Below are 53,947 nucleotides of genomic sequence, written 5' to 3' on the forward strand. Positions count from 1 at the left end.
CGACCGTGACCGCGACCGCGAGCGCCACGAGGAACGGAAGCGGACTCTCGCCGTAGTAGACGGCGACGGCCGTCGGGAACAGAAGCGCGGCCGAGAGATAGGTGAGCACCGTCCCGAGGGTGGAGAGGCTCGCACGGTAATCGACGTGGATGCGGCGGGCCATTCGTGACTGGCGAGAGGGAGACGGCAGTCGGAAATAAAGCCGATGATTCACGGACTTCGGAACGAACGGAGGGCTCGTCTCCTGCGACGGGGCGATCACGACCGGGCGCCCGCGGCCGGGCGCCGTCACGTGCTTTATTACTACCCCGCCCGGTGTTCGGGTATGACCATCTACGAGAGCGACCTCCCGGGCGTCGGGAAGAAGTACGAGGTCGAACTCGAGGACGGCGAGCGCCTCGTCGTCGTCACCCACAACACGGGCAAACGCGAGGTCTACCTGAAGGCAGAGGAGGGTGCCGACGGCGAGAAGCTGTTCGAGTTACCCGACCGCCTCGCCCGGACCGTCGGCACGATCCTCGAGGGCGCGTACTTCCAGCCGGTGACGAGCGACCGCGTCGAGACGATGCTCTCCGAGGAGACGTTCCTCGAGTGGTACAACGTCGCTCCCAACGCGGAGCTCGCCGGCCGGAGCCTGGGGGAGGTAAACGTCCGCGAGGAGACGGGGGTCTCGGTCGTCGCGATCCAGCGCGACGACGAGGTCGTCGCCCCGCCGGGTCCCGAGAGCGTCATCGAGGCCGGCGACACGCTCGTCGTCGTCGGCGACCGCGAGAGCTGTACGGCCTTCGAGGCGCTGCTCGGGGACGATCCCCAACGGTGAGGGGCGCCCTACCGGCGAGAGATCTCCAATCGGCGCTTCGTGTGGGACGGAGGGTGATCGCCCGTGGCGGCTGAGACCGCCCTGATCGACGTCGGCGTCCTCTTCGGGGCCGCGGCGGCCGTCGGCGTCCTCGCGACTCGCCTCGGCCAGTCGGTGATCCCCTTCTACATCCTCGTGGGGATGCTTCTGGGCACCCACGTGCTCGGCGGGATCGACTTTCCCGCCTTAGTGGGGCTCGACGTCCTCCCCCACGGCGCCGCCCTCGCCCTCGACGGCGAGAGCGAGTTCGTCTATCTCGGGGCCGAACTCGGGATCGTGATGCTCCTCTTCTTCCTGGGTCTGGAGTTCAACGTCGAGCGGTTGCTCGCCTCTCGGGACCTGATCGGGAAGGCGGGAGCGGTGGACCTGCTGATCAACTTCGGCGCCGGCCTCGCCCTCGGCTACCTCCTCTTCGGCGCCTTTCTCCCCGCCTTCCTCCTCGCGGGGATCGTCTACATCTCCTCGTCGGCGATCATCACCAAGTCCCTGATTGACCTGGGCTGGATCGCAAACGACGAGGCCGACCCGATGCTCGGCACGCTCGTCTTCGAGGACCTCTTCATCGCCGTCTACCTCGTCGTCGCCACCGCGCTTGCTCTCGGCGGAGGCGACGTCGGCGCGGCCGTCGGCGAGGTCGCGGTCGCGGTCGCGTTCATCGCCGTGCTCCTCGCCGGCGTCCACTACGCCACCCCCGTCCTCGAGCGCGCCCTCGACACCGACTCCCACGAGTTCCTCGTGCTCCGGGCGCTCGGAATCACGGTTCCGATCGCGGGGGCCGCCCTCGCGATCGGCGTCAGCGAGGCCGTCGCCGCTTTCTTCGTCGGGATGGCCTTCGCCTCGACCGACCACGTCACCGAGATCGAGCGGCTCCTCGAACCCGTCCGGGACGTCTTCGCCGCCGTCTTCTTCCTCTGGATCGGGCTCGCCACGGACCCGGCGCTGTTTCCGGGGGTCGCCGGCCTCGTCGCCGTCGCCGTCCTCGCGACGACGCCGACGAAACTCGTCAGCGGCTACCTCGGCGGGCGGATCTACGGCCTCGACGAGCGCCGTTCCGTGCGCGTGGGCCTCGGAATGGTCACCCGCGGGGAGTTCTCGTTGATCATCGCGAGCGTCGCCATCGCGGGCGCGGGAAGCGGGCTCGCGAGTGACACTGCCAACGCGATCAACGCCTTCGCGGTGGGCTACGTGCTCGTGATGAGCGTCCTCGGCACCACGCTGATGGGGTACGCCGGCCGGATCGAGGAGCGGGTCGTCCCGCGGCTCTCCGAGGGGCTACGGGGAACTCCGACTGACGACTGAGGGTTCGCCGGTCCCGGCTCTCGGAGGCCGTCCGAGAGGGGACAGCTTCAAGCCGGCACCGTCCCAACCCCCGTCCATGCCCACCGCGGTCGTGTTCGATCTCGACGACACCCTCGCAGTCCCCGACCGCGACCGGGAGACGGTCCTCGCCGAGGCCGTCGAACGCGCCGACGCCCCCGCGATCGCCCGCGAGGAGTACCTCGCGGCCCACGGCCGGAACCTCACCCGCGAGAGCCGCGAGCCGATCTTCGCCGACCTGCTCGCCGACAGCGACGCCGACCCCGAAGCCGTCGCGGCGGCCTACCGCAAGCGCACCGCCGAGACGATCGGTCCCGTCCCCGGTGCCGAGACGATGGTCGAGACCCTCCGCGACCGGTACCGCGTCGGCCTGCTCACCAACGGCCCCGTCCGCGCCCAGCGCGAGAAACTCGCGACGCTCGGCTGGGAAGGACGCTTCGACGCCGCCTTCGTTACCGGCGAACTCGAGGCCGGCAAGCCCGACCCGCGGGCGTTCGAGGCGATCCTCGCCGCCCTCGGCGTCGCGCCCGGCGAAGCGGTCTACGTCGGCGACGACCCCGAGACGGACGTCACCGGCGCGGTCGGCGCCGGAATGGACGCCGTCCACGTCCACGAACGCGGCGAAACGCCCGACTCACGCGCGGTCGCCGGCGTCATCCGGGACCGGATCGCCGAGGACCTCCCCCGGATCCTCGCCGACCTCGAGTGATCACGCCGCCGCGGCGGCGAGCGCCCGCGTCGCGGGTTTGACCGCCGCGCCGCTTCCGACCTCGAGAACCGTCCGCTCGCCGTCGGTGTGGACCACGATGTCGTCGCGGTCGCCGAACGTCGCCGACCGCACGGCCTCGTCGCCGCGGGCGAACTCGAGTCGGGCCTCCTCCTCGCCGACGAACACCCGCGCGAGCACCCCCTCCCCGTCGGCGACGTCGTACGCGCGGGCGCCCCCCGCTGCGTCGGGCGCTGCGTCGACCACCGACAGCGCCCCCAGTTCGCCGCCCTCGTGCCCTTCGATCTCGCTCGCGAGCAGCTGGGCGATCCGGCGGCCGTCGGTGATCCGTCCTTCGACCATACCCCGTCTTCGGGTGAGGGGGACTAACCCTCGTCGCTCCCGGCGCCATCGCTTCCGTCGGCGAGAACCGCCGCCCGGGCCGGGTCCTCGAGTTCCTCGACGGGAAGCCCCTCCCGCCGGGCGTAGACGACCGCCGCGGCCTCGATGGCGATCCCGAGTTCGGTCTGGAGCCGGTTGATCGCGCCGACGGCCTCGTGTTTCTCGACGCCCTCGGCGACCAGCGCGTCTAAGACCCGCTCGAACGGCGAGCGCTCCCGCAGGAGGTCCTCCTCGGGGGCGAACCCCTCCGGAACCGTGACCTCGGCGGGGTCGAAGGTGGTCTCGAGGTCGTTTCCCTCCCGATCCAGGAGGCCCCGTTCGGTGGCGACGTCCACCAGCCGCTTGGCCTGGTCGGGCGAAAACCAGTCGCGATCCAGCGAGAGGGCGACGACGAACTCGTTCTCCCGGAGCCTACGGCTCCCGCTCTGGACGAACGGCGCCGCGACGGCGACCCGGAGACTCATCGACGGAGGACTCTCCGGGGGAGACAAAACCGTGGTGGTTCACGGCTCGGTCCCGGCGGCGGCGCGGGTCGAAAGGCTGCATTCAAGTACGTCCCCGGCCTCGTCGGGGGTATGCAGGATCAGGGACGCTCGACGCGCAAGCGGACCGGCGGCCGACTGAAGGACACCCGAAGCCGGAAGAAACACCAGCTCGGCCGGCTCCCCACCGAGACCCAGGTCGGGGAGGGCCGCTTCAAGACCGTCGACGTCCGGGGCAACGGGACCAAGACCCGCGCGCTCGCGACCGACGTCGCGAACGTCCACGTCGGCGGCGAGACGCGGACGGCGACGATCATCGACGTCGTCGAGAACGACGCCAACCCCAACTACGTCCGGCGGAACATCATCACGAAGGGCGCCGTCATCGAGACCGACGAGGCCGATCGCGCCCGCGTCACCTCGCGTCCGGGCCAGACCGGCGAGGTCAACGCCGTCGCGCTGGACTGAGTTTTTTTTCTCGTCGACCACCGTCTCCTCGAGTTCCACGAGATCCTCACCTCTACCAGCAGACCGCCGCTCGATGTTCCGTAGCGATTTCCTTCCACACAGCTGAACTGCGTTACGTACAGGCGGTGGCAAGCCCGACAGCCGCGAGCGAACGGAGTGAGCGAGCGGGCCGAGTAATCCCTCGAAGCCGCGCCAAAGGCGCGGCTGAGGGGGTGACGCCGTGCTTTTCATCGACGTTTTGCCGAGCGACCGAGCACTGCGAGGGAGCGCAGCGCAAAAGGTTGGCACACTCGAAGTAACGGGGATTCGGAACGAATCCCGGAACCCACCTCTCGGATTCACCCGGTGAGTCGAGCGGACTCGCGGCTATCGGAGATGGTCGTCGAAAGACGGGGACCTGCCAGTGCTCCGCCTACAGCCGCCGGACCTGGATCTCCCGGTCGGTGATCGCTTCGACGTTGCTCTCCTTCAGGGCGTACGTGTCCTCGCCCGAGTCGCCCCAGCCCATCGCGGACTTGAACGTGTCCGCGACGTTTGGGTCCGGATCGACGTAGGCGGTGCCGCCCTCGACGCTCTTGACGATGCCGACCTTCTCGCCGTCGGCGTTGACGACCGGTTTTCCCTCGTCCTCGTCGGTGAACCTCGCTGACATACCCCGTGATTTCGGCTCCTGACCCCTGTAACCGGGGCTTGCACCTGCCTGATTGCCCCGCCATCGACCGCCACACCTTCGCATCGTTTAAGCCTGCGCTGACGGACTGGGTAGTATGAGCGAGGAGAGCCAAGAGAGCCAGGAACTCGGGATCACCGAGTCCAAATCGCACAGACCCGGCGAGTGGTACGCCGAAGTCGTCCGGAAGGCGGGGCTTGCCGACTACGCCCCGATGGGCGGCTTCATCGTGACGAAACCGCGGGGCTACGCGCTTTGGGAGGCAATCCAGGATGCCCTCGACGGCTGGTTCGCGGAGACCGGCGTCGACAACGTCTACTTCCCGATGTTCATCCCCGAGAGCTTCCTCGAGCGCGAAAAGGAGATCGTCGAGGGGTTCGACCCCGAGGTCGCGTGGGTCACGCAGGGCGGCCACGACGAACTCGAGGAACGCCTTGCGGTGCGACCCACCAGCGAATCGATCATCGCGCCCTTCATGGCCGACTGGGTCCGGAGCCACCGCGACCTCCCCATGCGGCTCAACCAGTGGTGTTCCGTGGTCCGGTGGGAGGCCACCGAGACCAAGCCCTTTTTTAGAACCAAGGAGTTCCTCTGGCAGGAGGGCCACACCGCCCACGCCGACGATGCGGGCGCCTGGGCGGAGGTCTGGACCCGCCTCGGCCAGTACGAGCGGGTGTACGAGGACGTGCTCGCCATTCCCGTTCTCCGGGGCAAGAAGCCCGAACACGACAAGTTCCCCGGCGCCGATACGACGACGACGGTCGAGGCGCTAATGCCCGACGGGCGCTCGGTCCAGGGCGGGACGAGCCACCACCTCGGCCAGAGCTTCGCAGAGGCGTTCGACATCTCGTTCGCGGGCGAGGACGAAGAAGAGCAAACGGCGTACACCACCTCCTGGGGCCTGTCGTGGCGGGCACTCGGCGCACTGATCATGACTCACTCCGACGACCAGGGGCTCGTACTGCCCCCGACGGTCGCGCCCACCCAGATCGCCATCGTTCCCATCTGGCAGGAAGACACCCAGGAGGAGGTCCTCGAGTACTCGGCGGCGATCGCCGACGAACTCGAGGAGGCCGGGTTCCGGGTCGAGCTCGACGACCGCGACGAGCGAAATCCCGGCTTCAAGTTCAACGAACACGAGTTGAACGGCGTCCCCCTGCGACTCGAGATCGGCCCCTACGAGGTCGAAGACGAGGAGGTCACCCTCGTCCACCGGCCGGACAAGGAGGAGGGCGTCGAAGGGCGCGAGGGGATCGTCGACGCCGTCGACGACCATCTCGATCGGATCTACGACAAGCTGTACGACGCCGCAGCGGAACGTCTCGACGACAACGTTCGGGAAGCCCATGCCCCGGAGGATATCATGGGCACCCTCGGACGCCACGGCGGCTACGTGAAGACGCCGTGGTGTGGCGACGAGGCCTGCGAGGAGGCGATCAAGGAGAAGATGGCCGCCGAGATCGTCCTCCAGCCCCTGGAAGCGGAGGGCGGCGAGACCGCGGGCGAGGTCGAGAAACCCGAGAGCGAGGAGTGTGGGGTCTGTGGCGACCACGCAGAGGAGGTCGCCTACTTCGCGCGGACGTACTGAGCGCGAGCGGCGCGAATCAGGGCCGGGGCGCGGCCTTCTGGAGGGCGGTCTCTGCGACGTTCCCCCCGTAGTCGGCACTTCGCGACAACGAGTCGACGATCAGCCCCAGCGACTGAGCCTGGATGGGGTCGAGTTCGCGCAGCATCTCGTCGATCGCGCGTGCGTGCTCGTCAATCTCGAGGATCGCCTCGCGGGCGGCGTGGCCGAGTTCGGTCGCCTCCGCGCTCTCCTCGGCGAACAGTGCGTCCATCGACTTCTCGAGGACGTCGAAGGCGTCCTCGCGGAGCGCGACGAGGGCCTCGGCGACCTCCTCGGGGATCTCCTCTAGCTTGAGCGCGAGGGTGGCGATCTTGACCGCGTGGTCGGCGATCCGTTCGAGCTGGCGGGCGCTCGAGTGGTAGTCGAAGCAGTCCTCCCGGGGAACACCCAACTCCTCGGCAGCACGGGGCGAACGGAGCGTCGCTCGGAAGATCCGGGAGACGACCAGCCAGAGGCGGTCGACGTCGTCGTCGCGCTCGATGACGTCCCTCGCGATGTCGTCGTCGTCCTCGACGAGGGCGGTGACGGCGTCCTCGAGCATCGAGCCCGCGATCAGGCGCATCCGGGTGACGGCGTTGACGATCGAGAGCTCCGAGGAGTCGAGTAGGTCCTGAATGACGACGCTGTCGGTCGTCTCCTCTAACACCTCGACGCCGACGAGTCCCTGGGTCGCCTCCCGGATCGCGCGTCGCTGGTCGGTGGTGATCCGGCCGGCCTCCAGGCTGATGACGTCGAAGCCACTGACGTACATCGTCATCACGGCACGCGTGAGCCGCTCGCCCTCGAGGTTCGTGACGTCCAAGGTGCCCCGCTGGCGGTCGGCGTCGCTCTCGGGGGTGAGCACCAGCGAGTCGTCCTCGGGGTAGAACTCGACGGTCGTCCCGCCGCTGACCGCGTTGTCGGTCGCCCACGACTTCGGGAGCGAGACGGTGTACGTCGAGCCGCCGGTCACCTGGACCTTGCGCGTCTCCATGTGGCGCCGTTTCGACTCCAGGAATATAAATCTACGACAAGCTATAGAGAGGGAAGGTCGGATCTGAAACGCCGCTCTCTCTTGTGATTAGTCGATCAGTGTCTCGGTATCGGTCCGGAGATATCGTGCGCCAACGGTTGGCCAACGTAGATCTATATAGACATCATAGTAGGACATTTAGATAGGGTGTCCTCAATAGATGGACGATGGTACGCGAGCCGACGAGTGGCGGCGGCCGCGGGGTGTCGCGCCGGGGGTTTCTGGCGGTCGCGGGCGCGGGGGCGACCGCCGGGCTCTCGGGGTGTCTCGGGTCGAACCCGATCGCGGCGGTCGGCGGCGACCCGCGGGAGGTGGCGATCGCGGGAAGCAGCACCGTCTTCCCGGTCGCGGAGGCGATCGCCGCGGCGTTCGACGAGGAGCGGTCGGACGTCACCGTCTCGATCAGCCAGACCGGGAGCGGCGGCGGGTTCTCGAACTTCTTCTGTCCGGGGATGACCGACCTCAACAACGCCAGCCGCGAGATCTCGGAGGGCGAGATCGAACAGTGTGGCGACAACGGGATCACGCCGATCGAGTTCACCGTCGCGACCGACGCGCTGACGGTGGTCGTCAACCCCGAGGCCGACTGGATCGACTGTCTGACCGTCGATGAACTCCGGGAGATCTGGCGGGCCGACGGCGCCCAGCGGTGGAGCGACGTCCGCGAGGAGTGGCCCGACGAGGAGTTCGAGTTCTACGGCGCCGACACGACCTCGGGCACCTTCGACTACTTCGTCGAGGCGGTCATCGGCGAGGACGCGAACCACCGCAGCAACTATTACGCGACCGAGCGCGACCGGACGATCGTCCAGGGCGTCCAGGGCAACCGGCACGCGATCGGCTACTTCGGATTCTCGTTTTACAGCGAGAACCCCGACTCGATCAAGGCCGTCGCGATCGACGCCGGCGACGGCTGTGTCTCTCCCTCCCTCGAGACGGCGATGAACGGCGAGTACACGCCCCTCGCCCGGCCGCTCTTTACGTACGCCGCACAGCAGTCCTTGGCCGAACCGGAGGTACGGGACTTCGTGCGCTTTTTCATCGAACGGGCGGCGACCGACATCGTCTCCGAGGTCGGCTACGTCCCGATCACCGAGGAGGTCCGCGACGAGAACCTCCAACGCTTAGAGGAGGCGGTCGCGGAGGTGACCGGATGAGCGGTCTCGAACTCGGTCACGACAGCGCCCGGTCGATGCGGGGCCGGGTCGTCCGCGTCGTGTTCGCGGTGTGTGCGGCCGTCTCGATCCTGACGACCGCGGCGATCCTCCTCACGCTGCTCGCGGACGCCGTCGAGTTCTTCTCGGCGGTGTCGCCGATCGAGTTCTTCACGGGAACGCGGTGGACGCCGACGAACGAGCCGGTGAGCTTCGGGGTCCTCCCGCTGGTCACGGGCACGCTCGTCATCACGTTCGGCTCGGCGCTGATCGCCCTGCCGATCGGGCTCCTGACGGCGATCTACCTCTCGGAGTACGCCAGCGGCCGGGCGCGGTCGATCCTGAAGCCGGCCCTCGAGGTGCTCGCGGGCGTCCCCACGGTGATCTACGGCTACCTCGCGCTGGTCTATATCACGCCCGCGATCGACGCCCTCGTGCCGGTCTCGACGTTCAACGCGCTGTCGGCCTCGATCGTCGTCGGCATCATGATCATCCCGATGGTCTCCTCGATCAGCGAGGACGCCATGTCGGCGGTCCCCGACGACCTCCGGCAGGCCTCCTACGGGCTGGGCGCGACGAAGTTCACCGTCTCGACGTCGGTCGTCGTCCCCGCGGCGCTGTCGGGGATCGTCTCCTCGTTTATCCTCGCGCTTTCCCGCGCGATCGGCGAGACCATGGCCGTCACGATCGCCGCGGGCCAGACCCCGCGGCTGGTCGATCTCACGGATCCCGCCGGGGTCTTCCTCGAGTCGGTCCAGACGATGACGGCGGCGATGGTCCAACTGGGCGCGAGCGACGTCACGGGCCAGTCGATCGCCTACAAGAGCCTTTTCGCCGTCGGGCTCACCCTCTTTGCCATCACCTTCGTCATGAATCTGCTGAGCGAACTCGTCGCCTCGCGCTATCGGGAGGTGTACCGCTGATGGCCGCCGATACGGGGGACGACCACTCGTTCGGGCGGATCAGCCGGAGCAAGGACGTCGCCTTCGAGTACCTCACGCTGGCAGCGACGCTCGTCGGCATCGTCGCGCTCGGGATCCTGTTCGTCTACGTCACGCGAGACGCCGTCGGCTGGCTCGACTGGCAGTTCCTGACGAGCCCGCCCCACCCCGACCCCTACGAGGCCGGCTTCTACCCCGCGCTCGTGGGTTCGATCTTCCTCATGATCGTGATCGCCCTCGTTACCTTCCCGCTGGGCGTCGGCGCCGCGGTCTACCTCGAGGAGTACGCCGGCGACGGACCCGTAGAGCGGTTCGTCCGGATCAACATCGCGAACCTCGCGGGCGTTCCCTCGGTCGTCTACGGCTTACTGGGGCTGGGACTGTTCGTCACGCTGCTCGATATCGGCTACGGCACGCTGCTCGTGGCCGGCTTCACCGTCTCCCTGCTCGTCCTGCCGATCGTCATCATCTCCGCCCGGGAGGCGATCCGAGCGGTCCCCGACTCGCGGCGCCAGGCCTCCTACGGGATGGGCGCGACCAAGTGGCAGACGATCCGCAACGTCGTCCTCCCCGAGGCCCTGCCGGGGATCATGACGGGAACCATCCTCGCGCTCGGGCGGGCGATCGGCGAGACCGCGCCGCTGATCATGATCGGGGCGCCGACGACCGTCTTCGGGGTGCCAAACAGCCTCTTCAGCAAGATCAGCGCGATGCCGATGCAGATCTACACCTGGGCCTCCTACCCCGACACCGCCTTCCAGTACGGCGTCGTCGCCGCCGCCTCGGTGACGCTGCTGGTCGTTCTGCTGTCGATCAACTCCGCGGCGATCCTCGTCAGGAACCGGTACCAGTAGTTCCCCCTTCACGGCCTCTATAGTCCGCCGACCATCGATCGCCTACCGATCGGCACTACAGTTCTCGTTCCCCGTAATCGTCGGATATAGGCGATCTACTGCGCTGTACGTATCGGGACATATCCCTACAGTCGAATATATAGGGGTCATAGCATCGTATTTCTACGACCCTCCGAACCATCCGGGTGATGACGGCAGACAACGGCCGTTCGATCGGGGGCGTCTCGAGGCGGAAATTCATCGCGACGACGGGGGTCGCCGGCGTGCTGTCGGTCGCCGGTTGTTCGGAAAACGATGCGAGCGGGGACGGAAACGGCGGCAACGGCAACGGGAACGGAAACGGCGGGAACGGCAATGGTAACGGAAACGGGAACGGGAACGGTAATGGCGGAAACGGCGGGAACGGCGGAAACGGCGGAAACGGCGGGAACGGTAATGGTAACGGAAACGGAAATGGGAACGGCAATGGCAACGGCAGTGGCAACGACTCCGGCAACGGGAACGGAAACGGCGGCTCAGAGGACCTCTCCGGCGAGGTAATCATCACGGGGAGTTCGACGGTGTTCCCCGTCTCCGATTCGTTCGCCGAGCTGTTCATGGAGGAGTACCCCGACGTCAACGTCACGGTCGACTCGACCGGGAGCGGCGGCGGCTTCGAGAACCACTTCTGTCCGGGCGACTCCGACATCAACGGCGCGTCGCGCCCGATCCAGGAGGCGGAGACCGAGAACTGCGGGTCCAACGACGTCGAACCCGTCGAGTTCCAGATCGCCAGCGACGCGCTGACGGTGGCGGTCAACAACGACGCGGACTGGGTCGACTGCATGACGTTCGACGAACTCTCACAGATCTGGCGCGACGACCGCGCACAGACTTGGTCGGACGTCCGCGATGATTGGCCCGACGAGGAGATCGCGCTGTTCGGCCCGGCCTCGACCTCGGGGACCTACGACTGGTTCAACGAGAACGTCATCGGGGAGGACTACGAACACACCGCCGAACACGAGCCCACCGAGGAGGACAACCTCATCGTCCAGGGGATCCAGGACAACCAGTACGCGATGGGCTACTTCGGGTACGCCTACTACAGCGAGAACTCCGACTCGGTGAAGGCCGTCGAGGTTCGCGAGTCAGAGGACGGCGAGTGTACGGAACCGAGTCTTGAGAACGCCCAGTCTGGCGACTACCCGATGGCTCGCCCGCTGTTCATCTACGCGAGCGAGGAGTCCGCTCAGCGCCCGGAGGTCGCCGAGTTCCTGAACTTCTATATCGAGAACTCCGAGACCGACCGCGTCTCCGAGATCGGCTACGTCCCCGCCAGCACCGATCTGCGCGACGAGAACCTCAGTACCTTAGAGGAGATCACCGGGAGCTGATCGGAGCGCCCGCTATCAGTTAGACCACTCATATATTATACGTCATGGACGACCAGATACGAACGGAGTCGACGCGTTTGCAACTGACCGGCGGCGAGCGGAGTCGGGTCGCACGCGAGCGGGTGTACCGTCTCGTACTGTTCCTCTGTGCGGCGCTGTCGGTCGTCGTGACGGTGACTATCGTCGTCGCGCTCGCCGTCGACGCAGTCGAGTTCTTCGGGATGGTCGACCCCGTCGACTTCTTCACCGGAACGACGTGGGTGACCGCCAGAGACCAGTTCGGCGTCCTGCCACTGGTCACTGGCACATTGCTGGTGACGGCCGTCTCGGCGCTCGTGGCGATCCCGATCGGGGTCGCGTCGGCGATCTACCTCTCCGAGTACGCGAGTCCGCGTGCCCGGTCGGTGTTGAAGCCGGGACTCGAGATCCTCGCGGGGATCCCCACCGTCGTCTACGGCTACCTGGCGCTGATCTACCTGACCGACTTCCTTCGGGGCCTCGGGCTCGATCTGGGGACGTTCAACGTCCTCAGCGCCTCGATTATGGTCGGTATCATGATCATCCCGATGGTCTCCTCGCTGTCGGAGGACGCGATGAGCGCCGTGCCTGACTCGCTCCGGGAGGCCGGCTACGGACTGGGCGCGACGAAGTACGAGGTCTCGACCGGTATCGTCGTCCCCGCCGCCCTCTCGGGCATCTTCTCGTCGTTCATCCTCGCGCTCAGCCGCGCGATCGGCGAGACGATGATCGTCGTGATGGCGATGGGGCTTCGCCCCCGGATGTTCGACCTGACCGATCCCGTCGGGAGCCTCGCCGAGTCCGGCCAGACGATGACCTCGGCGATGGTCCAGGCCGTCACGAGCGACGTCGGGGCGGCCTCCCCGACGTACAAGAGCATGTTCGCCCTCGGGCTCACCCTCTTTGCCATCACGTTCGCCATGAACCTACTCAGCAACGCGATCGCCGCACGGCATCGGGAGGAGTACCAATGACCGCGAGCGTAGACGGGACGGATCGGAGGTGTGCCTGATGGCGGGCGGCACCGCCGAACCGGCCGAACCGCCCGAATCGGCCGGGATGACGGGAACGGAGGAGGTCAGCCGCCTTCGGGGAACCCTGTTCGAGGCCGTCACCCTCGGCGCGACGGTGTTCGGACTGCTGATGGTCGGCGTCCTGTTGCTGTACGTCGTCAACGACGCGGTCCGCCCGCTCAGCGCCGACCCCGGCTGGCACCTCGTCTTCTTCCTGACGCTCGTCGTCCCCTCGCTTTCGGTCGCGGCCTACTGCTACACCCGCGAGGGACCGGCCGGCGAGGTGGCCTACGCGACGTTCGGGCTCCCGGTCGTCGGCCTGCTCGTCGGCGCGGGGATCGTCGTCGTCTTCCTCGAGGTCGTCTCCGTCGCCGACTGGTTCGGCCTCGCGCTGGCGCTCGTCGCCGCCGCGGGGGCGATCGAACTCCACCGCCGACTCCGGCCGTACGCCGCGCTCGAGCGCCTGGCCGTCCTGATCGTCGCCCCGCTGGTGGCGATCTTCGGGGTTCCCGCCCTCTCGGTCGATCGGACGCTCGCGACGCCGCTGACGGGGACGGAGCTGTTCACCCTCTCGTTTTCCACCCCGAAACTCCTCCCGGGCGTCCCGGAGCTGTTCACCTCCCTGCCCGTCCTCCCGCTCGACTGGCTATTGCTCGTCGTCTCGCTCACCCTCCCGGTCGCGTTCGCGTTCGGGCGCATCGTCTCCCGGCGCCGCGAGGACGACCGGGGCCGTCTGGAGACGGTCGCGGCGGCCGGCGCCGTCGCCCTCGTGGGTGCGCTGGTCGCCCCGACGGTCGGCATCGACGCCGCTCACTGGGTGGTGCTCGCGACGACGACGCTCCTCCCGCTCGGCGTCTACCTCGAGGGCGTCGTCCGCGAGCGTGCGGGCCTCGCCGGCCTCTGGTTCCCGGTCGTCGTCGTCGCGGGAACGCTCGTCGGTGCCCTCGTCGTCGAGACGGTCGGGTTCGCCGGGCCGGATCCCTGGCTCGACTGGGGGTTCCTGACGAGTGCGACCTCCCGGTCGCCCGCCGACGCCGGCATCTACCCCGCGCTCGTCGGCAGCATCCTGATGCTCGTCGTAATCGTCGTCTCGGCGTTCCCCGTGGGCGTCGGGGCGGCCATCTATCTGGAGGAGTACGCCCCGAACTCCGGGCCGCTCGGGACGTTCGTCACGCTCGTCGAGATCAACATCGGCAACCTCGCGGGGGTGCCCTCGGTCGTCTACGGGCTCCTGGGGCTGGCGATCTTCGTCCGGACGTTCGATCTGGGCAACGGAACGGTGATCGTCGGCGGGTTCACGGTCGGGCTGTTGATCCTGCCGATCGTCATCATCTCCGCCCAGGAGGCGATCCGGGCGGTGCCCGACTCGCTGCGACAGGCCTCCTACGGGATGGGTGCGACCCAGTGGCAGACGATCCGCAACGTCGTGCTCCCGCGGGCGCTTCCGGGGACGCTCACCGGGACGATCCTCGCGTTGGGGCGGGCCATCGGCGAGACCGCGCCCCTGTTGATGATCGGGGCGGCCGCGAGCGTCCGGACGCCGCCGAACGGCTTCTTCTCCCGGTTCAGCGCGATGCCCCGCCAGATCTACTCGTGGTCTTCGGAGATCCAGCCGGAGTTTCGCTACGGCGTCCTCGCCGCCGGCGTCGTGACGCTGCTGGTCGTCCTGTTGATGATGAACGGGACGGCGATCCTCATCCGGAACAAGTACCAGCGAGAGAGTTGATACCATGGCCAGAAACGTACCAGACGACGGGAAGCCGAGTCGGAACGAACGGATCGATGCCGCGGAAGCGAGCGGCGAGACCGGCGGGCTCATCGAGACGTCGGTGACGACCGAGGACTCGGACGAGCACTCGACCCCCGGGCGGACGATCATCGAGTCCCGGGGCGTGGACGTCTTCTACGACGACGTCCAGGCGCTCCGGGGCGTCGACATGGAGATCCCGGAAAACCGGGTCACCGCGATGATCGGTCCGTCGGGCTGTGGAAAGTCGACGTTCCTCCGGACGATCAACCGGATGAACGACCTCGTCGACAGCGCCCGCGTCGAGGGCGAGCTCCGCTTCGGGGGAACGAACGTCTATGACGAGGGCGTCGATCCGGTCGCCCTCCGGCGGAGGATCGGGATGGTGTTCCAGTCGCCCAACCCGTTCCCCAAGAGCATCTACGACAACGCCGCCTACGGCCTCAAAGTGCAGGACAAGACCGACGACATCGACGATCGCGTCGAGCGCGCGCTGCGAGACGCCGCGCTGTGGGACGAGGTCCAGGACCGCCTCGACGAGTCGGGACTCGAGCTCTCGGGCGGGCAACAACAGCGGCTGTGTATCGCCCGCGCCATCGCGGTCGATCCCGACGTCCTCCTGATGGACGAGCCCGCGTCGGCGCTGGACCCGGTCGCGACCTCCAAGGTCGAGGACCTCATCGCCGACCTCGCCGAGGAGTACACGGTGGTGATCGTCACCCACAACATGCAGCAGGCCGCCAGGATCTCGGATAAAACGGCAGTGTTCCTCACGGGCGGCGAACTCGTCGAGTTCGGCGATACGAACGAGATCTTCGAGAACCCCGAACACGACCGGGTCGAGGACTACATCACCGGCAAGTTCGGATAGGGATGGCCCGCGAGCGATACCGGCCCCGTCTCGAGCGCATGGAGGAAGCCGTCGTCGCGATGGGCGACCTCGTCCGCGATCGACTCGCGACCGGCATCGAGACGCTGTTTACCGGAGACGCCCACCTCGCCGAGGCGGTGATCGAGCGCGACCGGGAGGTAAATCGTCGGTACCTCGCAATCGAGCGCGAGTGTCTCGACCTGATTCGCCTCCACCAGCCCGTCGCCTCCGACCTGCGGCGGATCGTCGCGGCGTTCGCGATCGTCACCGATCTCGAACGGGTCGGCGACCTCGCGACCAACCTCGCGGGATACGCGTTGGGGGCGAGGCCCGCGGTCGCGACCGTCGACGCCGACGTAGAGCGGATCGGGGCGCTCGCGCTCGAACTCCTTGAGCGTGCGATCGAGGCGTTCGTCGCCCGCGACGCCGGGGCGTGCCCCGCGATCGCCGACCGCGACGACGAACTCGACGAGCGGTGTGGGGCCGTCACCGACCGGGTCCTCCGGCACCTCCTGGAGACGACTCGCGGCTCCGGGGACGAGGCGGGCGACGGGAAGCCGTTTGACGCCGTCTTGGGGACGTTGCTGGTGGTCCGCGACATCGAACGGGTCGGCGACCACGCGGTCAACGTCGCCGGCCGGACCCTGTACGCCCTCGAGGGCGACGACCGACTTCTGGAGTGATCCGGAACAGGTAACTTGGGGCGGCCCAACGTCGAACCAATGAGCTCGGATGGCGCCGGTCAGGGGGCAGTCACGGGGATGGCCGATCGCTCCGAACCGGAATCGAGAACCGACGACGACCCCGAGCGGTCGGGAGCCACGGACGGGGCCGAGACCGTCATCGAGTCCCGGGACTTAGACGTCTTCTACGGCGACGAGCAGGCCCTCCGGGGGATCGACCTGACGATTCCCGAACACCGGGTGACGGCCCTCATCGGTCCGTCGGGCTGTGGGAAGTCCACCTTCCTCCGGTCGATCAACCGGATGAACGACCTCATCGACGTCGCCCGCGTCGAGGGCGACCTCCTCTTTCGGGGCAAGAACGTCTACGACGAGGACGTTGATCCGGTCGCCCTCCGGCGAAAGATCGGGATGGTGTTCCAGAAACCGAACCCGTTTCCCAAATCGATCCGCGACAACGTCGCCTACGGCCTCGAGGTCCAGGGCAAGACCGACGACATCGACGAGCGGATCCACACCGCCCTCGAGCGCGCGGCCCTCATCGACGAGGTCGAGGACCGCCTCGACGAATCCGGGCTGGACCTCTCGGGGGGCCAACAACAGCGGCTGTGTATCGCCCGCGCCATCGCGACCGACCCCGAAGTCCTCCTGATGGACGAGCCCGCGTCGGCACTCGATCCGGTCGCCACCTCCAAGGTCGAGGATCTGGTCGAGGAACTGGCCCAGGAGTACACCGTCGTCATCGTCACCCACAACATGCAGCAGGCAGCCAGGATCTCGGATAAAACGGCAGTGTTCCTCACGGGCGGCGAACTCGTCGAAGCCGGGGACACGAACGAGATCTTCGAGAACCCCGAACACGACCGGGTCGAGGACTACATCACCGGCAAGTTCGGTTAGTCGAAGGCCGGCACCACGAGGTCGCGTTCCTGTTCGTAGGCGACGAGCCCGGCGTCCTCGATTCGCGGCAGGTGATCGTGGTAGATCGAGGCGTAGATCTCGGTCACGATTTCTGGCTCGATCTCGGTCAGGGGGCGATCCAACTCGCGTACGGCGACCTCCTCGGCGAGGTCGGGTAGCGTCAGCGCCTCGCCGTGGGCTCGAAGGGCGTCGATCGTGACCCGCCGGCGCCGGTTCGAGACGGTATCGAGGACGAGCGAGAGCTCCGCGGGCGTCCGGTCTCGCGTCTCGAGCCAGTCGAGCAGCGAGGCGACGAGGGCCGCACGGTTTCCGTCGGGCCCGGGATCGGGTGGGGTCGGTGTGGTCGTCGTCATGTGAGTCGCTCGCGTTCCTACCGGCTTCCTCTCCGCCGCGGTAAATAGCGCTGTCGCCATCGGTCTATTCGCTCCCGATCGTCACCCGTGGCTCGGCGACGGCCTCGCTCTTGCAGTCGGGACACCGGGAGGGACGATTCAGGAGGTCGTCGAAGCCGTCGAACCCGCAGTCCGTACACGCAGGCGGCGCGACCATCACCGTCTCGCCATTGCCCTCGGCCGACCGGGCGACGTGTTCGACGTGGGCGAGCGCGACCGAGGGGGTGAGGTCGAACCGGGCGGCGAGTTCGCTCGGGGTGGCCGGCTCCTCGGCGAGCGCCGCCCGGATCCGCTCGCGGGTGGTCTCGTCTGCCTCGCGCATGGAGAGCACGGACGCCCGACCGGAATAGGTCTTCCGAGACGACATGGCGAAACGACTTACGGCCCGAGGGCGAGGTGCGTGTATGAAGGCCGTCGTCCTCGCGGGCGGGTACGCGACCAGGCTGTGGCCGATCACGAAGGATCGGCCCAAGATGTTCCTCCCGATCGGCGACTCGACGGTCATCGACCGGATCTTCGAGGAGTTGGAGGGCGACGACCGGATCTCCGAGGTGTTCGTCTCCACGAACGAGCGGTTCGCGGAGAGCTTCGAGGACCACCTCGCCGAAAGCGAGTTCGAGAAACCCACTCTGTCGGTCGAGGACACGAGCGCCGAAGACGAGAAGTTCGGCGTCGTCGGCGCCCTCGCACAACTCGTCTCCCGCGAGGGCGTCGACGACGACCTGCTCGTGATCGCGGGCGACAACCTGATGAGCTTCGCGGTCGGCGACTTCCTCGACTTCTTCGAGGAGAGCGGTGGGCCGACGATCGCCGCCTACGACGTCGGTTCCGTAGAGAAGGCCAAATCCTACGGGCTCGTCGAGCTGGAGGGCGACCGGGTCGTCGATTTCCAGGAGAAGCCCGACAACCCGGCGAGCACGCTCGTCTCGATCGCCTGCTACGCCTTTCCCCGGGAGTCGGTGTCGCTGCTCTCGGAGTACCTCGCCGGCGACAACAACCCCGACGAGCCCGGCTGGTTCGTCCAGTGGCTCGTCGACCGGGAGCCGACCTACGCCTTTACCTTCGAGGGCGCCTGGTTCGACATCGGCACCCCAGAGAGCTACCTCGAGGCCGTCCGCTGGCAGTTGGAGGGGGAGTCGATCGTCGCCGACACCGCACGCGTCGAGGACTCGACGATCGGGGCGGACGTCCACGTGATGGACGGTGCGACCGTCGAGGGGAGCCACCTCGAGGGCTCGCTCGTCTTCCCCGAGGCGACGATCCGGGACGCCGACGTCCGCCGGTCGATCATCGACGAGGGCACCGTACTCGAGGGGCTGGACCTCGCGGGCGCGCTGATCGGCGCCCACACGAGGATCACGAACGGCGACGGCTAACTACTCTAGGGACGCGTCGGTCACCCGAAGCCGTCCCCGGGTGCCCTCCCAAACCGGTTCGGACGAGAGCTCGATCCGGCGGTCCATGTGGGGGCCATCGACGACGAGCGTCTCGAACTCGCCGCCCTCGCCGAGCAGATGGACGCCGTACTCCTCGCTGAGGGCCTCCAGTTCGGCGAGGGCGTCGCGGTCGAGCCGGCGCCCGAGCCAGGATTCATCGAGGCCTTCGGCGGCGACCTGGACGATCACGATCTCGAACCCCACCTCGAGCATCGCCTCGGCGAGCTCCCGGGGCTCTTCGCGCCACAGCGGCGCGTACAGCTCGCAATCGAGGCGCTCGCACATCGCCTCGATCCGGCTCGTCTGGTACTCGCTTTCGACGGCGCCGGCGGTGACGCCCGCGAGCCCGCCCTCGAGTTCGTCGTCTACGTCGGCGAGAGCCACCTCGAGGGGCTCGAGCTCGGCGTCGCCCTGGCGGCCCGAATCCGTCGCCTCCTCCGCGTGGAAGTCGTCGGGCGAGACCTCGACGAGGGGGATCCCGATGCTCTCGGCGGCGAGGGAAGCGAGTTCGGTCGCCGGGACGTGGTACATGTAGGAGTCGCCCGCGGGGTGGACCGTCACCAGCCGGGAGAGGGGGAGACCGCGCTTCATGGCCCGATACACCGCCCACGAGGAGTCCTTCCCGCCCGAGAAGAGCCCGACCCACGCGCCTCCGTCGGTCCGGTCGTCGCCTGCATCGCTACCCGCGTCGTCCTCGGTCCCGATCCCGTCCATGCGTCGTCTCGGGGCGGCGCGGACAAAGGCGTGGCGGGTTCGCGAGCGCTCACTGCCGATGGGAGTCCGAATCCGAGCCGCCGTCGGCGATCTCGGGCTCCTCGATTGAAGGGTCGACCCCGCGGAGCGCGGAGGCGACTTTCACCCCCACGAGGCTCAGGAGGACCCCGCCCACGACGAACACCGCGAGGCGGTTGCCGCCGCCGACCGCGAAGCTCTCGACGGAAAGCACGCCCAGGTCGGCGGCGCTCACGGTCAGGGGTCCGATGAGGTCGGCCTGTTCGAGGAAGTACGCCGAGAACCCCCGGACGACGAGGCCGACGGCGACGACGACGAAGGGGAGGTTGATGTACGATCCCCGGATCGGCTCCTCGTCGATCGCCTCGTCGAGCAGTCGGCCGGCGCTGGCGGTCAGTGCGGCCGCGGCGAGCCAGGGGACGCTGTCGAAGGCAAACCGCATCGCCGGGATGAAGTAGCCCTGGGGGTCCTCTAGCGTCGAGACGCCGAGCCCGCCCGCGAAGAGGCCGGCGGCGGTGAGCCCGGCGGCGACGACGTAGGTCACCACGGAGACCTGACCGCTGTACAGCGACCGGCGGGCCTGGCGGGCGAACCCGCCGAGGACGTCGTCGACGCTGAACCCCTTGTAGAGCAGGAAGAGGCCGATGACGGTCGTGATCGCCGCGGCGCCCTCCGCGGGGGAGAACTCGAAGACCATCGCGAGGATCGGGAAGACGAGGAGGGTGAGTCCGATCGGAACCAGAACGGTCTGGCGGAGTTCCTCGTCGGCCAGAAACTGCTTCATGAGGTAGTAGGTGGACTCGATGTCCCTGGCCTGGCGGACGACCACGCGATCGACGCTGTCGACCCGGACCCGGCTCTCGACGATCGGGACCAGGCGCTCGTCCTCGGCGCTGTCGATGACCACGACCGCCGAGTCGGGGTCGTGGTCGGCGATCAGCTCGTCGAGCTGGCGGGCGACCGCCCGATCCGCCCGGACCATCGACTCGCGGTCGCCCGAGACGACGGCGACGACGGTCTCCTCGTCGTCGTCGCGCAGCCCCTGGGCGACCCGGAGCGTCTCGAGCAGGGAGTTGACCCCGGAGTCCTCGGGATCGGCGAGGCCGACGTCGGTCACCAGCGCGCGGACGGCCTCCCAGCCGACGACCGGCGAGTGCAGCCCGGTCTTGCGGCCGACGTCGTCGGTCCGATCCAGACAGACGACGAGCGTTGTCACGGCTCCCGGTGGGTTCCCCGCGACGATAAAACCACGTACTCGACCGCTCCGACCGCCCGGTCACCGCTCGCGGCGACGCCACCGTCCCGCGTTCTCGCGGCCGTTAGAGGCGAAACCGGAACCCGCTGCTGCCGCGGTCGACGAGCCCCGCGAGGCCGGCCCCGAACGCGTAGGCGACCCCCCGGGCGCCGGTTCCCATCCGCTCGACGAGCGAGCGGGAGGGCTCGAACTCCTCGACTGCGACATCCTCGCGGCCGAGGCGGTCGGCGACCCGCTCCTCGACGGCCTCGCGGGTCCCCAGCTCGTCGACGAGCCCGTTCTCGACGGCGTCGCTGCCCAGGTAGACCCGGGCCTCGGTCTCCCGGACGAACTCGGGATCCAGGCCCCGGCCCTCGCTGACGCGCTCGACGAAGTGGGCGTAGGAGTCGTCGATCAGTCCCTGGAGATAGGCCCGTTCGTCATCATCCATTTCCTTCAGGGGGACGCCGGCGTCCTTGTACTCGCCCGCCGTGAAGCCCTCGTAGGAGAGCCCCAGCTTGTCGGCGAGTTCGCTCGCGTTGACCCGCGAGCCGACGACGCCGATCGAGCCGACGATGGAGGCCTCGCGGGCCCACAGCTCGTCACAGCCGCTCGCGATCCAGTAGCCGCCGCTGGCACAGACGTCCGTCGCGTAGGCTATCGTCGGCCCGTCGAACTCCGCCGCGGCGAGCCGGATGTCCTCGCTCGGGACGACCTGGCCGCCGGGCGTGTTCAGGCGCACGATCAGCGCCTCGGCGTTGCTGGCATCGGCGCGTTCGATCTCGCTTACGACCTCGTCGGCACCGGTCCCCCGCGGGGAGGAGGGAAGCCCGCCTCCGCCGCCGTCGCGGGTGATCGGTCCCTCGACCGCCACCTCGGCGACGTCGTAGCCGGGAAACACCGAGTCGGCGATCGAGCCGCCGACTCGCACGCCGACGACGGCGAGACCCAGCGTGAGGACGATCCCCGCTAGTTCGACGGTCGAGTCGGGGAGCCACCAGAAGAGGACGATCCCGGCGAGCGCGACCGCGCCGGCGACGGCCGCGACCACCGTGATCCGGCCCGCCGACCGGACGCTACTCACGCGCCGGCCCCCGGCCGGTCCGCTCTCTCCACGTGGTCGGGTACATGACGGTCGACCAGACGGACCCGGAGTGCAAAAGGATGGGGGCCGGATCTCCCGGACTCCCGTCACTGCCCCGCCAGCCTCCAGCCGTGGCTCACGGGTCGCGTCTCGAAAAGGGACACACGGTGACGAACCGCCTTAGAGCAGTCCGGTCTTCTGGAGCTTCATCAGGTCCTCGGTGTCGAGGGTCTCGCCGTCCTTGAACTTCTGGTAGATCTCTTCGGCTTCCTCCTTGGCCTCCTCTTTCTTCTGGTCGCGGGCGGACTTGCGCTGTTCTTCCTCCTGTTTGTCCATCTCCCGCAGCCGTTTCTGGACCCGGACGAAGTCCTCGTGGTGGCGGTCGGCGGCCTCCTGGGCCTCGACGAACGAGTCGTGCATGTCGTCGGCCTCGTCGCGGACGTCGTCGGCCTCCCGATAGGCCTCGATCATCCGGTTGTGGTGTTCCTGGGCCTCGTCGGCCAGTTCGGTCACCTTCTGGTGGTGCTGGGAGGCCTCCGAGCGAACCTCCTCGGCCTCCTCGACGAGCTCCTCTAGGTCGCCGTTGTCCTCGAGTTTCTCCTTTCGGTCGGCGTACTCCTCGCGCTTGCTCTCGATCTTCTCGATGAGTTCGCGTTCCTCCTCGCTCGAGAGGACCTCGGTCTGCTGTTTGAACTCGAGCTGTTCGATCTCCTCTTCGAGCTCCTCTAGGTCCTTGCCCTCGCCCAGTTCCATCTCGGACTTGAGCCCCTCGACCTCGTCGAAGAGCTCGTTTGCCTCGGCGTTGAGCTCGTTCCGGCTCTCCTTGTGTTCCTGGACCTGCTCGTTGAGTTCGTCGCGTTTCTCGCGGTGTTCCTGGGCCTCGTCGACCTTCTCTCTGGTCTTCGCGTTCAGGTCGTCGCGCTTGGAGGCGCGCTCGGAGGCCATCTGGTTCAGCTCGTTCCGTCGGTCCCGGAGCTGTCCGGCCTTCTTGATGAGCTGTCCTTTCGAGTCGTTCTCGATGTCGTCGTCGGTGAGTTCTACGTTCTTCGATTCGTCTACCATGTGTTAGTCAAACCTCTGTGCCATACACCCACCGGCGGTGGCTGGCGCTCGTGACCTGTCGAACCTCGTGAGGAAGCGTTCTGTCATCGATCATCGAGCGATACACGCCACGCCGGTGGCGTTCTGGTGGCCGTTACTACTGGCGCGTCTCATTTAAGTGTACCGGTGGGCGGGAGTGTGAAAACCGTTAGCAGACGCCCCCTCGTGGCGTGTAACGCGTTCCCACGGTCTGCGGACTGGCTTATAAACATCCGGCGGCGACCGGTCCGGACGGCGGGGATGGGAACCCCTTTCCGAACTCCGGCCGTTCGTGACGCCGTGTTCTACGAACAACGGATGCAGGTTCCGGATACCCCGGCGGCGCTCCGGCGGGAGTACGACGACGAGCTCCGGGCGATCCTCGAGCGCGTCGAGGAGCCGGCCGCACGGACGGGAATCGACGCCGACCGGATCGACGCGCTGCTGGCGGGGGACTCTCCCGACCTCTCTCTGGAGGAGGCCGCCGAGATCCAGGCGGTAGACGACGGCAGTCCCGACGCGGAGACGATAGTCGAGATGGCGTGTGAACACCTCCTCCTGGGAATGACGACGGCGGTCCTGGACGTCGATACGCTCGCGAGCGAACTCGAGATCGACCGCGAGGGAAAGGAGGTCCAACAGAAGATCGAGCGCCGGGCGCCGATGAGCTTCGAGGAGTTCGTCCACGTCCAGTACGCCATCGCGAGCCGGTAGCTCCGCTATCCGGTCTCGCTCGGCGGCTACGCCCCGCCGCCCATCCGGTCGGTGTAGTCCCAGCCGGCGACCGTCTCGGGCTCGATTTCGATCCGTACCTCCCGGCGGTCGGGATCGAGCAGTCGGTCGGCCAGATCGCTCTCGGTCGTCCCGAGATACCGCTCGAGGAGGTCCCCGAGAACCTCCTTTTCGGGGTCGGGCGAGATCGTCGCGGTCCCGTTGCCCCTGACCCCGCGATATGGGGGGTCGTTCGTCGAGACCTCGAAGGCGACGTGGGAGTCGGCCGCCAGAAAGGAGACCACGTCGGCGTCCGCCGACGTCGCACACTCGAGGACTCCCTCCCGGAAGCGAAACCACAGCGAGACCATCCAGAGTCGCCCCCCGGGAGTCCGACAGGAGAGCCGGACGGGGACCGTCGTCTCCTCGAGGAACGTCTCGACCTCGTCGGGCTCGAGGGTGCCACGGACGTTCATGCTACCTCCGCCTCCGGCCGTGCCCTCGATCGCCAGGTACGAAGCCGCCACATCCGTCTCGAAGAGGCCACCGGGACCGGAGTCATCGGTCGTGGGTTCCACGGATGACTGGAAAAAGGTTTGCCGGAGCGTCGATGGAGCCTTGGGTCCGGGGGCCCAATCGCCGGGCGCGTGGAGTACGAGATCCTCGGTTGGCCGCCCGACGGGCCGACGCTCCGGCTCGACCACGAGCGCTTTAGCTACGCCGGCAAGTTCGTGATGTCGAACACGGGCAAGGCCGTCGCCCGCGAGGACGGCGAGGTAGTTGCCGCCGTCGCGTTCAACGAGGACCGCACCGACGACCGCACCCTGTGGCTCCGCTACGTCACGGTCCGGAACGACCGCCGCGGCGAGGGGATCGGTCCCGAACTCCTCTCGCGCGTCCGCGAGGCCGCCCGCGAACGGGGGTACGACCGGCTCCGGATCGCGGTCAACAACCCCTACGCCTTCGAGGCGCTGTACCGGACCGGCTTTGCCTACACGGGCGAGACGACTGGGATCGCCGAGTTGGTCCTCGAGTACCCCCCGGATGCGGTCGGGGCCGACCCCGAAGAGCGCTACCGCGAGGGGCTCGCCGAGTTCGAGGGGCGGGAGCTGACCGACGGCGAGGAGCGTTTCCTCGCCGAGAAGGGCGAACGGGGGCCGCCCGAGCGGATCGAGTGAGTGTCGCCGCCGACGGTCGACGAGGGGGTCCGGGAAATCGGGAGTCGCGGGGCGGACAAGACGGTCGGGTCGGAGACATGGGGCAACTATCAAATCCCGCTCGCTCCAACGTCCGTCGATGGGAAACGCAGCGCTCCGAGAGATCGCGGCCATCGAGGAGATCCCGATCGAGGAGCTGTCGGGCTCGGTGATCGCGGTCGACGCCCACAACTGGCTCTACCGGTATCTGACGACGACGGTCAAGTGGACCTCGACGTCGGCGTACACGACCGCCGACGGCGAGGAGGTCGCAAACCTCATCGGGATCGTCAAGGGACTGCCGAAGTTCTTCGAGCACGACATCACTCCCGTGATGGTGTTCGACGGCGGCCCCTCCGACCTCAAAAGCGACGAGATCGAGTCCAGGCGCGCCCAACGCGAGAGCTACGAAGAGGACCTCGAGGTCGCCCGCGAGGAGGGCGACCCGGTTGCGATCGCTCGACTGGAATCGCGGACCCAGCGCCTGACGCCGACGATCCAGGAGACCAGCCGAGAGCTGTTCGACCGACTCGACGTTCCGGTCGTCGAGGCCCCCGCAGAGGGCGAGGCCCAGGCGGCCCACATCGCCCGTCGAGGCGACGCCGACTACGTCGGCAGCGAGGACTACGACGCCCTCCTCTTTGGCGCGCCGCTGACCGTCCGCCAGCTGACGAGTTCGGGCGATCCGGAGCTGATGGATTTAGACGAGACCCTGGCGACTCACGATCTCACCCACGAACAGCTGATCGACGCCGCGATCCTGATCGGGACGGACTTCAACGAGGGAGTATCGGGAATCGGCCCGAAGACCGCCCTCTCGGCGATCGCCGAACACGGCGACCTCTGGAGCGTCCTCGAGGCCAGGGGCGACTCGATCGCCCACGGCGACCGGATCCGCGCGCTGTTTCGCGACCCGAACGTGACCGACGACTACGCGTTCGACCCGACGATCGAACCCGACGTCGGGGCCGCACGCGAGTACGTCGCCGACTGGGGCGTCGCCGAGAGCGAGGTCGAACGCGGCTTCGAACGGCTTGAGGAGAGCATCGTCCAGACCGGGCTCGACCGCTGGTCGTGAGGCGTTTCGGCCGCTCGTCCGTACACAGGTGGCATGAATAGTCTCGTTGGGCGGCGTCTGAATCTCGCGTTACACGGGGTGTGCATAGAACGGTCAGGGGGACACTGAAGTGGCCGTCAGGTTTCAACTCGTGTATGGATGAACGCCGGGACGTAAAGGACGCCTATGACGAGATGGCTGAACACTACATGGACGTAGTGACTTCTGGATCCTCGTCAGAACTACCTAACCCAGTAAAGCGCTTTCAGAAAGAACTCGGGCCCGAAGACGAACTATTGGACGCCGGTTGTGGACCAGGCAGATCGACATTACGAATGGTCGGAGAGAGCGGCGTCGGTCTCGATATTTCCCGCAGGCAGTTATCACTGGCTAGCCAAAGGGCTACGGCAAGACTCGTTCAAGGTGACATGACCACACTCCCTTTCGCCAGCGATTCGTTCGATGCCGTCAGCGCGATCTATTCGCTGATCCACGTTCCGGTAGATGAGCACCAAACCGCCCTCGAAGAGTTCGCACGCGTACTCCGGCCCGGCGGGACGTTGCTGGTCACCGAGGGCGGTGTCGAGTGGACCGGATCAAATCCCGATTGGCTCGACAGTGGGGTCGAGATGCGCTGGTCAATGGCAGGTCCCGAAGCGACGCGGAAAGACCTACAGGCCTGTGGGTTCGAGGTACGAGACGCATGGGACGTACCGGACCCAACCACCGACGACGGAATGAAGCCCTTCTTCCTCGCTACTCTTCCGTAACTGTTCAGTTCACCGCCTGTAGGTAACGACGACTCAACCGTGCTGAGCGACACCGTCCGGCCTCTCACCAGTAGCGAACGGACTCACCGTCGCCGCCCGAGTTCCCGCGAGACGAGGTCGATCGCGTTCCCGACCGCACCCACCGATGAGAGGTAGCCGACGCCGACGGTCGTCTTCAGGGCCGTCGCCGCCCGCCCCGTCACCACGGAGGAGCCGACCTGTGCGACCGCGTCGTCGCCGACGCTGACCAGCCAGCCCGGCGAGTCGAACGTAAAGGGCTCGAGTCGGGGCTCGAACTCCCCGCCCTCCCGGTCGTGGGCGACCAGTCGGGAGACGTTCTCGGCGACGGTCCGGGCCTCACGGACCGCGCTCTGGGCACTCGCGGGGACGGCCTCGCCGTCGGCATCGACGGCCCGGACCGCGTCGCCCAGTCCGAACGTCCGGGGCGCCAGCCGGAGGTCGCTGCGGACCGTCGGGCGCTCGCCGAGGGCGTCGGCCCCTCGGATCCCGCCGGTCCAGACGAACACGTCGTAGGCGAGTTCGCCGGAGGCCAGATCGACCCGGTCGGCGTCGGCCCCCCGGACCGTCTCGCCGGCCCGTACCTCGACGCCCTTCCGTTCGAGGGCCTCCCGGACTGCCCGGGAGAACGCCGGCGGGAATCCGGGGGCGACGCGCTCGAGGCGCTCGACGAGGACGATTTCGGGATCGACGCCCTCCTCGCGTGCGAGTTCGGCGAGTTCGCCCGCGACCTGGACCCCCGAGAGGCCGGCGCCGCCGACGACCACCTGGGGGTCCCCGTGGTCGGTCGCCCGGAAGAACTCCCGGCGGATCCGTTCGGCGTGGGCCAGCCGTTTCAGGGGAATCGCGTGTTCGCGGACGCCATCGAGGCCGTAGAAGGCGGTCCGGGCGCCCAGACAGACCGCGCCGACGTCGTAGGAGAGGGTTCCCCTCGAGAGGGCGACCTCTCCGTTCTCGGGATCGACCGACTCGACGCGTGCGACCCGGACATCCGCGTCGACCGCGTCGGCGAGGGGGACGGTGATCCCGCGCGCGAGCTCAGGACGGCGGATGACCCGGTGGAGCTCGTGCTGGACGAGGTGGTTCGGGGAGGCGTCGACCAGCGTGAGGGTGGCGTCGGGGGAAAGCTCGCGCTCGAGCCGGCGCGTCAGCGTCAGGCCGGCGTAGCCCGCGCCGAGGACGGCGACGTGCATACGAGAACTTGGGCGCCCAGTCCCAAAAGCGTCGCCTCACAGGGTCGGTTACAACGATTCACCGTTCGATCGCGCCACCGTATCGCGATCGACGGCGCACTGACTTGTAACCGGCTCTGTCAGAACAGGTGGTCGTCTACCGTCCGGGCGGGGCCGCCGACCCCCCAGCGGGCTGTCTCGACGCCGCAGTCGGCGACGGCCTCCTCGACCCGATCCGCATACGCCTCGCGGGTGTTGACGTAGACGCTCGCGCCCGTGTCCGTCGAGAAGTACACTGGTATCCCCTCCTCGCGGAGTTCTCGCACGCGAGTGAAGATTTCGAGGGTCCGGGGCTGCCAGTAGACCCAGCCCGCGGGCCCGGTCATCGTCGTCGCCGCCAGCGACAGCGAGTCGTGTTCGGCGGTCTCGAAGACCCGGTCGAAGTCTCCCTCCCGGAGCGCGTCGCGCATCTCGACCATCTGGTCGTGGATGTGGGCGTTCCTGGCCCCGAACATGTGGCTCTCGGTTGCCTCCTCGTGGGCCGCTTCGGTCTCCTTGTGGTAGGGCACCAGCCCCGCGATGATCGTCAGATCATCGCCGACGTCGGTCTCCAGATGGCGCGACCGACAGTCCTCGTCGTTCAGTCCCGCCTCGAGCAGCGAGAAGCCGCCGGTGACCGACCGGGCGGCCGACGCCGAGCCGACGCGGGCGATGGTCGAGATTTCCGGGTGGGTGAGCTCGAGGCCCGCAGCCGAAACGAGGGCGGTCGCGGCGGCGGCGAAGCCCGACGACGACGAGCCGAGGCCGACGTTCGACCGGAAGCTGTTTTCGCTTTCGATCCGGACCGGTTCGTCGGCGTGGGCGGCCGTCGCCCGATCGCGGACTTTCTCGACGACGGCGTCGACGCGCTCTTTGCCGCGTCCGTCGAGTTCCTCGCCGTCGACGATGAAGCGATCCTCGTCGCTCGACCCGAACTCGACGGTCGTCGTCGTCCGGCTCGGGGCCGTACAGACGCTGATGCTGTCGTGGTAGGGCAGCCGCTCGACCGGGTCTCGCATCCCGTGGTACTTGACGAGTCCCTGGATCGGGTGGGCCACCGCCGTCGCTTTCATACCCCGACAGGGGCGTGTCGCCCGCTTAAAACTCCCGACCCCCGTCCGTGCGAACCGAACCGCTCAAATGACCGCTCCCGAAAGACGGAGGCGATGGGAACTCCCCTCGAGCCCCGCGAGGCCCAGGTCGAGGAAGTCACCGACCGGCTCCGGGAGACCTACCCCGATTCGACGATCTCGCTTCGGTACTCGAATCGCCTCGAGTTGCTTATCGCCGTCGTCCTCTCGGCGCAGTGTACCGACGAGCGCGTGAACGAGGTGACCGAGGAGCTCTTCGAGACGTACTCGACGCCCGCGGAGTACGCGAACGCCACAGAAGAAGAGCTCGCCGACGCGATCTACGGGATCACCTTTCACAACAACAAAGGTGGCTATCTCCAGGGGATCGGCGAACGCCTCGTCGCCGACCACGACGGCGAGGTTCCCGACACGATGGCCGAACTCACCGACCTCCCGGGGGTCGGCCGCAAGACCGCGAACGTCGTCCTCCAGCACGGCCACGACATCGTCGAGGGAATCGTGGTCGACACCCACGTCCAACGGCTCTCCCGGCGGCTCGGACTGACCGAGGAGCCCACGCCCGTGCGGATCGAAGAGGACCTCGTGGGGATCGTTCCCCGCGAGGACTGGCAGGAGTTCACCCACCTCTGTATCGACCACGGCCGGGCGACCTGTACCGCACGGAACCCCGACTGTGGGGACTGCGTGCTCGCGGCCATCTGTCCCTCCCAGAAGGGCGATAGCCCGGTCGACCTCGCCTCCGGCGAGCCCTGGTAGCGCGTCGGACGGGCCGCCCGGCCGGCTGTCGGGCGCAAGCCGAACCCCTTTTCTTCCGGCGCCCGTACGACCGGGTTGCCATGACCGACGACGACACCGACCACGGCCGCGACGTCGAACTCGCGAAGGAGGCCGACGAGGACGACGACGAAGAGCTCACCGAAGCGGAGATGGAGGCCCGGCGGAAACAGGAGGAAGAACGGAAGCGCCAGGACATCGAACACGAATCCGACGAGCGAGAAAACGACGCCCGGGAACACGAGAACCCGGACAACCACCGGGACGAGGAGCCGTTCAACAGCTAGACGGCACCGGTCGGGACCCCGTTTTCCTGTGGCGCTGTCGGCGACGATCGCATGGCGTGGAGCGTAAATTTATACGCCTCGCTCCGGACGGTCCGCTATGCCTCGTTCCTCGCTCGGACAGCGCCGTGATTTCCGAGCCCTGTTCGACCAGCTCGAGGACGTCGCGCTCTGGACGGCGACCGAACCCGGGCGGTTCGACTACATCAGCGACGGGTTCGAGGGGATCTGGGGGATCCCGTCGGAGGAAGTCGAGGACGACGTAGAGAGATTGCTCGACACCATCCATCCCGACGACCGGGACCGCGTTCGCGAGCAGATGGAGCCCGGCGGATCGCGCGAGAACTCCTACGAGGGCCGCGTCGTTCGACCGGACGGCTCGCTCCGGTGGGTGCTCACGCGCCAGGTCCTCGTCGGGGAGGGACGGGACGTCGAGGCCGTCGGCCTCACGACGGACATCACCGACCAGAAGCGCCGCGAGCAGGAACTCGAGCTGTTGAACCGGGTCGTCCGCCACGACATCCGAAACGACATCGCGGTCGTGCTCGGGTGGGCGGAACTGCTCTCCGATCACGTCGACGAGGAGGGCGAAGAGCACCTCCAGCGGATCCTCGACAGCGGGGAGCACATCGTCGAGCTCACCGAGACCGCCCGCGACCTCGTGGAGACGGTGACCGAACGCGGGGACCTCGCCGTCGAACCGACCCCGCTGTCCTCGGTCCTCGACACCGAGCTGTCGCTTCGCGAGGAGTCGTTTCCGGAGGCGGAGTTCGTCCTCGAGGACCCGGTTCCGGACGTCGAGGTCGCGGTCAACGGGATGGCCAGCTCGCTGTTCAGGAACCTCCTGAACAACGCCGTCCAGCACAACGACGGCGAGACGCCCGTCGTCAAGGTCTCCTGTGAGGCGCGCCGGGAGGACGTCGTGGTCCGAATCGCCGACGACGGACCCGGAATTCCGGACGCACAGAAGGAGGTCGTGTTCGCGAAAGGCGAGAAGAGTCTCGGGAGTCCCGGGTCGGGACTCGGGCTCCATCTCGTTCGAACGCTGGTCGACCAGTACGGCGGCGACGTCCGGATCGAGGACAACGAGCCGACGGGTGCCGTCTTCGTCGTCTCGCTCCCGCGGGCCGACTGATCGAGTCTCGCCCCCACTGCCGGGACGTCGATCCCTACCAGAACATCTGGTACCGGAGGAGGTACCGGACGATCCCGATGAGGTAGGCGATCAGCCAGAGGAGGACGTAGCCGAAGACGCCGACCCGGAGCCGGCGGCGCCAGCCGGCCATGTTCTCGTGGAGGTCGTCGATCTCGACGTCCGCGGCCGCCCCGTCGGTGTAGAGGTCGTGATCGCGTTTGACCTGGAAGATCCGGACGATGCCGGTGAGCGCGACGGCGAGCATCGCGTACGCCTGGAGGCCGAAGAAGGCGTGGACGACGAGCAGCCCGCCCATCTGGGCGGCCGTGCGGGGGACCATCCAGCCGACCACGGGGAGAGTCGTCAGCGCCAGGCCGACCGCGATGAACTTCAGGTGGTAGACGAGGACGTCCCAGGTGACGACCTCGGTGTCGATCATGATCCAGGCGCCGTAGAGGTAAAAGGGGAAGCTGGCGGTGACGAGGCCGGCGACGACCGTCGCGACCGCCAGCTCCTGGTCCATGTCGGCGCTGGGGTCGCGCGCGGAATAAAGGGCCCGAAACCGGGCCCGGGGCCGGGTCGAAAAGGGTTTTGGCCGTCGGGCCCTGGGTTCGACCGATGGCGGATCCCGGAGACGCCCCCGACCGATCGGGCGAGCGAGCCCCGCCCGAGGACGCGCCCGGCGAGCCCTCCCCGGGGAGCGGGGCCGACGGGGACGCAGAGAGCGTCGAGGCCCTCCGCGAGCGCGTCGAGGAGAAGTACGACTTCGAGGCGTTCGGCCCCCGGGAGATGGCCGAGATTACCCCCGAGGAGTGGGACGTCGCCTTCGACGACGAGAGCTGGATCACCGGCACGGAGCTTCTGGCGCGGGTCGAACGCGAACTCAAGTCCCGGATCGCCAGCCGGGAAGTCTTCGCGTCCCTGGAGTACGCCGAAGTCGAGGGCGAGCGGGCGCTGGTCGCCTACTCGGACACCGACTACGCGATCGTCTTCCCCGATGGAAGCGTCGAGGGTCGGGGGACGATCGTCCGGGACGTCAAGCCGACGGTCGCGCTCTGTTCGATGGACGACTACGAGGTCGACGACCCGCCCGAGGACTGGCGACTGCCCGACCCCGACTCGATCCCGGACTCGGGAAGCGAGGTAGGCAACTGGATGCTCCAGTTGCTCGCGGCCACCCAGCTGCTCGTGGGGCTTGGAACCTTAGTTGCCTGGCCGATCCTCGGCGCCCGGGACAACATGGTCCTGCTCGTGGTGGGTCTGGGCTTCACCGCCGTCGGCCTCGTCCTCTTCTTGATGGTCGCGAACGCCCGACTCTCCGAGAAGTTCCGCCTCCGGGAGTACAAGGGACGGCTCCGCTCGACCGGGGCGGCCTCGGCCGACCGGCCCGACTTCCTCCCGATCGAGGACGACGCGTTCGAGGGGAGCGAGCCGGCCCTCTCCGGCGAGGACGAGGGGTCGAAACCCCGGGATGACGGCCCGGTCGGCCGGTAACGGGAGCCGGTTCCCGGAGGTGCATCCGGAGGGTTTAAGCGAACAGGTTCCTGAACCCATCGTGTATGAACAGACGGGAGGCTCTGGTAGCGGTCGGCAGCGTTCTCGGTGCCGGCTCGGCCGTGACTGCCGTGATGCCCGTCGGGGCCCAGGAGGACGGGAGCGGGGGCAACGAGAGCGGCGGTAACGAGACGGGAGGCGGGAGCGGCGGAAACGAAACGCAGGGCGGGGGCAACGAGAGCGGCGGCGGAAACCAAAGCGGCAACGCAAGCGGCGGTGGCGGAGGCGGCGCCACGGAGACGGTCAACGTCGTCGACAACGCCTTCGAACCCGCCGAACTCACCATCGAGCCCGGGACGACCGTCGAGTGGGCCTGGCAGGGAACCCAGGCCCAGCACAACGTCGTCCCCGACTCCCAGCCCGAGGGCGCCGGCTGGGAGGGACACACCTCCCTCGAGAGCGGCGACTTTTCCTTTTCGTCGACGTTCGAGACGGAAGGCGACTACGAGTACATCTGTGAGCCCCACGTCTCCCAGGGGATGACCGGCACCATCACCGTCACCACCGACACGGGCGGGGGGCAGGCCGAGGCCGACGTCGACATCCACGACCTCGGCGTCCCGATCCAGAAGCAGTACGTCGGGGTCGCGAGTTTCCTCGCGACGTTCGTCTCGCTGGTCTTTACGTTCTACCTGCTGAAGTACGGCGAGTCGGCGAACACCAGCAGTCCGGGGAGGGATCGCTAAATGTCCTCCTCCGGAAGCACCTACGGCGACATCCACCGCTACGAACCCCCCCGCGAGAGCACGGTCGCCGCGATCGCGATCGTCCTGCTCACCTTCGTCCAGATGATCTTCGTCGCGCTGTTCGTCTACGGGCTCGCGGACCAGTGGGCGATCGGCTCCCAGGCCGGAGGGACCGGGAACATGTTCCTCGGCTTCCTGCTGGCCGCGATCTTCGTCAATCTCGGATTCATCCTCATGCTCTATCGCAAGGAGTTCCTCCCCGACGTGATGATCGTCAAGAAACGACGCCGGAAGTGGGAGGACGTCCACATCCGCGAGGACCAGGCCGAGGGACGGACCCTCGCCGACGAAACCGGCGCGTGGGACACGGTCAAACGCGCGATTTACCCATACTACAAACGATAACAATGGCAGACGACGACAACTATCCGGTCGAATCCGATCGCCGTCGCTTCGTCAAGGGCGTCGTCGGCGGCGGCGTGCTCTCGGGGCTACTCACCGTCGGCGCCGCGAGCGTGACGATGGCGACGACTCCCTCCGGCGGCGGCGGCGGGAGAATGGACTACCGCGGCGCCGTCCGGGAGATGGGGCCGGCCCCGCGCGGGCTCCCCCAGATCCCGATCGAGATCGACGACGAGGGCTACCTCCAGGGCATCTGGCCCGAGCCCGAAACCGTCGAGCAAGGCAGCACCGAGTACCAGGTCTCCCGAACCGAGATCGCCGGCACGGAGTACTCGACGGAGTGGTACCAGTACTGTGGCGTCCAGACGTTCCCGGGGATCGCCCCCGACGCCGACGGCCAGGACGCCTACTTCCGGTACGACACCTCCGCCTCCGGGGACTACCCGTGGATGGAGGAGGTAAGCGGAGGCGACCGGATCCACATCGAGGACCTCGAGGGCTACGAGGACTGGGGCAACGGCATCGGCGAGGACGGGCTGGGCAAGCCCGCCACCGCGACCTGGCGCTCCCAGAACGTCGCCGCCGAGAACACGATCCCCATCATCGTCATCCGGTCGACCCGGATCGAGGAAATGGCCCAGGACGACGAATGGGTCGCTGAAACGTGCCCGCAGGGCTGTGTCGCTTACCTCAACAAGTGTACCCACTTCTGTTGTGTCCCCGGCTACAAGCGCCTGGGCGAGTCGGGCAACTACGGGAACGGCGACGACAGGATCTACTGTAACTGCCACCAGTCGGTGTACAACCCCTTCGATATCACCGAACAGCAACTCATCGCGCTCCCGCGCCCGGAGGGCGACGACGAATGAGCTTAGAGCCGAAGGACGAACACGATCACAACGCCTGGCTCGCCGAGCGCGACCTCTCAGTCATCGAGAAGACGTATCTGACGACGCTGGTCTGGCTCGACCGGCGCCTCCGGCTCGTCGACTATCTGGAGATCTTAGAGAACATGTACTACAAGATCAACCTCCAGATGCCAAAGAGCCACACCGAACAGTACAACCTGGACAACAAGTTCTGGTACTGGTATCCCCTCTACGCGCTGGGCTCGTTTTCTTTACTGGCCTATCTCGTCGCGGCGATCAGCGGGGCCTTACTCGGGTTCTACTACGCGCCCGCGACCGCCGGGGAGACCCCCGCGGCGTACGCGACGATCTCGACGATCATGATGGACCAGAACTTCGGGTTCATGCTCCGGAGCATCCACCGGTGGTCGGCCCAGGTGATGGCCGCCGTCGTCTTCCTCCACATGATCCGGGTCTACTTCACGGGCGCCTACAAAGAGCCCCGGGAGGTCAACTGGCTGATCGGCGTCGTCCTGCTCGCGCTGACCGTCGGCTTCGGCTACACCGGCTACCTGCTGCCCTGGAACCAGCTGGCGTTCTGGGCCGGCCAGATCGGCGTCGAGATGGCGCTTGCCGTCCCGGTCGTCGGCGAGTGGGGCGCCCAGCTGATCTTCGGCGGCTTCAGCCTGAGCCAGTCGACGCTCCAGCGGATGTACATCCTCCACGTGTTCGTCCTCCCGTTCGTTGTGACGGGACTGATCGTGCTCCACATCGGCATCGTCTGGATGCAGGGCATCGCGGAACCCCACTGATACAATGAGCGACAACCAAGACCCACAGACCGACGGCAGCGGCCCCGGAATCGTCGCGCCCGACGACGAGACGCCCACCTGGCGCGAACGGAAGGAACGCCGGACCGGCCTCTCGCGGCTCACCTACGAGTACTTCGAGCGCTCCCGCCGCGAGGACCAGGACCTCCGCCAGGAGTCGACCTACGTCGAACGCGACGTGCTCGGCTTTCCCGCCTGGCCCCACGAGACGGTCCGGAACCTCGCGATCTCGAGTTTCTTCGTCGGGATGCTGGTGTTCCTGGCGGCGATGCTCCCGCCCCACCTCGGGGACGTGGCCAACCCCGCCCAGACGCCCTCCGTCATCATCCCCGACTGGTATCTCTACTGGTCGTTCGGCCTGTTGAAGCTCGGCCCGCTCAACCCCGAGCTGTCGATCCTGGGCGGCGAGAAGCTCATGTCCGACGAGTTCTACGGCGTGCTCGCGAACGTCGCCGTCGTCGGCGTGATCGCAATCGTTCCCTTCCTCAACAAGGGCAGCGCCCGGCGCCCGGTCGAGCAGCCGTTCTGGACGGCCGTCGGCGTCGCCGGCGTCACCTTCGCGTTCACGATGAGCGTGGTGGCGGTCCAGAACCTCGTCCCGTTCAGCCACGGGATCACGTTCGACCTCTCGTTCCTGTTGCCGCTGGTGGCGGGAACGATCGCGTACTCGGTACTGAAGGCGATGCGCGAGGGGTACATGTACGACCTGAACCGACGGTACTACCGCCTCAGGCCGCCGAAGTAGTGCGAGCACCCGAATGACCGATCGAGACGGAAGGGACGGAACGACCGATGAGGCCGGAGAGAACGCGGACGACGGCCCGGATCGACACGACGTCGTCGTCCCGCTCAGGCTCTACAAGACCGTCACCGTTTTCTCGACGCTGATCGCCATCGTCTCGATTCTCGCGGGGTTTGCCCTGTTGGACGCCGCGACGAACCGTGCCCAGGCCGACATCGGCGAGATCGGCGTCGGGCTCTCGATCGTGGGCGTCGCCCTGATCGCGACCGGCGCGCTCACCTACGCGTTCTCGACGCGGTTTCGGGCCGCCGGGATGGGAAACGCTAAAGACGAGCCCGACGAAGGATCGACTACGAACAATGGCCGATGAATTCATCAAGGGGTTTGCCATCCTCACTGGGGGGTTGCTCATATGGTTGGTGTTCGCTGGCTGGTTCAACACCCCGAGCTTCTACGATACGCAGCTCATCGCACCGAACCCGGAGGATCCCGGCACCTACGCGGCCGTCGCGCTCGTGATCAAGGACGCGATGTTGTACTTCGCGCTGGTCGGAGCGTTCACCTTCTGGGTGCTCGTCCCGACCGGACGGCGCGCCCGGGAGTACTACGCGGAGACCGACAGCTGAACGCGCGGTCTCGAGTCCGGTCCGAACTGGTTTTCGGTGGTGACCGAACCCGGGAGCGCCCGCGTCGTCCGCGGAAACGGGGAGCCGGCCCGAAGACGAGACCGTCGGTGCTCTCATAGGGTCGGTCACAAGTCAGTGTCCCGTCGATCGAAACACGGCACTGCGAGACCGGCAGATCGTCGTAACGACCCTCTCGGCTGTGTTCGAGCCGAAGCCTCCCAAGGGGTGAACGAGTCGCTCGATGCTGCCCGGTCTTTGACGGGGACGCCACGAGTGACTGGAACTGAAGCGACGACCGTGCGCCGAGAACCGGGATCGAAGCCCCTCCCGGACCGAGGGGCGTCTGGGAGGAACGGGGAGAGGTCACACGATCGCGTCCCAGACCGGACTGACGATGAAGAAAAGCGACTGGTAGGCGATGTAGGCGAAGACGAGCGCCGACGCGAACAGCGCGCCGTTCGGGCGCTCGATGGGCCGCTCAGTGCGCGCCTCGACGAGGCGGGCCTCGAACTCGAAGACGTCGGCGATCACGAGCGCGAGGACGAGGGTCGTCAGGACGACGCCGCCGTGGAGGTGGACCGTGATGTAGTAGAACGACCCGAGCACGAGCGCGACGTTCGTGGCGTCGAGGGCGGTGCTCCGGGTGATCGCCTCGGCGCCGCCCTCGCGTGCGGCGCTGGCGTAGTCGCGGTAGGCGAGCGCGCGGATCGCGAGGTTCGCAACCACGACGACGAGCAGGACGAACTCGATGGCCGCGACGCCGCTGACCACCTCCTGGGCGAGGACGTCGATCGGCCCGAACAGCGATGACGTGATCATACCCGAAACACGGTGGTTCGACCATTAGAGTGTTTCCAATGTGGACGGGTGCCAACGGTCGTCGGCCGGTGCGTCCACATCCGGTTCACTCGAGGCCGGGGTCAGCGACCACCGCGAGGTTGCCGTCGGTGCCGATCGAGACCGGCGAGCCGACGCCGACGGTGGCGACGGTCCGGTCGTCGGCCTGGAGGGAGACGGCTCCCTCGTCGCGTTCGACGGCGAGCGCGAGGGCGTCGTCGGGGAGGATCCACTGCTTGGTCTTCGTGACGAAGGGGGCGACCGGAACGACGGCGACGCCCGCGAGGGACGCCGAGAGCACCGGGGCGCCGGCGGCGCTCGCGTAGCCGTGGCTCCCCTGGGGGGTCGCGACGACGACGCCGTCGGCCCGGAACCGCGCGACCGTCTCCCCCCGGCTCGAGACGCTGTACTCCGAGATGCGCGCGGGTTCGGCGGTCAGGAGGCCGACGTCGAAAAACGCTCGCTTGGAAACCCCCTCCGTCTCGACCCGGAGGACCGGCCGGCGGACCGTCCGCGGGTTGCCCGGGAGGGCGTCCCGGACCGCTTCCGGAAGCCGGTCGGGCGCGACCGAGGGGACGCCATCGATCCCGACGGCGAGGACCGGGGCGTCCACGCCCGCCCGGGCGACCGCCGACAGGGAGGGCTCGTCCGGACAGACGACGACGTCGGGCGCTCGCTCGAGATCCGGGGCCGGGCCGACCACCAGTCGCCCGCCCTCTCTCTCGACCGTCTCCGAGAGGGCGTCGAGCTCGAGTGAGGAGCCGCCACTCTCGCCCTCGACGACGGCAACGCGGCTCTCCCCCTCGTTCGCCCGCCCCGGCGGTCCCATACGGGCCGTTCCGGCGCGCCGGTCAAAAGCATGCGGTTTGGATGCCGGGACGTCGAACTGAATCTTTTTCACCCCGCTCCGTGACCGGCCCGTATGCGGGAGACGCTCGCGGCGTGGCGGCCGGCGATCGACGACGCGATCGCCGACCTGCTCCCACGGGAAATCGACGCCGACTACCTCGAGGACTTCTTCGGCGCGCCCACCTACGTGTACGACCCCGAAAGCATCCAGCGGGGCCTCGCGGACCCGGTTTGGGACCTGCTCGACCGGGGCGGGAAACGCTGGCGGGCCGTCCTCTTTCTGGTCCTCGTCGAGGGGTTCGGCGAGGACCCCGAGGAACTCCTCGCTTACGCCTGCATCCCCGAGATCCTCCACAACGGGACGATCATCGTCGACGACGTCGAGGACGAGGCCGCGATCCGCCGGGGCGAGCCCGCCCTCCACCGCGTCTACGGCGAGGACGTCGCGCTGAACGCCGGCAACGCGCTGTACTTTCTCCCCCTGAAAGTTCTCGAACGCGATCCGGGCGACCTCCCCGCCGAGGCCCGGCTGGCGGCCTACGAGATGCTCACCCACGAACTCAACCGGACCCACCTCGGCCAGGGAATGGACATCGCCTGGCACAACGAGCGCGACGTCCGGATCTCCCGGGCGGAGTACCTCGAGATGTGTGCGTGCAAGACGGGCTGTCTCGGCCGGATCGTCGCCCGTCTGGCGGCGATCGTCGCCGGGCAGTCCGAAGCAATCGAGCGCCACGCCGCCGCCTACGCCGAACTCACCTCGGTCGCCTTCCAGATCGGCGACGACATCTTGGACGTCGAGAACTCCCTCGGCCGGGCCGGCGACTTCGGCAAGGAGTTCGGCAACGACGTCCGGGAGGGCAAGAAGACGCTGCTGGCGATCCACGCCCTCGAGGAGGCCGACCCCGCCGACGCGGAGCGCCTCCGGGGGATCCTCGGTGCCGACACGAACACCGACGAGGAGATCCGGGAGGCCCTCGCGATCCTCGAGTCGGCCGGCAGCGTCGAGTACGCCCGCGAGCGCGCCCTCGAGCTGGCCGCCGAGGCCAGAGAGCACGTCGATGCCCTCGGGGTCGACCCTGACACGGCGGAGAAACTCGCGGCGTTCACGACGTTCGTCATCGACCGGGACGCCTGAGCTATCGGACGTCGGGGCCGCTCTCGTCGGGGCGGCCGACGAGTTCGAGTTCGATCTCCAACCCCTCGTCGCCGACGCCCTCGAACTCGATCTCGAGTTCGGCGGGCTCGCCGAACGCGAAGGGGAGTTCCCAGTCGTCGCCCTTGATCGTCAGCTCCTCGCCGTCGCGGAGTTGGTTCCCGAGGTCGATCAGGAACCGGCCCGCTTCCTCCGTCGAGAGGCGGTACTCGCGTTCGAAGTTCCGGCCGGGTCGGATCGTCGTCCGTCCTTCCGGGTCGTCGTCGGAATCGGTCATGAACGGGTGAGGAGTGGCGACGAGGATAGCGGTTGCGGTCCGCCCGGTCACCGCGACCCGCATCGTCTACGTCGGGGCGAGCCGGACGATCGGGGCGTCCTCGGCGTCGACGGCGACGTAGACGACGCTCGAATCGCCGACGACGACGTCCCGGACGCGCCACCCGCGATCGACCAGCAGCGGCTCTCGCTCCCGGACGGAGACGTCGTCGGTCCCCGCCCCTTCGACGGAAAAGCGCCCAAGGTATCCCTCGGCCAGGTTGCCGACGAGGAGGTCGCCCTGCCACGGGAGGGCCGTCCCGTCGTAGAACGCGGCGCCGCTCGGCGGGAACCCGCCCGAGCCACACTCCCAGTAGTGGACGGGCTCGACCGTCCCCTCGCGTTCGTCGGGGCGGTCGCCGACGGGGTCGTCGGTGCCGTACTCGCAGGCGTAGGTCGCGACCGGCCAGCCGTAGTTGCCGCCCGCCTCGAGCCGATTGATCTCGTCGCCGTCCTCCTCGCCGTGTTCGGCCTGCCAGATCCCGCCGGTTTCGGGGTGGACCGCCATCGCCTGGGGGTTCCGGTGGCCGTAGCTGTAGATCGCCTCCCGGACGGCCTCATCGCCGCCGACGAACGGGTTATCCTCGGGGATCGAGCCGTCCGGACGGAGCCGCAGCGTCGTCCCGAGATCCGTCCCCAGGTCCTGGGCGACGTGGTCCGGGCCGAACTCCTTTGACTGGCGGTCGCCGACGGTCACGTAGAGCATCCCGTCGGCGCCGAAGACGGCCCGGGAGCCGTAGTGGCCGCTCGAGCCCGCGGCGTCGGCGACGTACAGTTCCTCGAAGCCCTCTACGGCCATCGCCTCGGCGTCGAACCGGCCTCGCCCGAGGTGGGTTGCCGACTCTCCGTCGCCGGTCCCGGCGGCGTAGGTGAGGTAGATCCAGGGCTCCTCGTCGAAGTCGGGGGCCAACTCGACGTCGAGCAGGCCGCCCTGCCCCTCCGGGAGGACCTCCGGCACGCCGTCGATCGGGTCGACGTCCCCGGAGTCCGGATCGATTCGGACGAGCCGACCCTCGCGCTCGGTGACGAGGAGCCCGCCCGGCGGGAGAATTGCGATCGCCCACGGGTGGGACAGCCCGGTCGCGACCTCCGTGACCGCGAGGGAGGGTTCCTCGGGGTCCGGGTCCGCCTCGGATTCGGTGCCTCCGGACTCGTCCTCGGACCCCTCTCCGTCGCGTCCGTCCTCCGTTTCGTCGTCTACGGAACCCGCGGGATCGTCTTCCCGATCCGCCGCGGACCCGCTTGCGTCATCGTCGAACCCGAGACAGCCGGTAGCGGGAACGGGCGCGATCGCCGCCCCGAGAAGGACCGCCCGTCGCGAGTACCGGGAGGAGGTCATCGGGACCGAATGGGGGTCCCCGCCGTATCACGCTTCCGGGGGAGGAGGTCAGTCGTCGCCGACCTGGGCAGCGATGTCGTCGACGACGTCGGGGTTGCGCAGGGTGGAGGTGTCCCCGAGGTCGTTGCCGCTGGCGAGGTCCTCGAGGAGTCGGCGCATGATCTTGCCCGATCTGGTTTTGGGGAGTTCGGGCGTGAAGACGACCTCTTCGGGGCGGGCGATGGGACCGATGGCCTCCTCGACGCCTTCGACGATGCGCTCGCGGAGGTCGTCGCTTCCCTCGTAGTCGTCCTCAACGATGACGTAGGCGTAGACGGCTTCGCCCTTGAGGTCGTGGTCGCCGCCGACGACGGCGGCTTCGGCGACGCCCTCGGTGCCGACGATGGCGCTTTCGATCTCCATCGTGCCCAGGCGGTGGCCCGAAACGTTGATGACGTCGTCGACGCGCCCGAGGATGGTGATATACCCATCCGAGTCGATCTTGGCACCGTCCTCGGGGAAGTAGACCCACTCGTCGGCGTCGGGATCCGAATACTCGCGCCAGTACTCTTCGAGGAAGCGCTCGTCGTTGTTGTAGAGCGTCCGGAGCATCCCGGGCCAGGGGTTGTCGACCGTGAGATAGCCCGCGTCACCCGCCTCTACCTCATCGCCGCCCGAATCGACGATCCGGGCGTCGATGCCGGGCAGTGGCGGGCCCGCCGACCCGGGCTTCATCGTCCCGATGCCCGGGAGCGTGGTGATCATCATGCCGCCGGTTTCGGTTTGCCACCAGGTATCGACGATCGGGCATTCCTCGCCACCGACATGGGTATAGTACCACTTCCAAGCACGAGGATTGATCGGCTCGCCCACGGTGCCGAGCAATCGGAGCGAGGAGAGGTCGTGTTCTTTGGGGTAGTCCTGGCCCCACTTCATGAACGCCCGAATCGCGGTGGGCGCCGTATAGAAGATATCGACGCCATAGTCCTCGACGAGCTCCCAGAGCCGATCTTTCTCGGGGTAGTCCGGAGTTCCCTCGTACATTACGCTCGTCGTCCCCAACGCGAGCGGACCGTAGACGATGTACGAATGGCCCGTGATCCAGCCGATGTCCGCGGCACACCAGTAGGTATCGTCGGGCTCGACGTCCAGAACCGCGTGGGAGGTCCACGCAGCGTAGGAGAGATACCCCCCGGTGGTGTGTTTGACGCCCTTTGGCTCTCCAGTGGTTCCGGAGGTGTACATGAGAAAGAGCATGTCCTCGGCGTCCCGGGAGACCGGATCGACCGACGCGCCCTCCTGCTCGGCGAGCAACTCGTCGTAATCGTACTGGTTCTCACCGAGCGAGTGCTCGAGTTCGTCTCCGAGCCGATCGACGACGACGGTAGTAGTATCGCCGTCGACGCTTTCGAGGCCCTCGTCGGCCTTCTCCTTGTGATCCAGCGCATCGCCCCGACGGTAGTAGCCGTCACAGGTGACGAGATGATCGCTGTCGGCGGCGTTCATCCGGGTGGCGAGTGCATCCGCCGAAAAGCCCGCGAAGACGACTGAGTGGGGCGCGCCGATGCGCGCACACGCGAGCATGGCGATCGGGAGTTCGGGGATCATCGGCAAGTAGAGCGTCACCACGTCGTCCTCCGCGACGCCGAGCTCCCGAAGGACGGCCGCGAACTCCTCGACCTCGCCCAGCAACTCCTCGTAGGTGAACTCGCGGGTGTCGCCCAACTCTCCTTCCCACTGGATGGCGAGCTCGTCGCCCCGGCCCTCCTCGACGTGTCGGTCCAGACAGTTCGCCGAGGCGTTCAACTCCCCGCCCGTAAACCACTCGTAGAACGGTTCGTCGCCGTCGTCGAGTACGGTGTCGTACTCCTGGTCCCACGAGAGCAGGTCGGCGGCGCGCTCCCAACACTCCGGCCAGTTCTGCTCGAACTCGTCGTAAATCGCGGGATCGGAGACGTTGGCCTGAGAAACGAACTCCGCGGAGGGCTCGAACGTCTCCTGGTCGGCGAGCCGTGCCTCGAGTTCTACCGGTGGGTCGTCGTCGCTTGGCATATCCACGGGATCGTTCATCGGAGGAATAAACGTTCCCCCTCCGGAAGGCGAGCGGGCGGGGAGAGGTCGGTCGCGGGTCGCCGATCAGACGTGGAACTCGAAGCGCGCGCCGCCCTCCTCGCTCTCCCCGACCCGGACCGTCCAGTCGTGGGCGTCGGCGACCTCCTCGACGATCGAGAGCCCGATCCCGGTCCCCTCCGCGCTCGTCGTGTAGCCCTGCTCGAAGACCGCCGTCCGGGCGTCCTCGGGGATCCCCTCGCCGCTGTCCTCGACGTAGAACCCCTCGCCGTCCTCAAGGCCGCCCACGCGGACGGTGACGTCGTTCCCGCCGTGTTCGACGGCGTCATCGCGAGCCTGCGAGCGATGGCTCGGGGAACCGTGTTCGACGGCGTTCCGAAAGAGGTTCTCCAGCAGGGAGGCCAGCCGGCTCCGGTCGGCGTCGATCGATCCCGGCGCCTCGACGGTCAGATCCGCGTCGTCGGTCCTGACCCAGCCCCAGGTCTCCCGGACGACCTCTTCGACCGAAAGCCGCCGCGTCGTTCCGAGCCCGCCTTCCTGCTGGGCGAGCTCGAGCATGTCCTCGATGAGCTCCTCCATCCGATCCAGTGACTCCGCGAGTTCCTCGACCCGTTCGTCCCCGTCTCCGTCCTCGTTCTCGGCGGCGATGAGTTCGGTGTACCCCTGGGCGACGTTCAACGGGTTCCGCAGGTCGTGGCTGAGGACGCTCGCGAACCGCTCCAAGCGTTCGTTCTGGTCCTCGAGGCGTTCCTCCTGGGCTTTCTCCCGGGAGACGTCCCGGAAGATCCCGGTGAACAGCCGTTCGCCCCGGAACTCGTGTTCCCGGAGGCTGATCGTGACCGGGACCTCGTGGCCGTCCTCGTGGCGGGCGGGGAGCTCGACGCCGTCCCAGTCGATGTTTCGCTCGCCGGTCTCGATGTATTGCTGGAGGCGACGTTCGTGGACCGCCTTCAGGCGATCGGGGATGATCTCGAGCTTCGAGCTGCCGACGAGTTCGGCGGGCTCGTAGCCGAGGATCCGCTCGATCGCCGGGTTGGCAAAGAGGATCGTGCTCTCGGCGTCGATCGTGAGGATCCCCTCGGAGGTGTTCTCGACCAGGGTTCGGAAGAACGCCTCGTCGGCGTCCCGGAGCCGGGGATGGAGCAGATCCGCGATCGATTCTTCCTCGCGTGTCGCCTCGTCACCGCTCGTCATCTCGACCCCCTCCGGAGCGCCGGCGACGTTCGATCCCACCACCGTCGGGTCCGCGAGTGACGTCGGAGGCGTTCATGAACTGTCCCTACGCCCCGTAGGGGCGGGTCGGTACTTGAATAACGATGGTCGAGTCGGTGCATGGGGTAGCGTCACACTCCCTTCGGTGTCGTCTCCGTATCGGGCCCGGTCCCCGCAACCGTCCGGGTCATCGGCATCTCGAGCAGCGTGAGGAGCCCACACAGCGCCCCGGTGTGGGCGCCACCGGCCGCGTGTTCGCGATGGGTTTCGAGAACGCGCCCGTAGTCGATCCCGGGGAGCGCCCGGATCGTCGCCTCGTTGGCCCGGAGATACGGGCCGACCCACTCCTGGCCGCGCAGCCGGGCCGCGTTCCCGTCCCCGGGCGATCGCAGCGCGGAGCCGACCGCGCCGAGGCGGTGGAGCCACCGCGGGCGCGAGACGGCGATCCCGGTCCGGTCGTGGGGGATCGCGGCGAGGTCGGGGGCGAGCCGGGAGAGCGCGCGCCCGACGACGTCGTACCGGAGGCCGTGGGACCGCGGGAGCTCGAGCGAGAGGTCGACGAGCCGCCGGTCCAGAAACGGGTAGACCGTCGGCAGGACCTGTTCGTCGGCGTAGCGGTCGAACGACGTCTCGTTGGTCAGCGGGAACCAGAAGCCAAACCGGGCGAGCGCGCTCGCCGAGGGGTACGCCACGCCGTGGTCCTCGACTCCCTCCCCGGTCGGAACGACCTCCCCGGCGAGGGTCCTCGAGAGGACCGGCTCGGCGAAGGGGACCGACCGTGGCGTCTGCCAGTCGAGGTACGCCTCCCGGTTCTCGACCCGGCGCTCGATCGGTACCGGGATCGAGAGCCCCGGAAACGGGCGGTGGGTCGGCGTCGCCCACCCCTTGAACAGCACGTCGGCGTACAGCCCCGAGACGAGCGCATCGACTTCCTCCCGGAGGCGGTCGGCGACGCCGAGGGTTCGACCCTCGTTGAACCAGCCGACGAAGTTCGCGTGGGGGGCGATATCGGACAGCAACGTCCGGTAGCGGTCGCTGCCGGCGGGAAGGCGCGCGAACCGCAGGCCTGCCCGGGCTGCGACCCGGCTCGCGACGGCGACCTCCCTCGAGCCGTCGTCGAAGCCGTAGACCCGCTCGACCCTTCCCAGTGCCGTCAGGAGCCGCGAGTCGCTCCCTCCCGAGAGCAACAGGCCGTGATCGCGACCGGGTCGGAGCCGATCGGCGAGGGCCGCCCGGAACCGCTCGACGAACCGGTCGACGAACGCCCCGATCGGCCGGTCGGCGGGCCGGTAGGTCGGCTCCCGGTAGCGCCGGCTCTCGACTCCCTCCGGCCCGATCGTCGTCACCGATGCCGGCGGAAGCCGCTCGACTCCCTCGAGGGGCGTCCTGATCCCCCGGACGGTGCCGGTGGCGAGGTACTCGGCGAGGGGTGCGGGCTCGAACCCCGTCTCGACCGCCGGGTGGCGGGCGAGGGGCTGGATCGCGGTCGCACAGAGCAGCCAGCCCTCCCCCCGGTAGCAGTAGACGGGCCGGCTCCCCAGACGGTCGGTGACGACGTGGAGCCGACGGCGCTCGCGGTCGACGACCAGACAGACGAACTCGCCGTTCAGCCCCGCGAGCCCGTCGAGCCCGTCGGCGGCGTACTGCTCGGCACAGAACTCCCCGGTCGACGTCCCGGGTGGCCGGCGCTCGTAGCCGTCCCCCCGTTCCCCGCTGTAGACCGGCCCGACGACGTGGAGAGTGGTGTCTCCACCGGGAACGGCTGCCGGATCGTCCTCCCGACGGCGCACGCGGCCCGCGACGCTCGCGAACGGTTCCCGGACGGAGACTCTCGCCCCGGAACCGAGCCCGTCGACGACCGGCGCCACCGGCGGGCGGTCGTGGCCGTACGCCCAACAGAGCCCGACCATCACCTCGCCGCCCTCGCCGTCCGGACGGCTCGACTTCGCTCCCGACACGGGGCGGGGACGGGGTTCGATCCGTTCACTGTTCGTGCTTCGAACGTCGTCCCTCCACCGCATGAGCGCGCCACCTAACCAGTGAGGTCCCGGCGACGCCCGGCGGGGACGACGGCTACCCGCCGGAGCCGCTCGCGTCGGCCGCCTCTCCCGGAGCCGGCCTCGAGAAGGGTCGATGGCTGGAGACGTCCACGGGGCCCGAGAGGGCGACCGTCGTCCCGCGTGCTATCGCTGGCCGGCACCGTCCGTCTGGAGGCCGTACTCGCCCAACAGCCCGCTCACGGCCGACTCCATCCATCCGATTCGCGTCGGGAGGTCGGTGTCGTCCTCGGTGACCTCCACGATGTATCCGGGCCGGTCGAGCTCGCCGACGACCTTGTGGGCCAGCATCGGCTCCGAGCCGTCGATCGTCGCTCCGACCGTGAACTCGTAGGACTCGGGATACGCGTCGCGAACGCCCCTGTTCAGCGCGGCGACGGTCTGCTCGGCCGGCTCGAGCGCGGCGGTCGACGGTGCCGAGAAGATCGCCTGTCCGTAGCCGTCGAACGCGGTCTCGGCGCCCCAGATCCCCCGGGAGCTGTGCATGTCGATCACGATCCCCGGGTCGTGCATCTCCACGACCTCCCAGATGTCACGGGCGAGCCCGGATCCGGGCTCGCTCCCGGTCGGGAACTGCCGGTTCAGGTGTCCGACGGCTCCGTGGCGGGTTCCGCGCCGGATCGCGTCCGCGTCGGCCTCGGGGATCACCACCAGTCGGCCCCGCTCGAGTCCCCAGTCGAGCATCCGGGCGCCGACCTCGTACCCCGCGGCCTCGTCGCCGTGGATGCCGCCGACCACGACGGCTGTCGGTCCGGCCCGTCTCCCGTCGATCACGTGAATCGACGTCTCGTACGGCGTGTTCGCCTGGATGGTGTAGACGACGCTCGAGACCGAACACGACTCCGATGCGCTCACAGTGCCCGCAGCTCCGCCCACTCCGGCGAGAACGCCGGCAGTTCCGGCCAGAAACCGCCGGCGCGACGGCTCGGGAGCCGACCGGACGGCCGACGTCTTCGAACCGAGCTCGCTCGCGCATTTCTCGATGAACGGTAACATTCGAGCCGACGGTCGGATCGTTCCCAGTTAATGACCACGATAGCAGATAGCTTTGCCCAATTACCAATGGTTAGATGGGGTGAATTTCGGCGCTAGCGACCGTTCAGGCGACTTCGAGACGATAATCGTGTGGGGTAAGAAAAACCGATACGGGCTTTCGTCGCCTCACCGCTTCCGGATCGAGGGTGTTCGAACCTGAGGATGCAAGCCGGTGGAGGGATTTGAACCCTCGGCCTAATCCTTACGAAGGATTCGCTCTGCCAGTCTGAGCTACACCGGCGCATCCGAACATACGCCCGACGCCGGGCATAAGGATTGCGAATCCCCCCTGCTACGCGGCGATCACCGCTCGAGGCGGACGTCGAGACAGACGTTCTCCTCGTGGGGCGCGTACGACCGGACCGTGTGCCGGGTTTCGACGGTGACCTCGTACTCCCCGCCCGCGGCCGCTCGGATCGCCCGCTCGCCGGGGCCGAACGGGTCCTTCTCGTGCTGGATGTCGTAGTAGTGGATCACGCAGTCGTCGCCCGCCAGCGCGATCGCGGTCTCGAGGAACTCGTCGGCGCTGTGGGGGAGGTTCATCACGATCCGGTCGGCCCAGTCCCCGTAGTCGTCGGCGGCCTCGCGGACGTCGCCTTCGATCGCCGTCACCCGATCGGCGACCCCGTTTCGCCGGGCGTTCTCCCGGAGGTACTCGATCGCGCGCCCGTTGACGTCACAGCCCACGGCCGTCGCCCCCCGCTTTGCGGCCGGGATCACGAACGGGCCGACGCCGGCGAACATGTCGAAGACCCGCTCGCCCTCCCGTATTTGCTCCGTAACACGATGGCGCTCGGTCGCCAGCCGCGGCGAGAAGTAGACCGCAGCGAGGTCGAGGAGGTACTCGCAGCCGTACTCGCGGTGGACCGTCTCGGTTCCCTCCCCGGCCAGCAGTTCCCACTCCCGGACCCGCTTCTCGCCTTTCACCTTCGAGGCCTTGTTCAGGACGGTTTCGACGGGGAGATCCGACTCGACGACCGCGCGAGCGATCGCGCGGGCCCGCTCGGGGTCGTCCTCGTCGATCAGGACGACGTCGCCGATGCGTTCGTAGGAGGGCTCGGAGCCGAGCAGGTCCGCGGGGGTCGTCTGGCGCTCGCGCTCCCCGACCGCGTGGGTGGCGAGCTCGAGGCCCTCGGGGACAGCAGCGGGGTCGGTGACGGGGATGTAGAGGTGGCCGTCCTCACCGGCGATCTCGTAGCTCTCGGCGATCAGCTCCGCCTCGGCGAGCTCACGACGGGTCGCCTCGCCCTCGGCGCGGGGGACCCGGACGCAGGCGACGGGCGTCTCCGCCTCGCCGCCGGCGGCGTCGTTTTCGTCTCCGTCTCCGTTCGGGGCCCCCGAGTCCATATCTCGAGTACCGGATCGCCGACCCTAACGCTGACGCATCAGGCCTCGATCAGTTCGACGAGGTTCCCCTCGGGATCCCGGACGAAGAGGATGGTCGACCCGGTCTCGGTCGTCCGTGGCTCGCTCACCGTCTCGACGTCGTCGGGCAGGTCGGCATAGAAGGCCGCGACGTCCTCGACGGCGAGGCCGAGGTGGCTCGCGCCGGGCTGATCGACGCGCTCGCGAGAGCGCTCCTCGCCGGCGGGGTCGTAGGAGACGAGTTCGACCCGGGCGCCGTCGGCGTCGAGGTGGACGAAGCGCCCGGTCGCGCCCTCGATGCCGACCGCGGTCGCGAAGGCCTCTCCCGAGACGGTAAAGCGATCGAGCACGGGGAGGCCGAGGACGTCCCGGTAGAAGCCGAGACAGCGATCGAGGTCCGAGACGGTGATGCCGACGTGGTGGGCGCGCGTGGATTCCGACATACGAGAGTGCCCGTAGGGCGCTCGCAAAAACGCTTCGTCCCGGATGTGGTTCCGTGGATTTCGGCCGGATCCGGACGGCCCCGAACGGTCCCGGGCGGTATATGGCCCTCGGGACGTAATCGAGGGCATGCTCACCTTCATCGGCCTCGGACTCTACGACGAGCGTTCGATCACCGTCGAGGGCCGGGAGGCGCTCAGGGACGCCGACCGGGCGTTCGCCGAACGCTACACCAGCCACCTCGTCGGCGCCTCCATGGCGGATCTCGAGGCTCACCACGGCACGCCCATCGAGGTCCGCGGCCGCGAGGGCGTCGAGCGCGACCCCGAACCGATCCTCGCGGCCGCCGATGGAGGGGAGGTCGCCTTCCTCACCGCGGGCGACACGATGATCTCGACGACCCACGTCGACCTCCGTCTGCGGGCTCACGACCGCGGGATCGACACGCGAGTGATCCACGGCGTCACGGCACAGACCGCCGCGAGCGCGCTCACGGGCCTCCAGAACTACCGCTTCGGCCGGGCGACCACTCTCCCCTTCCCCTACGCCCACGGCGCCGACGGCCTGCCCGAGAGCGTCACCGCCCCGATAGCGGACAACCGCGAGCGAGGGCTGCACACGGTCGTCTACCTCGACATCAAGGTCGGCGAGGAGGCGCGTCGGTCGCCGAACGTCACTGGCGGGGACGGCGATGGCGCCGAGGAACTCGCCGAATACATGACGGCCGATGTCGCCGCTTCCCTGCTCGCGGCGGCGTACCCCGAGGTCGTCGGCGTCGCCGTCGCCCGCGCGGGCAGCCCCGATCCCCTGGTCGTCGCCGCACCCCTCGCCGAGCTCGCCGACCGCGAGTTCGGCGACCCCCTTCATCTGCTCGTGATTCCCGGAAAGTGCCACCCGATCGAGGCCGATGCCCTGGTCTCGCTCGCGGGCGCGGACCGCGGGGACCTCGATACGGTCTGACGATCCGGAGCTTCCGACCGCGTCAGTCCAGCCGGGAGACGACGGCCTCCGTCACGTCGTCGGTCGAGGCGTCCCCGCCGAGGTCGGGCGTTCGCGGTCCCTCCGAGAGGACCGTTTTCATCGCCTCCCGGACTGCGCCTCCCTCCTCGTCGTGGCCGAGGTATTCTAAGAGCATCGCCGCCGAGAAGATCGCCGCGGCAGGGTTGGCGACGCCCTCGCCGGCGATGTCGGGTGCCGAGCCGTGGACGGGCTCGAACAGCGCCCGGTCGGGGCCGACGTTTGCGGAGGGGAGCATTCCGAGACCGCCGACCAGCCCCGCCGCCAGATCCGAGAGCACGTCGCCTGCGAGGTTAGGGCAGACGACGACGGCGAACTCGTCGGGCTCGAGACAGACTCGGGTCGCGAAGGCGTCCATCAGCACCTCCTCGCAGTCGACCCCTCGGTCGTCGGCGACCCCGATGACGGCGTCCCGGAAGCGGCCGTCGGTCTCGCGCATCACGTTCGCCTTGTGGGCGACGTGAAACCCCTCGTACTCTCCCTCGTCGACGTACTCGCAGGCGAACTCCGCGAGGCGCTCGGAGGCCGAGGTCGTGACGACCCTGGTCAGCGTCGAGAGATCGCCGGAGAGTCGGCTCTCGTGGCCCGAATAGACGCCCTCGGTGTTCTCTCTGAGGAAGACGAGGTCGGTCTCGGGGCGGACGGAATCGACCCCCGGGTACGCGCGGGCCGGCCGGACGTTGACGAACGAGCCGACGGCCTCCCGGAGCGGGAGGATGACGTCGGCGGCGGTCTCGCCCGCGGCTCCGAACAGCGTCGCGTCCGCCTCGGCCGCGAGGTCGTAGGTCTCGGAGGGGAGGGCCGCGCCCGTCTCCGTGGCGACGCGGTCGCCCGCCTTCCCGTCCACGAACTCGAACTCGGGGCCGGTCGCCTTGAGGACGGACACTGCGGCGGGGGTCACTTCCCGGCCGATCCCGTCGCCGGGAATGACGGCGATCTCGGTTGGCATGGCCGTACCTCACAGGGGGGCAAAAAGAGGGTGTCGATCGCGTGTCCGCCGCCTTCGGGGCCGCCATCCCTACCGGAATCGAGGACGACCCGCTCGTCGTCCCGGCCCAACGACCGGAGCGGCCGCCCGAACACGGTCCGATCCGACTACGACAGCGCCGGCAGATACTCCCCGTTTGCCGCCAGCAGATCGTCTACCATCGCGTCCGCCTCCTCCAAGGTACAGACCGCGCTCGTCAGCGGGTCGAGCTTGATGGCCCGACGGAGTGCCGCCTCGTCGCCCTCCGTGGCCGCCTGAACCCCCAGGGCCTGGACGTTGACGTTCGTCCGGTTCAGCGCCGCGAGCTGGGCGGGGAGGTCGCCAGCCGAACACGGGTGGACGCCGGTCCCGTCCACGAGAGAGGGCACCTCGACCAGCGCGTCTGCGGGGAGGTTCGAGATCAGCGCACCCGCCCGCGAGCCGGCCGTGTTCGGGACGTTCAGGTTCATCCGGCGGACCGCGCCGGTCTCCAAGGAATGGACGATCCGGGCGGCGTACTCGTCGCTGCGGTCGAGTTGGGTGTCCATCGCCTCGGGGTCGAACGCCTCGCCCGGGTCGATCGAACTCCACTGTTCTAAGTACTCGCCCGTCGGCAGCCAGCAGACCGGCGAGTACTCGAACTCCTCGGGGTCCGCCCGGTAGCTGCTCCGGTCGATGAGGTCGTCGATCTCCTCCTCGCTTTGCCGGAAATAGGGGAGATACTCCGAGAGGTGCTGGCTCGACTCCGTGATGAACGAGCCGAAGTGATCCATCGTCTCGAAGCGGACGACGTCGTCGGCGTACGCCTCGCCCCGCTTGGCGAGGACCGCCTCGAGATCCGGATAGAGATCTCTGCCGTCGTGTTCGAGTTCGAGAAACCACGCCATGTGGTTGATGCCGGCGACCCAGTACTCGATCTCGTCAGACGGAACCCCGACGTAGCTCGCGAGGTCGTGGGCCGTGCCCTGGACGCTGTGACAGATGCCGTAGACGTCGATTTCGGTCTCCGCCGCGACCGCCCAGCAGACCATCGCCATCGGGTTCGTATGCTGGAGCAGCGGGGCGTCGGGACAGAGCTCCTCCATGTCCCGAGCGAGGTCGACCATCGTCGGGATCGTCCGCAGTGCTCGAAAGACCCCGCCCGGACCCAACGTGTCGCCGACGGCCTGGTAGACGCCGTACTCCTCGGGGATCTCGATCTCGTTGCGAAACGGCTCCTCGCCGCCGACGTGGATCGCACAGATTACGTAGTCGGCGTCCGCGAGGGCCTCGCGCCGATCGGTCGTCGCCTCGACCGTCGCCGGCAGGTCGTTCGCCTCGACCAGCCGGCGGGCCATCGCCTCGCTTTCGGCCAGCCGGTCGTCGTCGATGTCCATCAGGGCAAGCGTCGCGCCCTGGAGCGCGGGAAAGGAGAGGAGGTCGCGGACGAGTGTCTGCGTGAAGGTGATGCTGCCGGCGCCGATGAAGGCGATCCTCGTCATGCCCTGGATCCACATACCACCGCCCTAAACGTTGCTATCGCGTGGCGCGATCCCCGTCCGGTCAGGGCGCGTAGTAGTACTCGCCCTCGCGTTTCTGCTGGCTGTCAAGTTGCGAGCCGGGCTTGTTGATCCGGGGTCGGGACGTCCGCTCGTCCCGGCGGAAGGTCACCTCCAGGTTCGCGAGGAAGTCGTTCATCCCCGAACGCATCGCCTGGGGAGTGCCCGCGTGACCCTCCACGGCGGGTTCGCCCTCGAAGACCATCAGCCGGTCTGCGAGCAGGTCGATCATGTAGATGTCGTGATCGATGACCAGCACCGTCGCGTCCTGTTGTTCTGCGTACCGCCGGATCGCGCGGGTCGCCTGGACCCGCTGTTCGACGTCCAAGTGGGCGGAGGGCTCGTCGAGCAGGTAGAGGTCGGCCGACTCCGAGAGGCAGGCCGCGATCGCGACCCGCTGGCGCTCGCCGCCCGAGAGGTCCGAGAGGTTCTGCTCCATGATGCGCTCGAGCTGGAGCGGTTGGGCGATCTCGGTGGTCCAGTACGAGGAGCCGAACTGGTCGGTGATCGAGGAGAGAAAGGCGTCCACCCGCATCCGCTGGTCGATCGTGACGTACTGGGGTTTGTAGGAGATGTCCAGATCGAGGTCGGCGTCTCCCTCGTCGGGTTCCAGCTCTCCCGTCAGCAACCGGGCGAACGTGGACTTCCCGATCCCGTTCGGGCCGACGATCCCCAGGACCTCATTCTCGTGGATCTCGCCGCCCTCGACGGTAAGGGAGAACTCGCCGTCGCCGTAGGACTTCGAGATATCGG

At 68.0% G+C, this 53,947-nt stretch carries 60 protein-coding genes and 1 tRNA gene (2 of these 61 cut by a window edge); 32 read left to right on the forward strand and 29 right to left on the reverse strand.

Annotation, left to right across the window (positions count from 1 at the left end):
- On the reverse strand, positions 1-163 hold the start of the coding sequence (locus tag LCF40_RS00960; protein ID WP_224827022.1) for a TrkH family potassium uptake protein. It extends 1,379 nt beyond the left edge of the window; only the first 163 of its 1,542 coding nucleotides appear in the window; it begins with the start codon at positions 161-163; its stop codon lies beyond the left edge, outside the window.
- A 162-nt stretch (positions 164-325) separates the two neighbouring features.
- Between LCF40_RS00960 and LCF40_RS00965 the strand changes: the two genes are divergently transcribed.
- The 3 genes from LCF40_RS00965 to LCF40_RS00975 all read left to right on the forward strand — a co-directional run bounded on the left by LCF40_RS00965 (position 326) and on the right by LCF40_RS00975 (position 2,885).
- Entirely contained in the window at positions 326-820 is a 495-nt protein-coding gene (locus LCF40_RS00965; protein WP_114578068.1) for a cation:proton antiporter regulatory subunit, read from the forward strand.
- A 63-nt stretch (positions 821-883) separates the two neighbouring features.
- The gene (locus tag LCF40_RS00970; protein ID WP_224827023.1) at positions 884-2,158 is read left to right on the forward strand and encodes a cation:proton antiporter; all 1,275 of its coding nucleotides are present in this window, start codon (positions 884-886) and stop codon (positions 2,156-2,158) included.
- A 76-nt stretch (positions 2,159-2,234) separates the two neighbouring features.
- Positions 2,235-2,885, forward strand: a complete 651-nt coding sequence (locus LCF40_RS00975) for an HAD family hydrolase (protein ID WP_224827024.1) — start codon at positions 2,235-2,237, stop codon at positions 2,883-2,885.
- Here LCF40_RS00975 and LCF40_RS00980 read toward each other — a convergent pair whose 3' ends face one another.
- Together LCF40_RS00980 and LCF40_RS00985 are read right to left on the reverse strand one after the other, a co-directional pair.
- Positions 2,886-3,245: a DUF7993 family protein gene (locus LCF40_RS00980; RefSeq protein WP_114578065.1), complete on the reverse strand. Its 360-nt coding sequence runs from the start codon at positions 3,243-3,245 to the stop codon at positions 2,886-2,888. It lies immediately after the preceding gene.
- Positions 3,246-3,268: 23 nt separating this feature from the next.
- Positions 3,269-3,748 (reverse strand): DUF2240 family protein, encoded by a 480-nt coding sequence (locus LCF40_RS00985; RefSeq protein ID WP_224827025.1) that lies wholly within the window; start codon positions 3,746-3,748, stop codon positions 3,269-3,271.
- 111 nt (positions 3,749-3,859) lie between these two features.
- On the opposite strand from LCF40_RS00985, the gene LCF40_RS00990 reads away from it, so the two are divergent.
- Positions 3,860-4,234 (forward strand): 30S ribosomal protein S8e, encoded by a 375-nt coding sequence (locus tag LCF40_RS00990; protein WP_114578063.1) that lies wholly within the window; start codon positions 3,860-3,862, stop codon positions 4,232-4,234.
- Positions 4,235-4,646: 412 nt separating this feature from the next.
- On the opposite strand, the gene LCF40_RS00995 is transcribed toward LCF40_RS00990, so the two are convergent.
- Positions 4,647-4,886 (reverse strand): PRC-barrel domain containing protein, encoded by a 240-nt coding sequence (locus LCF40_RS00995; RefSeq protein WP_114578062.1) that lies wholly within the window; start codon positions 4,884-4,886, stop codon positions 4,647-4,649.
- A gap of 115 nt (positions 4,887-5,001) precedes the next feature.
- Here LCF40_RS00995 and proS point away from each other — a divergent pair, with 115 nt between their 5' ends.
- Complete coding sequence (gene proS / locus LCF40_RS01000; RefSeq protein ID WP_114578061.1) at positions 5,002-6,492, forward strand: proline--tRNA ligase; 1,491 nt, start codon at positions 5,002-5,004, stop codon at positions 6,490-6,492.
- Positions 6,493-6,508: 16 nt separating this feature from the next.
- Here the strand turns inward: proS and LCF40_RS01005 are convergent, their stop codons facing one another.
- Positions 6,509-7,504, reverse strand: coding sequence for a phosphate uptake regulator PhoU (locus tag LCF40_RS01005; RefSeq protein ID WP_114578060.1), 996 nt, complete (start codon positions 7,502-7,504; stop codon positions 6,509-6,511).
- Positions 7,505-7,710: 206 nt separating this feature from the next.
- On the opposite strand from LCF40_RS01005, the gene LCF40_RS01010 reads away from it, so the two are divergent.
- The 9 genes from LCF40_RS01010 (at position 7,711) to pstB (LCF40_RS01050) (ending at position 17,100) form a co-directional block, all read left to right on the forward strand.
- Positions 7,711-8,700 (forward strand): PstS family phosphate ABC transporter substrate-binding protein, encoded by a 990-nt coding sequence (locus tag LCF40_RS01010; protein WP_114578059.1) that lies wholly within the window; start codon positions 7,711-7,713, stop codon positions 8,698-8,700.
- Positions 8,697-9,620 carry a phosphate ABC transporter permease subunit PstC gene (gene pstC, locus LCF40_RS01015; RefSeq protein ID WP_114578058.1) on the forward strand — a complete coding sequence of 308 codons (924 nt, stop codon included), beginning with the start codon at positions 8,697-8,699 and terminating at the stop codon, positions 9,618-9,620. The genes LCF40_RS01010 and pstC (LCF40_RS01015) overlap by 4 nt, the downstream gene beginning before the upstream one ends.
- On the forward strand, positions 9,620-10,492 hold the full coding sequence (gene pstA / locus LCF40_RS01020; protein ID WP_224827026.1) for a phosphate ABC transporter permease PstA: 873 nt from the start codon (positions 9,620-9,622) through the stop codon (positions 10,490-10,492). The genes pstC (LCF40_RS01015) and pstA (LCF40_RS01020) overlap by 1 nt, the downstream gene beginning before the upstream one ends.
- 188 nt (positions 10,493-10,680) lie before the next feature.
- Complete coding sequence (locus LCF40_RS01025; RefSeq protein ID WP_224827027.1) at positions 10,681-11,868, forward strand: PstS family phosphate ABC transporter substrate-binding protein; 1,188 nt, start codon at positions 10,681-10,683, stop codon at positions 11,866-11,868.
- 44 nt (positions 11,869-11,912) lie between these two features.
- The gene (gene pstC / locus LCF40_RS01030; protein WP_114578055.1) at positions 11,913-12,860 is read left to right on the forward strand and encodes a phosphate ABC transporter permease subunit PstC; all 948 of its coding nucleotides are present in this window, start codon (positions 11,913-11,915) and stop codon (positions 12,858-12,860) included.
- A 37-nt stretch (positions 12,861-12,897) separates the two neighbouring features.
- The gene (pstA, locus tag LCF40_RS01035) at positions 12,898-14,625 is read left to right on the forward strand and encodes a phosphate ABC transporter permease PstA (RefSeq protein ID WP_224827028.1); all 1,728 of its coding nucleotides are present in this window, start codon (positions 12,898-12,900) and stop codon (positions 14,623-14,625) included.
- Positions 14,626-14,629: 4 nt separating this feature from the next.
- A complete protein-coding gene (gene pstB, locus LCF40_RS01040) occupies positions 14,630-15,517 on the forward strand; it encodes a phosphate ABC transporter ATP-binding protein PstB (protein ID WP_224827029.1) in 888 nt (295 codons plus the stop codon).
- A 2-nt stretch (positions 15,518-15,519) separates the two neighbouring features.
- A complete protein-coding gene (gene phoU, locus LCF40_RS01045; RefSeq protein WP_224827030.1) occupies positions 15,520-16,200 on the forward strand; it encodes a phosphate signaling complex protein PhoU in 681 nt (226 codons plus the stop codon).
- A gap of 39 nt (positions 16,201-16,239) precedes the next feature.
- Entirely contained in the window at positions 16,240-17,100 is an 861-nt protein-coding gene (gene pstB, locus LCF40_RS01050) for a phosphate ABC transporter ATP-binding protein PstB (protein WP_114578052.1), read from the forward strand.
- Here the strand turns inward: pstB (LCF40_RS01050) and LCF40_RS01055 are convergent.
- Together LCF40_RS01055 and LCF40_RS01060 are read right to left on the reverse strand one after the other, a co-directional pair.
- A complete protein-coding gene (locus LCF40_RS01055; protein WP_114578051.1) occupies positions 17,097-17,474 on the reverse strand; it encodes a DUF7344 domain-containing protein in 378 nt (125 codons plus the stop codon). The two genes, pstB (LCF40_RS01050) and LCF40_RS01055, sit on opposite strands and share 4 nt — an antisense overlap.
- 64 nt (positions 17,475-17,538) lie before the next feature.
- Positions 17,539-17,835: a transcriptional regulator gene (locus LCF40_RS01060; RefSeq protein ID WP_114578050.1), complete on the reverse strand. Its 297-nt coding sequence runs from the start codon at positions 17,833-17,835 to the stop codon at positions 17,539-17,541.
- A gap of 82 nt (positions 17,836-17,917) precedes the next feature.
- On the opposite strand from LCF40_RS01060, the gene LCF40_RS01065 reads away from it, so the two are divergent.
- Positions 17,918-18,889 carry a nucleotidyltransferase family protein gene (locus LCF40_RS01065; protein ID WP_224827031.1) on the forward strand — a complete coding sequence of 324 codons (972 nt, stop codon included), beginning with the start codon at positions 17,918-17,920 and terminating at the stop codon, positions 18,887-18,889.
- On the opposite strand, the gene LCF40_RS01070 is transcribed toward LCF40_RS01065, so the two are convergent.
- The 4 genes from LCF40_RS01070 to LCF40_RS01085 form a co-directional block, all read right to left on the reverse strand.
- Positions 18,890-19,663 (reverse strand): diphthine--ammonia ligase, encoded by a 774-nt coding sequence (locus LCF40_RS01070; RefSeq protein WP_224827032.1) that lies wholly within the window; start codon positions 19,661-19,663, stop codon positions 18,890-18,892. It abuts the gene before it with no gap.
- 49 nt (positions 19,664-19,712) lie between these two features.
- Positions 19,713-20,897, reverse strand: a complete 1,185-nt coding sequence (locus LCF40_RS01075) for a DUF373 family protein (protein ID WP_114578047.1) — start codon at positions 20,895-20,897, stop codon at positions 19,713-19,715.
- A gap of 103 nt (positions 20,898-21,000) precedes the next feature.
- On the reverse strand, positions 21,001-21,999 hold the full coding sequence (sppA, locus tag LCF40_RS01080; RefSeq protein WP_224827033.1) for a signal peptide peptidase SppA: 999 nt from the start codon (positions 21,997-21,999) through the stop codon (positions 21,001-21,003).
- 180 nt (positions 22,000-22,179) lie between these two features.
- Entirely contained in the window at positions 22,180-23,061 is an 882-nt protein-coding gene (locus LCF40_RS01085; RefSeq protein WP_114578045.1) for a coiled-coil protein, read from the reverse strand.
- A gap of 318 nt (positions 23,062-23,379) precedes the next feature.
- Between LCF40_RS01085 and LCF40_RS01090 the strand changes: the two genes are divergently transcribed.
- On the forward strand, positions 23,380-23,793 hold the full coding sequence (locus LCF40_RS01090) for a DUF5791 family protein (protein WP_114578044.1): 414 nt from the start codon (positions 23,380-23,382) through the stop codon (positions 23,791-23,793).
- 26 nt (positions 23,794-23,819) lie between these two features.
- Here LCF40_RS01090 and LCF40_RS01095 read toward each other — a convergent pair whose 3' ends face one another.
- Positions 23,820-24,266 carry a pyridoxamine 5'-phosphate oxidase family protein gene (locus tag LCF40_RS01095; RefSeq protein WP_224827568.1) on the reverse strand — a complete coding sequence of 149 codons (447 nt, stop codon included), beginning with the start codon at positions 24,264-24,266 and terminating at the stop codon, positions 23,820-23,822.
- 171 nt (positions 24,267-24,437) lie between these two features.
- Here LCF40_RS01095 and LCF40_RS01100 point away from each other — a divergent pair, with 171 nt between their 5' ends.
- The 3 genes from LCF40_RS01100 (at position 24,438) to LCF40_RS01110 (ending at position 26,813) form a co-directional block, all read left to right on the forward strand.
- Complete coding sequence (locus LCF40_RS01100; protein ID WP_224827034.1) at positions 24,438-24,968, forward strand: GNAT family N-acetyltransferase; 531 nt, start codon at positions 24,438-24,440, stop codon at positions 24,966-24,968.
- Between the two features lie 118 nt (positions 24,969-25,086).
- On the forward strand, positions 25,087-26,064 hold the full coding sequence (fen, locus tag LCF40_RS01105) for a flap endonuclease-1 (RefSeq protein WP_224827035.1): 978 nt from the start codon (positions 25,087-25,089) through the stop codon (positions 26,062-26,064).
- Positions 26,065-26,198: 134 nt separating this feature from the next.
- Entirely contained in the window at positions 26,199-26,813 is a 615-nt protein-coding gene (locus LCF40_RS01110; protein WP_224827036.1) for a class I SAM-dependent methyltransferase, read from the forward strand.
- Positions 26,814-26,896: 83 nt separating this feature from the next.
- Here LCF40_RS01110 and LCF40_RS01115 read toward each other — a convergent pair whose 3' ends face one another.
- Positions 26,897-28,024 (reverse strand): NAD(P)/FAD-dependent oxidoreductase, encoded by a 1,128-nt coding sequence (locus LCF40_RS01115; protein WP_224827037.1) that lies wholly within the window; start codon positions 28,022-28,024, stop codon positions 26,897-26,899.
- Between the two features lie 119 nt (positions 28,025-28,143).
- Positions 28,144-29,115, reverse strand: coding sequence for a phosphomevalonate decarboxylase MvaD (gene mvaD, locus LCF40_RS01120; protein WP_224827038.1), 972 nt, complete (start codon positions 29,113-29,115; stop codon positions 28,144-28,146).
- Between the two features lie 93 nt (positions 29,116-29,208).
- On the opposite strand from mvaD, the gene nth reads away from it, so the two are divergent.
- The 3 genes from nth to LCF40_RS01135 all read left to right on the forward strand — a co-directional run bounded on the left by nth (position 29,209) and on the right by LCF40_RS01135 (position 31,329).
- The gene (nth, locus tag LCF40_RS01125) at positions 29,209-29,892 is read left to right on the forward strand and encodes an endonuclease III (RefSeq protein ID WP_224827039.1); all 684 of its coding nucleotides are present in this window, start codon (positions 29,209-29,211) and stop codon (positions 29,890-29,892) included.
- A gap of 80 nt (positions 29,893-29,972) precedes the next feature.
- The gene (locus LCF40_RS01130; RefSeq protein ID WP_224827040.1) at positions 29,973-30,197 is read left to right on the forward strand and encodes a hypothetical protein; all 225 of its coding nucleotides are present in this window, start codon (positions 29,973-29,975) and stop codon (positions 30,195-30,197) included.
- A gap of 97 nt (positions 30,198-30,294) precedes the next feature.
- Positions 30,295-31,329 carry a PAS domain-containing sensor histidine kinase gene (locus tag LCF40_RS01135; RefSeq protein WP_224827041.1) on the forward strand — a complete coding sequence of 345 codons (1,035 nt, stop codon included), beginning with the start codon at positions 30,295-30,297 and terminating at the stop codon, positions 31,327-31,329.
- A 34-nt stretch (positions 31,330-31,363) separates the two neighbouring features.
- Here LCF40_RS01135 and LCF40_RS01140 read toward each other — a convergent pair whose 3' ends face one another.
- On the reverse strand, positions 31,364-31,852 hold the full coding sequence (locus LCF40_RS01140; RefSeq protein ID WP_224827042.1) for a DUF7321 family protein: 489 nt from the start codon (positions 31,850-31,852) through the stop codon (positions 31,364-31,366).
- Positions 31,853-31,947: 95 nt separating this feature from the next.
- Between LCF40_RS01140 and LCF40_RS01145 the strand changes: the two genes are divergently transcribed.
- From LCF40_RS01145 to LCF40_RS01180, 8 genes are all read left to right on the forward strand, one after another.
- On the forward strand, positions 31,948-32,823 hold the full coding sequence (locus LCF40_RS01145) for a DUF7319 domain-containing protein (protein WP_224827043.1): 876 nt from the start codon (positions 31,948-31,950) through the stop codon (positions 32,821-32,823).
- A 65-nt stretch (positions 32,824-32,888) separates the two neighbouring features.
- Complete coding sequence (locus tag LCF40_RS01150; protein WP_224827044.1) at positions 32,889-33,569, forward strand: plastocyanin/azurin family copper-binding protein; 681 nt, start codon at positions 32,889-32,891, stop codon at positions 33,567-33,569.
- Positions 33,570-33,974: a DUF7318 family protein gene (locus LCF40_RS01155; protein ID WP_114578034.1), complete on the forward strand. Its 405-nt coding sequence runs from the start codon at positions 33,570-33,572 to the stop codon at positions 33,972-33,974. It abuts the gene before it with no gap.
- A gap of 2 nt (positions 33,975-33,976) precedes the next feature.
- The gene (locus LCF40_RS01160) at positions 33,977-34,840 is read left to right on the forward strand and encodes a Rieske 2Fe-2S domain-containing protein (protein WP_114578033.1); all 864 of its coding nucleotides are present in this window, start codon (positions 33,977-33,979) and stop codon (positions 34,838-34,840) included.
- Entirely contained in the window at positions 34,837-35,631 is a 795-nt protein-coding gene (locus tag LCF40_RS01165) for a cytochrome b (protein ID WP_114578032.1), read from the forward strand. Before LCF40_RS01160 ends, LCF40_RS01165 begins: the two co-directional genes overlap by 4 nt.
- 4 nt (positions 35,632-35,635) lie before the next feature.
- A complete protein-coding gene (locus LCF40_RS01170; protein ID WP_114578031.1) occupies positions 35,636-36,394 on the forward strand; it encodes a cytochrome b family protein in 759 nt (252 codons plus the stop codon).
- Between the two features lie 13 nt (positions 36,395-36,407).
- Positions 36,408-36,761, forward strand: coding sequence for a DUF7315 family membrane protein (locus LCF40_RS01175; protein WP_114578030.1), 354 nt, complete (start codon positions 36,408-36,410; stop codon positions 36,759-36,761).
- Positions 36,751-37,017, forward strand: a complete 267-nt coding sequence (locus LCF40_RS01180; RefSeq protein WP_114578029.1) for a DUF7314 family protein — start codon at positions 36,751-36,753, stop codon at positions 37,015-37,017. Before LCF40_RS01175 ends, LCF40_RS01180 begins: the two co-directional genes overlap by 11 nt.
- Positions 37,018-37,380: 363 nt before the next feature.
- Here the strand turns inward: LCF40_RS01180 and LCF40_RS01185 are convergent, their stop codons facing one another.
- Both LCF40_RS01185 and LCF40_RS01190 read right to left on the reverse strand, forming a co-directional pair.
- The gene (locus tag LCF40_RS01185) at positions 37,381-37,836 is read right to left on the reverse strand and encodes a DUF7313 family protein (RefSeq protein ID WP_114578028.1); all 456 of its coding nucleotides are present in this window, start codon (positions 37,834-37,836) and stop codon (positions 37,381-37,383) included.
- An 85-nt stretch (positions 37,837-37,921) separates the two neighbouring features.
- Positions 37,922-38,683, reverse strand: coding sequence for an NAD(+)/NADH kinase (locus LCF40_RS01190; RefSeq protein WP_224827045.1), 762 nt, complete (start codon positions 38,681-38,683; stop codon positions 37,922-37,924).
- Positions 38,684-38,776: 93 nt separating this feature from the next.
- Between LCF40_RS01190 and LCF40_RS01195 the strand changes: the two genes are divergently transcribed.
- Complete coding sequence (locus tag LCF40_RS01195; protein WP_224827046.1) at positions 38,777-39,841, forward strand: polyprenyl synthetase family protein; 1,065 nt, start codon at positions 38,777-38,779, stop codon at positions 39,839-39,841.
- 1 nt (position 39,842) lies between these two features.
- Here LCF40_RS01195 and LCF40_RS01200 read toward each other — a convergent pair whose 3' ends face one another.
- The 9 genes from LCF40_RS01200 to LCF40_RS01240 all read right to left on the reverse strand — a co-directional run bounded on the left by LCF40_RS01200 (position 39,843) and on the right by LCF40_RS01240 (position 49,674).
- Positions 39,843-40,136 carry an amphi-Trp domain-containing protein gene (locus tag LCF40_RS01200; RefSeq protein ID WP_224827047.1) on the reverse strand — a complete coding sequence of 98 codons (294 nt, stop codon included), beginning with the start codon at positions 40,134-40,136 and terminating at the stop codon, positions 39,843-39,845.
- 66 nt (positions 40,137-40,202) lie between these two features.
- Entirely contained in the window at positions 40,203-41,513 is a 1,311-nt protein-coding gene (locus LCF40_RS01205; RefSeq protein ID WP_224827048.1) for a PQQ-dependent sugar dehydrogenase, read from the reverse strand.
- Positions 41,514-41,561: 48 nt separating this feature from the next.
- Entirely contained in the window at positions 41,562-43,544 is a 1,983-nt protein-coding gene (gene acs / locus LCF40_RS01210; RefSeq protein WP_224827049.1) for an acetate--CoA ligase, read from the reverse strand.
- Positions 43,545-43,628: 84 nt separating this feature from the next.
- Positions 43,629-44,795 carry a two-component system sensor histidine kinase NtrB gene (locus LCF40_RS01215; RefSeq protein WP_224827050.1) on the reverse strand — a complete coding sequence of 389 codons (1,167 nt, stop codon included), beginning with the start codon at positions 44,793-44,795 and terminating at the stop codon, positions 43,629-43,631.
- Between the two features lie 110 nt (positions 44,796-44,905).
- A complete protein-coding gene (locus tag LCF40_RS01220) occupies positions 44,906-46,732 on the reverse strand; it encodes an asparagine synthase-related protein (RefSeq protein ID WP_224827051.1) in 1,827 nt (608 codons plus the stop codon).
- A 225-nt stretch (positions 46,733-46,957) separates the two neighbouring features.
- Complete coding sequence (locus tag LCF40_RS01225) at positions 46,958-47,686, reverse strand: succinylglutamate desuccinylase/aspartoacylase family protein (protein WP_224827052.1); 729 nt, start codon at positions 47,684-47,686, stop codon at positions 46,958-46,960.
- A 347-nt stretch (positions 47,687-48,033) separates the two neighbouring features.
- Positions 48,034-48,107, reverse strand: a tRNA-Thr gene (locus tag LCF40_RS01230).
- 62 nt (positions 48,108-48,169) lie between these two features.
- Positions 48,170-49,213, reverse strand: a complete 1,044-nt coding sequence (locus LCF40_RS01235) for a class I SAM-dependent methyltransferase (RefSeq protein ID WP_224827053.1) — start codon at positions 49,211-49,213, stop codon at positions 48,170-48,172.
- A gap of 38 nt (positions 49,214-49,251) precedes the next feature.
- A complete protein-coding gene (locus LCF40_RS01240; RefSeq protein ID WP_224827054.1) occupies positions 49,252-49,674 on the reverse strand; it encodes a VOC family protein in 423 nt (140 codons plus the stop codon).
- Positions 49,675-49,801: 127 nt separating this feature from the next.
- On the opposite strand from LCF40_RS01240, the gene dph5 reads away from it, so the two are divergent.
- A complete protein-coding gene (gene dph5 / locus LCF40_RS01245) occupies positions 49,802-50,632 on the forward strand; it encodes a diphthine synthase (RefSeq protein ID WP_224827055.1) in 831 nt (276 codons plus the stop codon).
- Positions 50,633-50,654: 22 nt separating this feature from the next.
- Here the strand turns inward: dph5 and LCF40_RS01250 are convergent, their stop codons facing one another.
- The 3 genes from LCF40_RS01250 to LCF40_RS01260 form a co-directional block, all read right to left on the reverse strand.
- Positions 50,655-51,638 carry an isocitrate/isopropylmalate dehydrogenase family protein gene (locus tag LCF40_RS01250; protein ID WP_224827056.1) on the reverse strand — a complete coding sequence of 328 codons (984 nt, stop codon included), beginning with the start codon at positions 51,636-51,638 and terminating at the stop codon, positions 50,655-50,657.
- A 146-nt stretch (positions 51,639-51,784) separates the two neighbouring features.
- Entirely contained in the window at positions 51,785-53,137 is a 1,353-nt protein-coding gene (melA, locus tag LCF40_RS01255; protein ID WP_224827057.1) for an alpha-galactosidase, read from the reverse strand.
- 61 nt (positions 53,138-53,198) lie between these two features.
- On the reverse strand, positions 53,199-53,947 hold the final stretch of the coding sequence (locus LCF40_RS01260) for a ribosome biogenesis/translation initiation ATPase RLI (RefSeq protein ID WP_224827058.1). 1,066 nt of this gene lie beyond the right edge of the window; 749 of the gene's 1,815 nt are visible here — the last part of the coding sequence; the start codon falls outside the window, past its right edge; the stop codon is at positions 53,199-53,201.

Origin of the sequence: Saliphagus infecundisoli (assembly GCF_020177375.1) — an archaeon.
Classification (GTDB): Archaea; Halobacteriota; Halobacteria; order Halobacteriales; family Natrialbaceae; genus Saliphagus; species Saliphagus infecundisoli.

Excerpts from the sequence above, each read along its gene's own strand:
- LCF40_RS00965 (WP_114578068.1), top strand. The coding sequence starts at position 326 with ATGACCATCTACGAGAGCGACCTCCCGGGCGTCGGGAAGAAGTACGAG.
- LCF40_RS00975 (WP_224827024.1), top strand. The coding sequence starts at position 2,235 with ATGCCCACCGCGGTCGTGTTCGATCTCGACGACACCCTCGCAGTCCCC.
- LCF40_RS00980 (WP_114578065.1), bottom strand. The coding sequence starts at position 3,245 with ATGGTCGAAGGACGGATCACCGACGGCCGCCGGATCGCCCAGCTGCTC.
- LCF40_RS00985 (WP_224827025.1), bottom strand. The coding sequence starts at position 3,748 with ATGAGTCTCCGGGTCGCCGTCGCGGCGCCGTTCGTCCAGAGCGGGAGC.
- LCF40_RS00990 (WP_114578063.1), top strand. The coding sequence starts at position 3,860 with ATGCAGGATCAGGGACGCTCGACGCGCAAGCGGACCGGCGGCCGACTG.
- LCF40_RS00995 (WP_114578062.1), bottom strand. The coding sequence starts at position 4,886 with ATGTCAGCGAGGTTCACCGACGAGGACGAGGGAAAACCGGTCGTCAAC.
- proS (WP_114578061.1), top strand. The coding sequence starts at position 5,002 with ATGAGCGAGGAGAGCCAAGAGAGCCAGGAACTCGGGATCACCGAGTCC.
- LCF40_RS01005 (WP_114578060.1), bottom strand. The coding sequence starts at position 7,504 with ATGGAGACGCGCAAGGTCCAGGTGACCGGCGGCTCGACGTACACCGTC.
- LCF40_RS01010 (WP_114578059.1), top strand. The coding sequence starts at position 7,711 with ATGGTACGCGAGCCGACGAGTGGCGGCGGCCGCGGGGTGTCGCGCCGG.
- pstC (WP_114578058.1), top strand. The coding sequence starts at position 8,697 with ATGAGCGGTCTCGAACTCGGTCACGACAGCGCCCGGTCGATGCGGGGC.
- pstA (WP_224827026.1), top strand. The coding sequence starts at position 9,620 with ATGGCCGCCGATACGGGGGACGACCACTCGTTCGGGCGGATCAGCCGG.
- LCF40_RS01025 (WP_224827027.1), top strand. The coding sequence starts at position 10,681 with ATGACGGCAGACAACGGCCGTTCGATCGGGGGCGTCTCGAGGCGGAAA.
- pstC (WP_114578055.1), top strand. The coding sequence starts at position 11,913 with ATGGACGACCAGATACGAACGGAGTCGACGCGTTTGCAACTGACCGGC.
- pstA (WP_224827028.1), top strand. The coding sequence starts at position 12,898 with ATGGCGGGCGGCACCGCCGAACCGGCCGAACCGCCCGAATCGGCCGGG.
- pstB (WP_224827029.1), top strand. The coding sequence starts at position 14,630 with ATGGCCAGAAACGTACCAGACGACGGGAAGCCGAGTCGGAACGAACGG.
- phoU (WP_224827030.1), top strand. The coding sequence starts at position 15,520 with ATGGCCCGCGAGCGATACCGGCCCCGTCTCGAGCGCATGGAGGAAGCC.
- pstB (WP_114578052.1), top strand. The coding sequence starts at position 16,240 with ATGAGCTCGGATGGCGCCGGTCAGGGGGCAGTCACGGGGATGGCCGAT.
- LCF40_RS01055 (WP_114578051.1), bottom strand. The coding sequence starts at position 17,474 with ATGACGACGACCACACCGACCCCACCCGATCCCGGGCCCGACGGAAAC.
- LCF40_RS01060 (WP_114578050.1), bottom strand. The coding sequence starts at position 17,835 with ATGCGCGAGGCAGACGAGACCACCCGCGAGCGGATCCGGGCGGCGCTC.
- LCF40_RS01065 (WP_224827031.1), top strand. The coding sequence starts at position 17,918 with ATGAAGGCCGTCGTCCTCGCGGGCGGGTACGCGACCAGGCTGTGGCCG.
- LCF40_RS01070 (WP_224827032.1), bottom strand. The coding sequence starts at position 19,663 with ATGGACGGGATCGGGACCGAGGACGACGCGGGTAGCGATGCAGGCGAC.
- LCF40_RS01085 (WP_114578045.1), bottom strand. The coding sequence starts at position 23,061 with ATGGTAGACGAATCGAAGAACGTAGAACTCACCGACGACGACATCGAG.
- LCF40_RS01095 (WP_224827568.1), bottom strand. The coding sequence starts at position 24,266 with ATGAACGTCCGTGGCACCCTCGAGCCCGACGAGGTCGAGACGTTCCTC.
- fen (WP_224827035.1), top strand. The coding sequence starts at position 25,087 with ATGGGAAACGCAGCGCTCCGAGAGATCGCGGCCATCGAGGAGATCCCG.
- LCF40_RS01110 (WP_224827036.1), top strand. The coding sequence starts at position 26,199 with ATGGATGAACGCCGGGACGTAAAGGACGCCTATGACGAGATGGCTGAA.
- LCF40_RS01115 (WP_224827037.1), bottom strand. The coding sequence starts at position 28,024 with ATGCACGTCGCCGTCCTCGGCGCGGGCTACGCCGGCCTGACGCTGACG.
- mvaD (WP_224827038.1), bottom strand. The coding sequence starts at position 29,115 with ATGAAAGCGACGGCGGTGGCCCACCCGATCCAGGGACTCGTCAAGTAC.
- nth (WP_224827039.1), top strand. The coding sequence starts at position 29,209 with ATGGGAACTCCCCTCGAGCCCCGCGAGGCCCAGGTCGAGGAAGTCACC.
- LCF40_RS01130 (WP_224827040.1), top strand. The coding sequence starts at position 29,973 with ATGACCGACGACGACACCGACCACGGCCGCGACGTCGAACTCGCGAAG.
- LCF40_RS01135 (WP_224827041.1), top strand. The coding sequence starts at position 30,295 with ATGCCTCGTTCCTCGCTCGGACAGCGCCGTGATTTCCGAGCCCTGTTC.
- LCF40_RS01140 (WP_224827042.1), bottom strand. The coding sequence starts at position 31,852 with ATGGACCAGGAGCTGGCGGTCGCGACGGTCGTCGCCGGCCTCGTCACC.
- LCF40_RS01145 (WP_224827043.1), top strand. The coding sequence starts at position 31,948 with ATGGCGGATCCCGGAGACGCCCCCGACCGATCGGGCGAGCGAGCCCCG.
- LCF40_RS01150 (WP_224827044.1), top strand. The coding sequence starts at position 32,889 with ATGAACAGACGGGAGGCTCTGGTAGCGGTCGGCAGCGTTCTCGGTGCC.
- LCF40_RS01155 (WP_114578034.1), top strand. The coding sequence starts at position 33,570 with ATGTCCTCCTCCGGAAGCACCTACGGCGACATCCACCGCTACGAACCC.
- LCF40_RS01160 (WP_114578033.1), top strand. The coding sequence starts at position 33,977 with ATGGCAGACGACGACAACTATCCGGTCGAATCCGATCGCCGTCGCTTC.
- LCF40_RS01165 (WP_114578032.1), top strand. The coding sequence starts at position 34,837 with ATGAGCTTAGAGCCGAAGGACGAACACGATCACAACGCCTGGCTCGCC.
- LCF40_RS01170 (WP_114578031.1), top strand. The coding sequence starts at position 35,636 with ATGAGCGACAACCAAGACCCACAGACCGACGGCAGCGGCCCCGGAATC.
- LCF40_RS01175 (WP_114578030.1), top strand. The coding sequence starts at position 36,408 with ATGACCGATCGAGACGGAAGGGACGGAACGACCGATGAGGCCGGAGAG.
- LCF40_RS01180 (WP_114578029.1), top strand. The coding sequence starts at position 36,751 with ATGGCCGATGAATTCATCAAGGGGTTTGCCATCCTCACTGGGGGGTTG.
- LCF40_RS01185 (WP_114578028.1), bottom strand. The coding sequence starts at position 37,836 with ATGATCACGTCATCGCTGTTCGGGCCGATCGACGTCCTCGCCCAGGAG.
- LCF40_RS01190 (WP_224827045.1), bottom strand. The coding sequence starts at position 38,683 with ATGGGACCGCCGGGGCGGGCGAACGAGGGGGAGAGCCGCGTTGCCGTC.
- LCF40_RS01195 (WP_224827046.1), top strand. The coding sequence starts at position 38,777 with ATGCGGGAGACGCTCGCGGCGTGGCGGCCGGCGATCGACGACGCGATC.
- LCF40_RS01200 (WP_224827047.1), bottom strand. The coding sequence starts at position 40,136 with ATGACCGATTCCGACGACGACCCGGAAGGACGGACGACGATCCGACCC.
- LCF40_RS01205 (WP_224827048.1), bottom strand. The coding sequence starts at position 41,513 with ATGACCTCCTCCCGGTACTCGCGACGGGCGGTCCTTCTCGGGGCGGCG.
- acs (WP_224827049.1), bottom strand. The coding sequence starts at position 43,544 with ATGCCAAGCGACGACGACCCACCGGTAGAACTCGAGGCACGGCTCGCC.
- LCF40_RS01235 (WP_224827053.1), bottom strand. The coding sequence starts at position 49,213 with ATGGACTCGGGGGCCCCGAACGGAGACGGAGACGAAAACGACGCCGCC.
- LCF40_RS01240 (WP_224827054.1), bottom strand. The coding sequence starts at position 49,674 with ATGTCGGAATCCACGCGCGCCCACCACGTCGGCATCACCGTCTCGGAC.
- dph5 (WP_224827055.1), top strand. The coding sequence starts at position 49,802 with ATGCTCACCTTCATCGGCCTCGGACTCTACGACGAGCGTTCGATCACC.
- LCF40_RS01250 (WP_224827056.1), bottom strand. The coding sequence starts at position 51,638 with ATGCCAACCGAGATCGCCGTCATTCCCGGCGACGGGATCGGCCGGGAA.
- melA (WP_224827057.1), bottom strand. The coding sequence starts at position 53,137 with ATGACGAGGATCGCCTTCATCGGCGCCGGCAGCATCACCTTCACGCAG.